A 57,671-nucleotide genomic window follows, 5' to 3' on the forward strand; every position below is an offset into this window, starting at 1 on the left:
TCCGAAACCCCTATCTGCGTATGCAGGTAGGGGTTTTGTCATTCTGGGCTGCCAATAATGCCGCATTAATGACGTTGAACATTCATTTCCCTCTTTCACTACACCTTCAGATACCCTGCTTTACTTGCTCCACCACTCGGGCAGCATTCTTGTATATTCCATTCAACACGCCACTTTGAAATGCTCTTAAGTCCGTAGCATGTTGTGACTACCTTCATTTTTTTCGTCACCTCTAAAAATCGCAGCCTCTGGTTGCGATTTTTTTATCTGAATCGAGGAGATATCCATGGACCGCTTCCAGGAAATGCAGGTCTTCGCAGCCGTTGCCCAGGAGCAGGGGTTTTCGGCGGCGGCGCGGCGTTTGGGTATGTCCGCCGCCAGCGCCACACGGGCGGTGGCTGCGCTCGAGAGGCGCATCGGTACTCAGTTGCTGACTCGCACCACACGCAGTGTGCATTTGAGTGAGGCGGGTCAGCGGTATCTCGAAGACTGTCGGAGAATTCTCGCCGAAGTGCAGGAAGCCGAAGATTCAGCGGCAGGCAGCCATGCCCAACCCCGTGGGCAGCTGACAATTACGGCGCCGGTGTTGTTTGGTGAGTTGTTCGTTACACCGGTGATGGTGAGTTTTCTGACGCAATTCCCGGACGTCACCATCAATGCGTTGCTGGTTGATCGAATCGTCAGTGTGGTCGAGGAGGGGGTTGATGTGGCCGTGCGCATCGGTGAGTTGCCAGACAGCAATCAGCATGCGATTCGGGTGGGGCAAGTGCGCAGGGTGATTGTTGCATCACCGCAGTTTCTGGCGATCCATGGTCGACCAACACATCCGCAAGACCTGGCTCAGGCGCCGATCATTGCGACGTCCTCGATTGGTCAGCAGAGAAGCTGGCCATTTCTTGACGGTGATGAGCCACTGGGTGTTCGTGCTGAACCGCGCTTGGTGGTGACGGCTAACCAGGCCGCCATCACCGCAGCAGCGCTTGGTCTGGGGTTCACCCGGGTCTTGTCTTATCAGGTGGCGAGCAAGATCGCGGCCGGCGAGTTGGAAATCATTCTGAGCGAATTCGAAGTGCCGCCACTACCGATCCATGTGGTGTATCAAGGCGGGAGGAAGGCTGCGGCGCGGGTTCGCAGTTTTGTCGACATCATGGTGAAGGCCCTCAGGGAACATCCGGCCTTGCAGGGCTGACCGGTTATTTCACTGGTTGAAATAATGGATTGCGTTTGCTGGTTATTCAGTTGTTTTCGAGACTGGTAGAAGATGGTGGCCATCGGTGCTGATCGCTCCCGAACAGCGCCACTCACCCGCGGAGTCGACCATGCAGGCCATTAAACTCTACAACTTCCCACGTTCCGGCCACGCTCACCGCGTGGAACTGATGCTCTCGCTGCTGCGACTGCCAACCGAGCTGATCTTCGTCGACCTCGCCAAGGGCGAGCATAAAAAACAGGAATTCCTGGCGCTGAATGCTTTTGGTCAGGTGCCGGTGTTGGATGATCAAGGCGTGGTGTTGGCTGATTCCAATGCGATCCTGGTGTATCTGGCACAAAAATATGGCAACGGGCGCTGGCTGCCGGCCGATCCGGTTGGCGCGGCGAAGGTGCAACGCTGGTTATCCGTCGCCGCGGGTCCCATCGCATTCGGTCCCGCCCGGGCAAGGCTGATCACGGTATTTGGTGCGCCTTACAACGCCGAAGAAGTAATTGCTTACGCCCATACCGTGCTCAAGGTGATCGACAAGGAGTTGGCCAAGGCGCCTTACCTCGTCGGTAACGAACCAACCATCGCCGACGTCTCCGCTTACAGCTACATCGCTCATGCGCCTGAAGGCAATGTATCACTGGACGACTACGCCAACATTCGCGCCTGGCTGGCCCGAGTCGAGGCGTTGCCCGGATTTGTCGGCATGCCACGCACCGTAGCGGGCCTGCAGAAAACTGCCTGATACTTGTGGCCCGGCTTTTCCGGGCCTTTCACGCTGCGCCATCGGTGCAGGGGAGAAGCCGTAATGGATCGTTCACCGTGGCATGCCGGCGAGAAACAGTTGCAGACTCATGTAGGCGTTCACGAGCGAATGGAGGTGCTGGGTCGTAGGGTCATTCGCAGCGAGATGCCGGACCAGCATCGCACTTTCTATCAGCAACTGCCGTTCATGTTGTTTGGGGCGGTCGATGCGAACGGTCATCCTTGGGCCAGTGTGCTGGAAGGTGAGCCGGGCTTCGCGCACTCGCCCGAACCGGGGCTATTGCAATTCAACAGCCTGCCAGCTGCCGATGATCCGGCGCAATTGAGCGATGGAGCGGCGATTGGTCTGCTGGGGATAGAACTGCACACCCGGCGTCGTAACCGGATCAATGGGCGGATTGGTGGCCTGTCGGCCAGCGGGTTCGCTGTGACGGTGGAGCAGTCTTACGGTAATTGCCCTCAGTACATTCAATTGCGCCAGTTTCGCACGGTGCCACTGGCGGACCCGGCGATGCGCATCGCCCAACATCTCACCGAGCTGGATGACGCCGCCAAAGCCGTGATCGCCGAGGCAGACACCTTCTTTGTCGCCAGTTATGTGGATGTCGAGGGCGAACGGTCGGTGGATGTTTCCCATCGTGGTGGACAGGCCGGTTTTGTCCAGGTGGAAGGGAATCGGCTGACCATTCCGGATTTTGCCGGCAACCTTTTTTTCAATACGCTGGGCAACCTGCTGGTCAATCCAAGGGCGGGTTTGTTGTTTATCGATTTCAATTCGGGTGACCTGCTACAACTGAGCGGCCACACCGAAATCATCCTTGAAGGGCCGCAGGTCGACGCATTTCAAGGTGCTGAACGCCTTTGGATGTTCCACGTGGAACACGTAGTGCGTCGTCCTGCTGCTCTTGCGCTGCGTTGGCGATTCGATGGTGTCTCACCCACCAGCTTGCTGACCGGCACCTGGCCGCAAGCCAACGCCCGTTTGCAGGCAAAGGCGCTGGGTGATCAGTGGCGGCCGCTGCGGGTGGCGCGGATCGAGGCGGAAAGCCGCAACATTCGCTCGATTTATCTGGAGCCTGCTGACGGCGCCGGTTTGCCCTTGTTTCAGGCCGGACAGCATTTGCCGCTGCGCTTCAACATTCACGGCGAGGTGCACATCCGCACGTACAGCTTGTCGAGCGCGCCGTCCGACGATTTTTTTCGCATCAGTGTGAAGCGTGACGGGCGAGTGTCTTCGCACCTGCATGAGCAGATTCGTGTCGGAGATCTGTTGGAAGCGCGCGCACCCCAAGGGCATTTCACCGTGGCGCCCAATGAGCGTCGGCCGCTGGTGCTGTTGGCCGCTGGCGTCGGCATCACGCCGCTGCTGTCGATGTTGCGTGAGGTGGTTTATCAAGGATTGCGCACACGCCGTATCCGGCCGACCTTGTTCTTGCAAAGTTCGCGCACGTTGGCTGATCAAGTCTTTCGTCCCGAGTTGAATCGTTTACTCGACGATGTCGGGGACGCGGTCAGGGTGGTACGCCTGCTCAGCCAACCGGAGCCGGAGGCGCGGGAAGGGGAGGACTTTGATTTGACCGGGCGGATCGATGTGGAACTGCTCAAAAACCTGATTGAGGCCGAGGACTACGATCAGCTGGATTTTGTCCTCTGCGGTCCGGGCAGTTTTACTCAAGCGCTGTACGACAGCCTGCGAGAGCTGGATATTCGTGATGCACGGATTCACGCCGAAACCTTCGGCCCATCAACGTTGCGTCGTAGTCCCGACCCGGACGCAGTGGTCATGGAGCAACCACCGGCCGCGACCACCTCAGTGCCGGTTGTGTTCGAGCGTTCGGCCAAAGAGGCGCGTTGGCAACCCGATGGAGGCACTCTGCTGGAGCTGGCGGAAAGCCGTGGCCTGCACCCCGAATTCAGTTGCCGCGGCGGTTCCTGCGGGACCTGCAAAACGCGTCTTATCAGCGGCCAGGTGAATTATCCACAGCCACCCGCGGAGGTACCGGACGAAGGACATATACTGATTTGCTGTGCGATTCCGGCTCAGGGAGCGCAGCCTTTGGTGCTGGATTTGTAGCAACCTTCGGCAACTGCTGGGCGGAACCGGTTTTACCTCAAGGAGCTTTATGTATTTGTTCGTGCGTCTGTCGGCGTTGTTTATTGCTTTGGCGTTCCTTAATGGCTGCGGACGACAGGACGCGCCGCCACTCGACCAGCAATTCTACGTCTGGCAACGGCAATGGACGCCGGCCCATGAAGCGGCCCTGAAAGACAGTCGCGCCGACTTTTCCACTCTGCGCGTGTTGGCGTTGCAGGCCTTTCCCCAGGCAGGCTGGAGTCGTGCGCGGATTGATCCGGTGCTGCTCAAGGCGGACGGTCGGCCACTGATTGCAGTCATTCGCCTCGATGGCCAGCTCAAGGCGCTGAATCAAGACGACGTCACAACTCAGATTACGCAGGTGATCAGCGAGTGGCAGGCACAAGGGCTGACGCTTGCCGGCGTTGAAATCGACCACGACGCCGGTAACGCTCGGCTACCGGCCTATCGCGAATTTCTGGCGCACTTGCGCGCGGCTCTACCGGTTTCTGTGGCGCTGAGCATCACCGCATTGCCGGCCTGGCTCGACAGTCCCGAATTACCAGCATTGTTATCCACAGTCGACAGCAGCGTGTTGCAGGTTCACGCGGTGAGCGATCCCCATCGTGGCCTGTTTGATCCGGATCTGGCGCGGCAGTGGGCAAAGTCCTGGAGTCGCATCACCCCTAAACCCTTCTATCTGGCACTGCCTGCTTATGGTGTGGCGCTGTTGCCGAGCACCAGCGGTGCGCCAATCGTCGAGAGCGAACTCCGCATCGAACGGGGTGGCGAGCGCCGCGAATTGCGGGCCGATCCGCAGCAATTGAGTCAGCTCGCCGCCCAATTACGTGCTGATCGGCCAACGCATCTGGCCGGCCTGATCTGGTTTCGCCTGCCGCTCGCCAATGACCGTCGAGCCTGGAGCCTGACCACCCTGCGCGCCGTAGCGCGTGGTGATGCCCTCGACAGTCGGCTGGCACTGAACCTCTCGGCACAACAAGGCCTCTATGACATCGGCATCCGTAACGAGGGTAACCTCGACAGCGCTTGGCCCGAGCGTTTGACGCTGGCGGTGCAAGGCTGCGAGGGGGCCGATGCGCTGGCCGGGTATGCATTGCAACAAACCCCGGATCTGCTTACCTTCACCCGCCTGCGTGAAGGTCGGATAGCGGCCGGTGGGCAGCGTGCCATCGGTTGGGCACGCTGCGCAAAAATTGATCAAGGAGAGTCGAATGTTCACCCGTAACTGGCCGCGCCATCTGCTGTGCCTCAGCCTCAGTCTGCCGCTGGGTTCAGCATTGGCGTGCGGGCCCGACTTTCCAGCGCGCCTGCTGGACAACCGCGGCCAGTCGCTGGCGGAGCTGCCGGAGGGCAGTTTCCGGTTTGAGATCAATCGACTTGGGCACACGATCGCGGGCCTGAAGAACATCAGCGAAGTCGCCTATGGTCTGGACGCCACCGACTATGCAGAGCAACGCAGTCAGGCCGAGCAATCCGGTTTGACCGCCGAGCAGCAAGCGATGGTGAAACAACTGCGTGGCCTGACCGACGCCCGTCAGGTGGAAGCGCAAGGCGCGAGTCTGCCCGCCGAGCTCAGGTTATATGTGGCCGGAGCGGTGGCGTTTGCTGCCAATGATCATGGTTTGGCGGCAGAGTACTTCCAGAAGGTACTGGCGCTTCCAGCTGATCAACGGGCGTTGCGCAGCACCTGGGCGGCGTATTCGTTGGGCCGGGCGTTGTTCGCCATGAGCTCGGAAGCGGACGCGGGTCCCGACCTGCTGGCACGGTCCGCAAAGGCGTTCGAGCAAACCCGGCAACTGAGCATCGACGGTTTCAGTGACCCGCTGGAACTGGGCGTCGCCAGCCTCGGTGAAGAGGCCAGGGTGGCGCGCACCGCTGGCGACTGGAACAGCGCCATTGAACTCTACGCCACGCAAAACCGTCACGGTTCGACGGTGGGCTACAGCTCATTGAAGTTGTTGATGGCCGAGCTGGCGTCGATGCCCGAGGCGCAACTGGCTGAAAGGCTCAAGAGTCAGCCGGTACAGCAACTGGTCACTGCGTCGTTGATCAGTCGACTGGGCTGGTCATTCGGTGATCAACCATCGCACGAAGGAAAATTGATCAAGCTCCTGCAAAGCAGCACCCGGGGCAGTCTCGACAATGCCGATCGGCTGGCCGCGGTGAATTATCAACAGGGCGATTACACCAGCGCCAAGGCTTTTCTCGAACACGCCGGTGAGAGTGGCCTGGCTTGGTGGCTACGGGCCAAACTGGCGGTGCGTGAGGGCGACAAAAACGGGGCGGCTGCGGCGTACGCAAAAGCGGCACAGGCCTTCCCGCGGGATGAGTCCTGGGGTGAGCGACGGACGTCGGGCTGGGCTTTCGAATCCTTGCAACCCAAGTGTCGGGTTGAAGGCGAAAGCGCGATTCTGGCCCTGCAACGTGGGGATTACCTGCAAGCGTTCGATCAGCTTTATCGCAGCAATGACATTTACTGGCTCGACGCCGCGACGATCGCCGAGCGTGTGCTGACCGTCGATGAACTCAAGCATTACGTCGACACCCAGGTGCCGGCACCGCCACCGCTGACTCAGCAGGATCGCGAAAACTACGTACCGCTGCCGGTGGCGGCGAAACTGCGCAATTTGCTTGGGCGGCGTTTGTTGCGCGAAGGGCACTATGAAGAGGCGTCGGCGTATTTCGATAACGACGGCTTGCGCAACAAAGCCAGGTTGTATGGCCAGCAACGTGTGACGGCCGATTCGGCATGGTGGCCGACGCGTCGCGCTGCTGCACTGTTCAATGCCGCCTGGACGGCGCGCGAGTGGGGAATGGATATTCTCGGCTACGAAATGGCCCCGGATTACGCCACGTTCGGCGGCAACTTCAGCCTTGAGGAGACTGAGCTGAAGGTCGGTCCGCTGGTGGCCGAGGACGAGGTGACGCGTCAGCAGGCCAGCGCCGCCCAACCCGATCAACGTTACCACTACCGGTTTGTCGCCACGGCATTGGCCGGTCGCGCCGCCGATAACTTGCCCCACACCAGCCAGGCGTTTGCCGCCGTGCTGTGCGAAGCGGCCGGGTGGAACAGCAGCCTGGAAGAACAAAGTGCGCTTTATCAGCGCTACATCAAGGAAGGCCCATTTGTACCGTGGGCGGCGGATTTCGGTCATCAGTGCCCGTATCCCGACTTCCAGAACGCCGACAAGCGCTACGTCACTCAGGTAACTGACGCGGCTCGCTCAGCGCTGCGGCCATACAGGACAGCGTTGCAATGGGTCAGTGTGCTGGCTGTAACCGCAGCGACGCTGATGCTGATCATTCGTCGCCGCCGCAAGGTTCAGTGAGGTTCAAGCCTGTTGAACAAAGGTCAGCCGCACGGCGAAACCGATCAACAGGCTGCCGAACAACCATTGCTGCAGACGTTGGGCAGATGGACTGCGTTGCAACCATCGACCCAATGCGGCCCCGGCCAGGGCGTAAGCACTGTCGAACAGCAGACCGACGGCCACCAGCACCACACCTAGAGTGGCGAATTGCGTGAGCACCGGGCCTGCGTGCGGGTCAATGAACTGCGGCAGCAGTACCGAGCAGAACAACAGGGCTTTGGGGTTGAGCAGGTTAGTCAGCAAACCGCGCTGGATCGCTTGCTGATAACGAGGCTTCTCGCCGGTTGCATTCGAACTGTTCAGGCTTGGCAGCAGGGTCGTGCGCAAGCACTGAATGCCGATCCACAACAGGTACGCGGCGCCGACCAGACGCACCACTTCGAAGGTCCAGGGCGCAGCCTTGAACAGTGCCGCCAACCCCAACGCCGCCAGTGCCACATGGCAACCCCGGGCAATAGCCAACCCTACGGCTGTGGCCAGTGCCGCGCCTTTGCCCTGGCGGGCGCCAGTCTGCAATAGCAGAATCATGTCGGGACCCGGCAACAGGTAAACCACCGCCAGCGCCATGAAAAACAGCCAGAGTCCCGCCATGTTGCACCCCATTCGTTGTCGATTCGGTACGGCCAGTCTAGGGCGAAGGGGCAGGGCAGGTGCTTGCGTAGTTTGCTTCTAAAACGGGCTGTCTTGGCATAACCTGCCATTAAACGACCGTTGAACTCTCTGGATCTGCCAAATCATGAAACTTGATGCCTACGACCGCAAGATTCTCGCCGCGCTGCAACGGGACGGTCGCCTGAGCAACGTGCAATTGGCTGACGAGATCGGCTTGTCTGCGTCGCCGTGCTTGCGGCGGGTGCGGATGCTCGAAGAGGCCGGGGTCATTCGTGGCTATCAAGCCAATCTGGATCGCGATGAAGTCGGACTTGGGTTGACCGTGTTCGTCGGAGTAAAGGTCGAGCGCCATAACGATGAACAGGCCGAAGCTTTTCGCCGGGCCGTGACGGCGTTGCCCGAAGTGATTTCGGCGTTTCTGGTGTCAGGGGAATCCGACTTTCTGTTGCAGGTGGTGGTGCCGGACTTGCGCGGATATGACCGGTTTCTCACGGGGAGTTTGCTCAAGTTGCCGGGCGTGAGCGATATCCGCAGCAACTTTGCTATTCATACGGTGAAGGCGCCAGGAGCGTTGCCGCTTGAGCATTTGCCGCTTTAGACCGAGTCGACTGCATGGCGAGCAGGTTCGCTCCCACAGGGAATCATTGAGCCACTGTGGGAGCGAGCCTGCTGGCGATGCAGTCACTACACATCTTCAGCCTTACATCTGAGTCGCCATCCCCTCCACATTCATCGCCGCCTGGCGCAAAGCTTCGGAGCGGGTCGGGTGTGGATGACAGGTCAGGGCGATATCTTCGGCCGAGGCGCTGAACTCCATGGCTACGCAATACTCGCCAATCATTTCACTGACACTCGGCCCGACAAGGTGAACACCAAGGATTTCATCCGTTCGCTCATCGGCCAGAACCTTGGCGAAGCCTTCGGTTTCGTGATTGATTTTCGCCCGGCTGTTGGCGGTAAAGGGGAATTTGCCGACCTTGTATGCCCGGCCTTCGGCCTTCAGTTGCTCTTCGGTCCTGCCGACGCTGGCCAGTTCGGGTTTGGTGTAGATCACGTTGGGAATCAACTCATAGTTGACCTCGCCGGCCTTGCCTACGATCTGCTCGACACAGGCCATGGCTTCGTCTTCGGCTTTGTGCGCGAGCATCGGTCCGGACGTCACGTCGCCAATGACCCAAATCCCGGCGGCTTCGGTGCGGTGGCCCTTGTTGGCGAGCATGCCGCGTTTGTCCGTGGCAAGGCCGACGTTCTCCAGCCCCAGCCCTTGCGTGTAAGGTCGGCGTCCGATGGCCACCAGTACGTAATCGGCTTCGAGCGTTTCGCTCGTGCCGCCCGCGGCAGGTTCAACACTCAGTTGGACGCCACTATCGGACGTTGTCGCGCGGGTCACTTTCGAGCTCAGCTTGAAGCTGATGCCTTGCTTGCTCAACGAGCGCTGCAGGGTTTTGCCCGCTTCGCCATCCACACCGGGACAAATCCGGTCGAGGAATTCGACCACGGTCACCTGAGCGCCCAAACGCCGCCACACCGATCCCAGCTCCAGGCCGATCACGCCGGCGCCGATCACCACCAGGTGCTTGGGCACTTCTGCCAGTGACAGCGCGCCGGTGGAGTCGAGGATGCGCTTGTTATCGATGTCCACGCCGGGCAGGGGAGTGGGCTCGGAACCGGTGGCGATGATGATGTCCTTGGCGCTCAATTCGGTCTTGCCGCCTGCGTTGTCCGTCACCGTAACTTTGCCCGGCCCGTCGATGTGGCCCCAACCCTTGATCCAGTCGACCTTGTTTTTGCGAAAGAGAAACTCGATGCCTTTGGTCAACCCGGTGACGCTTTCCTCCTTCTGTTTCATCATCTGGGTGAGATTGAGCGTGGGTTTGACCTCGATACCCAGGTTGGCGAATTCCGCTCCCATGGCCGCGTCGTAAAGTTCGGAGGCGTGCAGCAACGCCTTGGACGGCATGCAGCCGACGTTCAGGCAGGTTCCGCCGAGGGTGGCGCGTCCTTCTACGCAAGCTGCTTTCAAACCCAGTTGCCCTGCGCGGATGGCTGCGTTGTAGCCGCCGGGGCCACCGCCGAGTATCACGACGTCATAAGTGCTCATGGAATGACTCCTGGATCGAAAGAGGACGGAAGGTGTAAAGGTAGTTGTATAAAAAATTACGTACATAATATGTGCGTTTTGACGAGTTTCGGTCAAGGCTTCAGCCAAGGGACAGGTCGAGCGTTTTTAGATAGCGCAATTAAGTACGAATATTTCACCATTTTCGTTATATCGTAACGAATTGCGATAAAACAAAGCTGAACACTGGGGTGGTATGCAAGTCGATCTCGATGTGGAGGAGGCGCAGATAGCCGGGCTGCCGCGCTTTCAACAGGCGGTTTTTCAAGGGCGGCGATTGCGTCAGTTCGCTATTGGCTTCGGCGCGTTGGCGGCGATGGGGCTGGTGCTGGGTTTTTTTGTGGGGCTGTTTGCGTCGCAATCTCTTTGGCCGGCGTTGCTGTTCAATCAAAGCGCTGCGTTGCTCGTATTGGTTGCTGGGTTTCAATCGGCCTGGTGGGTGACGCAATGGCGAGCGCGGGCGCTGAGTCCGGTCATGCCGGCGGTTGTAGTTGAAGAAATCGAATCTCCGGTTGGCTGGTACGAACGGCTGCTGGTGCGCATAGGCCAGCGCTGGCTGACCACCCTCAAGCAGATCGGTGCGCCGACACTGTGGCTCGGCGGTTGGGCATTGTTGGCGCTGCTTTGCATCGAACAGGTCTGGAACCTTGGCCTGCCACCCGCCGCGTTGGGCTTGTCGGCCACGGTCGGCGCGGCGCTGGCGTTGTTGCTGGCTTTCGGTTTGCTGGTGCTGGAGCGTCAACTGGCCCAGGAAAACCCGGCGCAGTGGCCAGAAGCCGGGGCATTGTCGCAACTGGCACGCGTCACAATCATCAGCCTGGTGCTCGGTGCCTTGTGCCTGTTGTTCGGCAATGAAACCTCGATCTGGCCAGTACGTCTGGCGGTACTGATCGGCCTCCTGCCGGGGCTGGTCGCGGTGGAATTGTTGTTGCGCGTTGTGCTGTCATTGTTCAGTCCCCGTCGCGAACAACTTGAACCGGCAATGCTGGCGCGCAGTTTTGTCGCCGACATGCTGCGCTGGCCACCGCAGCCGTTGCTGGCGTTGCAGCACGAATTGCACAACCGCTTCGGCATCGACCTGCGGCAGATCTGGGCTTTCACTTACATGCGTCGGGCATTTTTGCCGGTGCTGGCCGTTGTTGTACTCGTGGGTTGGTCACTCACTGGCCTCCATGAAATACCGCTGCAAGGGCGGGGCATTTACGAGCGTTTCGGCAAACCTGTGACGGTGTTCGGTCCCGGTTTGCACGCCGGTTTACCTTGGCCGCTGGGTCGGGTGTTGAGTGTCGAGAACGGCGTGGTTCACGAGTTGGCCACCAGCGTTGGCGAAACCTCGGCTCCCGTGCAGGTCGACCCTGCCGAAGGTCCGGCGCCGATCACGGCCAATCGGCTGTGGGACGCGAGCCATGTGAACGACAAATCCCAGGTGATCGCCAGCAGCCGTGCCGAAAAGCAGAGCTTTCAGATCGTCAACATGGATGTGCGCTTCGTCTATCGCATCGGCCTGACCGATCAGGCGGCACTGGCGGCAACCTACAACAGCGCAGATGTGCCGACACTGATTCGTAGCACCGCCAGCAGGATTCTGGTCCACGACTTCGCCTCGCGAACCCTCGACGGTTTGCTCGGCGAAGACCGGGTAGGGCTTGCCGAAGAAATCGGCCGCGCGGTGCAGGGGGATCTGGAGAAACTCGACAGCGGCGTGGAAATTCTCGCCACGGTGGTCGAAGCGATTCACCCGCCAGCCGGGGCCGCCAATGCCTATCACGGTGTGCAAGCGGCACAGATTGGTGTGCAGGCGTTGATCGCTCGCGAGCGCGGAGCGGCCGCGGAGGCTACCAACCAGGCGCAGTTGCAGGCGAGCATCGCCCGTGATCAAGCAACGGCCAGCGCCCGTGAAATCAATGCGGTTGCGCAAGCAGCCGACCTCAAATTCACCGCCGAGAGAAAAGCTTACATCAGTGCCGGTCAGGCCTTTGTGTTGGAGCAATACCTCAGTCAGCTTTCCCAGGGCCTGGCCAATGCCAGGTTGCTGGTGCTCGATCATCGTCTGGGTGGCAGCAACAATGCGCCGACCATCGACCTGCGTACATTCACGTTGCCGGCTGATCCTGCGCCGTCGCGTCAAACCGCTCAGCCAGGAGCTGCCAATTGAGCCAGTCTCACACTCACGATCACGATGATCACGCCGGCCATGATCACGGCCATGGCGGGCATCATCACCACGGTCACCATCATCATCACCATCATGGCGATCCTCAGGAAGCCGGCCCTTTTCCCTGGCGGCGCATGGGGTGGGCGGTTTTGCTGGTGGCGTTCGCGGTGGCAGCGGCGAGCCTGGTACAGGTGCGTTCGGGGGAAGCCACAGTCATCACGCGTTTCGGCAATCCGTCGCGGGTCTTGCTGGAGCCAGGGCTTGGCTGGCGTTGGCCTGCGCCGTTCGAAGCGGCGATCCCGGTCGATCTGCGGCTACGCACCACATCCAGCGGTTTGCAGGACGTGGGTACGCGGGACGGTTTGCGCATCATCGTTCAAGCGTATGTGGCGTGGCAGGTGCAGGGTGACCCGGACAATGTGCAGCGCTTCATGCGCGCCGTGCAAAATCAGCCGGATGAAGCAGCGCGGCAGATTCGCACTTTTGTCGGCTCTGCGCTGGAAACCACCGCCAGCAGTTTTGATCTGGCCAACCTGGTAAACACCGATGCCAGTCAGGTGCACATCGCCGATTTCGAAGCGCAGTTGCGCCAGCAAATCGATCAGCAGTTGCTCGCCACTTATGGTGTGCGCGTATTGCAAGTCGGCATCGAGCGTCTGACCTTGCCATCGGTCACCCTCACCGCGACGGTCGATCGCATGCGTGCCGAGCGTGAAACCATTGCCACCGAACGTACCGCCATCGGCAAGCGTGAAGCGGCGCAAATTCGTTCCGCCGCCGAGCGTGATGCGCGAATCGTGCAGGCCGATGCCACGGTGAAAGCAGCGGGTATTGAAGCGCAATCGCGCGTCGAAGCCGCAGAAATTTATGGGCGCGCCTACGCTGGTTCGCCGCAGCTGTATAACTTGCTTCGTTCACTCGACACCTTGGGCACTGTGGTCACGCCGGGAACCAAGCTGATTCTGCGCACCGATGCAGCGCCATTTCGGGTGTTGGTTGACGGTCCGCCAAACCTCGATAACAAATCTGGATCGCAACCATGAGTTGGGTTCCACGTGGAACAAATGAGTTGAGTAGCCCCTGGATTCAGGCCGGGCGCTTGGCATTTCTCGCGTTATACGCAGTGACGGTATTGGCCGCCTTGGCGTGGGCATTCTCCAATGTACGGCAGATTGATCCACAGGACCGTGCGGTGGTTTTGCATTTCGGTGCCCTGGATCGCATCCAGAATGCCGGGTTGTTGTTGGCTTGGCCGCGACCGTTTGAACAGGTCATTTTGTTGCCGGCGGCGGATCGGGTGATCGAGCGTCGGGTGGAAAACCTGCTGCGCAGTGGTGCCGCCATACAAGCCGATCGAGTCGCCAGTTTCGCCACGCCGATCAGTGATGCACTGGCGGGCTCCGGCTATTTACTGACCGGCGATGCCGGGGTGGTGCAACTCGATGTTCGGGTTTTCTACAAAGTCACTGACCCCTATGCCTTCGTGGTGCAAGGCGAACACGTGCTGCCGGCACTGGATCGGCTTGTCACCCGTAGCGCGGTTGCGCTGACAGCGGCACGAGATCTGGACACCATTCTGGTGGCGCGACCAGAACTGATTGGAGCTGATAGCCAGGCTGCCGAAAGACGTGAGCGCTTGCGTGGCGACCTGGTGCAAGGCATCAATCAACGCCTGGCTGAATTGACCGCAACCGGGCAGGGCCTGGGAATTGAAGTAGCGCGTGTCGATGTGCAATCGAGTTTGCCCGGCCCGGCGGTGAACGCCTTTAATGCCGTACTGACGGCCAGCCAGCAAGCCGACAAAGCCGTGGCCAACGCGCGCACCGACGCCGAGAAACTGACCCAGGGCGCCAACGAAGAAGCCGACCGTGTGCTGCAAGTGGCCCATGCCCAGGCCAGCGAACGATTGGCCAAAGCCTCTGCTGATACTGCCACGGTGTTGAGCCTGGCCAAGGCGCAACAACAGGGTACCGACCCACAAATGTTGCTGCGGATCTACCGCGAGCGGATGCCGAAAATTCTCGGCCAGGCTGGCTCGGTGACCACGGTTGACCCCAAAGACGATTCCCGCCTGATCATTCAGGGAGCTGCCCAATGACTGCGCAAACTGCCGCTGCACCGAGCATGTTGTCCTCGGCCGAACAACGCAGCGCCGCCCGCCAATTGACCCTGGCCATGCTCGCTCTCGGCTTGCTCGCGCTGGGTCTTGTCTGGCGCTGGTTATCGCCCGAGCAGACCGGCGTCAGCCAATTGCTGCTCGGTTTTGCTTCCGTGCTAGTGGCCGTGCCGGTTATGCGTTCGGCCTGGTACAGCCTGCGTTACCCGAGCCTGCACGGCATCACCGATCAGTTGATCGCCCTGGCCATGCTCGGTGCCTGGGCGACTGGCGATCTGCTGACGGCTGCCTTGCTGCCGATCATCATGATCTTTGGCCACGTACTGGAAGAGCGCAGTGTGATCGGTTCGCAGGAAGCCATTCACGCCCTCGGCAAGCTGACGCGCAGCCATGCCCGAAAGATTCAGGCTGACGGTTCCATCGTCGAAGTCGACAATGGCACGCTCAAGGCAGGTGACCGGGTGGAAGTGCGCGCTGGCGATCGAGTACCGGCTGACGGGTTGGTGCTGTCCGGCCAGGCGAGTCTCGACACCGCGTCCATTACTGGCGAGTCGGTGCCGATAGAGGCGGGTGTCGGTATGCCGGTGTTTGGTGGTGCAATCAACCTCGACGGCCTGCTGCGCATTGAAGTAACCCGTACCGGCCACGAGTCGACCCTCGGCAAAGTTATCGCGCTGATGCAAAACGCCGAACGTTCCAAGCCACCGATCACACGGCTGCTGGAGCGTTACGCCGGCAGCTACATGGTGCTGGTGTTGTTGCTGGCGGCAGTGACCTGGTTCATCACCAACAATGCCCAGGCGATGCTCGCCGTACTGGTGGCAGCCTGTCCGTGTGCGCTCGTGTTGTCGGCACCGGCGACAGCGATCGCGGGGGTGGCGGTGGCGGCGCGACACGGCATTCTGATTCGCAGCTCTGCGTTTCTTGAGGAGCTGGCAGACCTGACTTCGCTGGTGGTCGACAAGACCGGAACCCTGACCTTTGGCACCTTGCGCCTGCAATCCATCGACAGCCCGCTTGAAGACCGAAGCCATGTCCTGAAACTTGCCGCCAGCCTCGGTTCGGCCAGCAGTCACCCGGTGAGCCGGGCGCTGGCCGGGTTGGTGATGCAGGAGCATTTTTTGTTGCTCACGGATATTCATGAACGTCAGGGGTTAGGGGTGGTGGCCATGACGGAGCAGGGTGAAGCGGCGCTCGGAAGACCGGAATTGTTCGCCCAATTGGATATTCCCGTATCAGCCGTACCCGACCACGACGGGCCGATTGCCGGGCTGGCACTCAATGGTGAATTCCTCGCCTGGCTGCTGCTGGCCGACAGTGTGAAACCCGAAGCAAGGTTTGCCCTGAATGAGTTGCGTGACCTTGGATTGGGCCGGCAACTGTTGCTCACCGGTGACCGACAAAGTGTCGCGCATACGTTGGCGCGGGATGTGGGCATCAGTGACGTCGAAGCGCAGGCGTTGCCCGAGGACAAACTCAACCGTGTGTTGAAAGAAATCGGTAATGGTTTTCGGCCTATGGTGGTGGGCGACGGCATCAACGATTCGTTGGCCCTCAAGGCCGGTGTGGTCGGCGTGGCCATGGGCGCGGGTGGCGCGGATATCGCCCTGGCTTCGGCCGACATCGTGTTGATCGGCAGCGACTTGCGCCGCCTGGGGACCTGTGTGCGCTTGAGTCGCCAGTGCCGGCAAACCTTGCAGGTGAATGTGATCATCGGTCTGGGCTGGACCCTGGCCATTGTGGCCTTCGCCGCGTTCGGCTGGCTTGGCGCGGCCGGGGCAATGATTGCAGCGTTGCTGCACAACCTCAGCACATTATTGGTATTGGGTAATGCCGGGCGGTTGCTGCGGTTTCAGGAGCCGCTACTGAAACTCAAGGACGATCCTTTGTAGGAGCGAGCTCGGCTCCGGGCGGCGCTCCGACGATGGTCGTTAACGATTACGCGTGTTTTCTGGCTATACGCGGCGCTCTGGAGTTCTTCGCGAGCAAGCTCGCTCCTACAAAGGGATGGGTAGAAGGTTTACAGAACTGTGCGCCGAATCTGTAGTCATTTAGGGTAAGAGCGATCATTTCTGTGAATTCACGGCGATTTTCCGGTGCGATAACTTCATGGAAATCCGCTATTAAATCGATAGGAAGCTATTTTTCAAGGATGGTCTAACCTCTCAGCAGACGTCTGAAACAAGGGGGATTATCCATGCTCGCGCAACTTCCACCGGCCTTACAGAATCTGCAGTTACCGCTACGCCTGCGACTCTGGGACGGCCATGAATTCAATCTGGGGCCGACGCCCAGCGTCACGATTGTGGTCAAGGACCCGCAAATGGTTACCCAGCTCACCCAACCCAGCCTCAATGCGCTCGGGGCGGCGTTTGTCGAAGGAAAACTTGAGCTGGAAGGTTCCATCAGCGACGTGATCCGCGTCTGCGATGAATGGAGCCAGGCACTGGTGGACGAAGACGACGGTGGGGAGACGATCCGCACCGCGCATGACAAAGAAACCGACGCCAAAGCGATTTCGTATCACTACGACCTTTCCAACGCCTTTTATCAGCTATGGCTCGATAGCGACATGGCTTATTCCTGCGCTTATTTCGAGACCGGCAGCGAAACCCTGGAGCAAGCCCAGCAAGCCAAGTTCCGTCATCTATGCCGCAAGTTGCGCCTGCAGCCTGGCGAGTATTTGCTGGATGTTGGCTGCGGTTGGGGCGGGTTGGCGCGGTATGCGGCCCGTGAGTTCGGCGCGAAGGTATTTGGCATTACCCTCAGTAAAGAGCAGCTTGCCCTGGCGAGGGAACGGGTGAAGGAAGAAGGTCTGGAAGACATGATCGAGCTGCAGTTGCTCGATTACCGTGACCTGCCTCAGGACGGTCGTTTCGACAAGGTTGTGAGTGTCGGCATGTTCGAACACGTCGGTCATGCAAACTTGGCCGAGTACTGCAAAACCTTGTTCGGCGCGGTGAAAGAGGGCGGCCTGGTGATGAACCACGGGATCACCGCCAAGCACACCGATGGCCGTCCGGTGGGGCGCGGTGCTGGTGAATTCATCGAGAAGTATGTGTTCCCCAACGGCGAGTTGCCGCACCTGTCCATGATCTCTGCCGAGATCAGCGAAGCAGGGCTGGAAATCGTCGATGTCGAGAGCCTGCGCCTGCACTACGCTCGCACGCTGGATCACTGGAGCGAACGTCTGGAAGACAACCTCGAAGCCGCCGGCAAACTGGTGCCTGAACAAGCGTTGCGGATCTGGCGCCTGTACCTGGCAGGCTGCGCCTATGCGTTCGCCAGGGGCTGGATCAACCTGCATCAGATCCTGGCGGTCAAGGCGCACCCTGATGGCAGCCATGAACTGCCGTGGACGCGGGACGACATTTACAACCCTTAAAGTATTGGCGAAATAAGCCGGGCGATCCGCATGCCAACCTGTCGCAGGCGTGCGGTTTCCCGGCCTTCTTCTTTAGCGATTTCGTGAGCCTGGGCGAAGTCATCGTTGAGCATCTGCTCCACCTTGCCGGCAAACACGCTGTCGACGGTCAGCAACATCACTTCGAAATTCAACCGGAACGAACGGTTGTCCATGTTGGCACTGCCAATGGCGCTGATTTCGGTGTCGATCAATACCACCTTCTGATGCAGGAAGCCCGGTTCGTAGCGGAACACCCGCACGCCCGCGCGCACCGCTTCAAAGGCATACAGGCTCGAGGCCGCGTAGACGATACGATGATCGGGCCGTGATGGCAGGAGAATCCGTACATCGACCCCTCGCAACACCGCCAGGCGCAAGGCGGCGAAAACCGCCTCATCAGGAATGAAGTACGGGCTGGTGATCCAGACTCGCTCGGTCGCCGCGTGGATGGCTTCGACGAAGAACAGTGAACAGGTCTCGTAGGAGTCCGCTGGTCCGCTGGCGAGCATTTGGCACAGTACGCCGTCGTCCGGGTACACCTGCGGCAGAATCAGGGGGGGCAATTTACGGGCCGCCCAGAACCAGTCTTCGGCGAAGGATTCCTGCATGCAGGCCACCACTGGCCCGCGTACTTGCACATGGGTATCGCGCCAGGGCGCCAGGGGCGGTTTCTCGCCCATGTATTCGTCGCCTACATTGTGGCCGCCGACAAAGCCGAGAATGCCATCGACTACCACGATCTTGCGATGGTTGCGGAAGTTGACCTGAAAGCGGTTGAGCCAACCGCTACGGGTTGCGAAAGCCTTGACCTCGACGCCGCCATCGCGCAACGCCTGCACGTAATGATGGGGCAGAGAGTGGCTGCCGATCCGGTCATACAGCAGATAGACCGCCACGCCTTCGGCGGCTTTCTCCAGCAGCAGGTTATGCAAGCGCTGGCCCAGACGGTCGTCATGAATGATGAAAAACTGGATCAGCACCGCTTCTTTTGCCTGGCGGATGGCATTGAAGATCGCATCGAAGGTGGCTCGGCCATTGATCAGCAATTTCACTTCGTTGTTTGCCAGGCAGGGCATGCGACCCAGTTTCGGCATTGCCCGCAACGATGCGTAGGCACTGGAAGCGCGGGCGGTGAGCGCCTCTTCGACCCAGGGCCGCCAGTTGAGCTCGGAGATGGCCTTGCGCATTTCTTCGTTCGCCTGGCGTCGCGCCTTGATGTAACCGTCGAAGGTGCTGCGGCCGAATACCAGATAGGGGATGAGCGTCAGGTAGGGCATGAAGACCAGTGACAAGGCCCAGGCGATCGAGCCTTGGGCGGTTCTAACGGTCAATACGGCATGGATCGCTGCGATCGTACCCAAGGAGTGCAGCAATGCGACGGTGTAGCCAAAGATATGGGGGCCAAAATAATCCATGGGGGGCAGCCTTGCTCCTGAAGATTCAATGCCTAACAGACCATGTTCCGGGCAGAATGTCGCTATTTAATTGGCCCATGAACCGAAGCCGGTGGCTGACGTCTAACGGCCACTACTGATCAGGAGTTACACGATGAATGTTCGTCTGCTGGGTTTGGCCATTACGTTGGGTTTGGCACTTCCTGTGGCTGCTCAGGCGCAGATGCTGCAACCAGGTTTGTGGGAATTGACCACCAGCAACATGAAGGTCGATGACCAGAATATGCCGGATCTGCAACTGATCCTCGGGCAGTTACAAAGCCAGATGACCCCTGAACAGCGTGCGCAGCTGGAAAAACAGGGCATCACCATGGGTGGCAAAGGGATTCGCGCGTGCCTGACGCCGGAGCAGGTCAAGACCGACGACATCCCGCTGACCGACCCGCAATCCGGCTGCAAGCAGCAAATCACCGACCGAACCGGAAACCAGTGGAAATTCCGCTTCAGTTGCCCGAAAGCGCAGGGGGCGGGTGTGGCCACCTTCCTCAGTGACCGTGAGTTCACCACCAAGGTCAACGGCACGTTCAATGCCACCGGTATTCAGCAAAAGGGTAGCCTCGAGAGTCGCGCCGTGTGGCTGGGGCAGGATTGCGGTACCGTTAAGCCAAGAGCTTAAAAGTTTCGCGGGTGAGCCTCGCTCCTACGGATTGCTATGGTCCTGCAGGAGCGGAGCTTGCCCGCGAAGGCGTCCGTTCAGACACCCGCCATCCAGGACTGACCCAACCACTCACACATCGCCTCAACCCCCATCCTGCCGAAATCTTCCCCGCTACGACCGCGAACACTGACAAAGTCGCCAGCCTGTTCCTTCTCTCCGACCACCACCAGGTACGGCACTGTCTGGCTGTGATGGCGAATCTTGCAGTGGACTTTCTCGTTTCGCAGATCCGCAAGGGCTCGCACGCCACTGCGGCGCAGGCGTTCAGTGACCGCGTGTGCATAGCTTGTCTGACGATCATCCATGCTCACGACCACTACGAGGGGCGGCAGGCGCCACTGCTGCAGCTCCTGGTGGCTGGACCAGCATGTACCGTAGATGCGTTGTTGCAAGGTCCCGCTGACGTGATCGAGGGCAAATGCCTGCAACACCTTGGTGGTGGGAACATGCGGACCCGTCGTCAAATACTCGGTGTCTGCGAGGCGGTACAGTGATAGAGACTCGGGTGGTGCCGATGGAGGGGGCGTCGGGCTGCGACGGATCGAATGGTTGGTGGCCGCCAGCGATTGCATCCGTGCTTCGATCAGTGGCAGGTCTGTCGTCGTCAGAGGGCGCTCGACAGCAAACTCGCAATAGAACCCGTCACCCAATGCCGAACCCGTTCGCAATTGGGCATGGGCATGGAGCTGTTTGACCGCCATCGCCAGCATCAGTGAGCAGGAGCGACGGAGGATCTCCAGCCCGTCGGGCTCCTGCGGCGTCACGATGCTGATCCGGGCATTGGTCCTGATCATGAATTCACAGTCCACCAATTCGCCATCCACCCGACCCGCTACCGCTGCGTTGGCCAGCCCGGGGCCAATACTCGCGGCAACTTCATGTACGGACAGCGGCTGGTCGTATTCACGCAATGAACCATCGGGCAGGGTGATCTGGATCATGGTTATTGTTCTCCGACGCTTCGATCACACGCGCTAGCGCATCAACATTAGAGGCAAACCCTGGTCGTTGTCATGTAGACCTTTGTCGTGCCGCATCCGGGGGATCGGCACGGGGACGTCGGCGGCCGTAACGTTCGACAACGGATCATGCGGCCTCCCAGTTCCAACGACTTTCGGCGACGGCGTCATGGGCGTGGAGGCTTTCGGCATGAACGACACGTATGTGAAAACCGTTGATGCCGGGTGAGCGTTTCAGGGCCAGGTTCAAGCGTCGTGCGGCGTCTTCGCAGAACATCAGGTTCTGCCCATTGGCCAATGCGAAGGCTTGTTCGTCAGCGCGTTTCACCGCCGTTTGCACTGCAGTACCGAGGGCGGCTTCGGCGTCATTGATCAGAGCGATCAGCGGCAGGGCATCCAGATAGTCATCCAGGCTCAGGCGTAACTGCGCGGTGCTGCGCTGACTGTGCGGTGTCGCAACGATGCCTCTGGAGGAGCCGAGCCAAGCCAACACGTCGGCGTGCTGGAGAGTTCTGTTGGCGAAATCATCGACAAATTGCTGTTGGATCAATTGTCGTGAAAGCGCCGCTGAACAGGGGCACGTAGAGGAATAAGACACCTCTGTTTTTAGTTCCACGTGGAACATCGCGTTTTTCAAACTGGCCTCGATGGTGACGGGATAGGTTTTCCAGCCGGCCAAGGGACTGATCATTGCGGGTCTTTTCAGCAGAAAATCCGTGTGAATGTTCAGGTACGCGTTGTTTGACAGCCCCTCATGACTGCTCAGGAAACTCAACAGGACTCGCCGGAGCAGGTCCGGCGAAAGGGGCTGCTGCTCGAGTAATTCCAACGCCAGATAGAGTCGCGACATATGAATACCGCGTGCCTCGCCGTTATCGAGACTTACCCCGGCGTCGACTGTTGCAGTCAGTCGTGTGCTGTCAAACAAAACAGGAAGAGCAATGCCGCACATGCCAACCCACTCCAGTGGCAAGGCTTGGCTTGAGGCCTGCGAGGCAACATCCGGCAGAGTCAGCGCATTCATGAGCAGGTCCATCGAGGGAGTTGATTTAAGATGTTATACTATAACAACGCAATCAACGACGCTTTTTTCTTGAGCAGGCTTTAATAAGCCAGGGTGCGGTCCTTCTTTAGTTGATCTGGCCAGCGGGGGTTAACAGCCGGCAATCCGGTTACAGGTAAATTTGCCGCTACTGCCACCGGAGCTGGAAAACCGATTGATCGTGGTCCAGCCAACGCGTCGGTTGTAACCGACCCACGCTTCACCGTCAGAGGCGATTCCGGTGAAAAAGGTCAGTTGGCCGTAGCGGCTGTTGGTCTGTGCCCAGAAACGTTTTCCGGCCGCTTCGAAGCCTCGCAAATACATCGTGCTGCCCGCGGTATTGACGCTGTAGGCATTGCCCTCGCCATCCACGCAGGCCAGTAGGTTGGCGCTGCGGGTGCAATTGGCCAGAGCCGGAATCTGCGCCCGGGCATCCATTGCAGCCAGCAGTGAAACACCCAGTAGCACGAATTTCAGGGGATAACGCATAGCATTTCTCACCAACAGGAGACGGCTTCCAGCATCGTTCCCTTTGTCGTTGTGGGCAACAGGGAGTGGCTTGATTGCATTGTTATACTATAGCATATAATCAAGCCCGACGATTTGACCGGGCACCCTGTGAGGACTAGTTAATGCCCAATCGTCTCCCCGTTACCGTTCTGTCGGGCTTTTTAGGGGCTGGAAAAAGTACACTTTTGAATTACGTACTACGTAATCGAAATAATCTGCGGGTTGCCGTCATCGTCAACGATATGAGTGAAATCAACATCGACGGCAGCGAAGTCCAACGCGATGTCAGCCTCAATCGTGCAGAAGAAAAACTCGTGGAAATGAGCAACGGCTGCATTTGCTGCACCCTGCGCGAAGATCTGCTGGAGGAGGTGAGTCAGCTCGCCCGGGACGGTCGTTTTGATTATCTATTGATCGAATCCACGGGTATTTCCGAGCCACTGCCAGTGGCGGAAACCTTCACTTTCCGCGATGAAAACGACCAGAGCCTCAGCGACATCGCCAGGCTCGACACCCTGGTGACTGTGGTCGATGGCGTGAATTTCCTGCTCGATTATCAGGCCGCCGAAAGCCTTGCTTCCCGAGGCGAAACTTTGGGCGAAGAAGATGAACGCTCAATTACCGATCTGTTGATCGAGCAGATCGAGTTCGCCGACGTGATACTGATCAGCAAAATCGATTTGATCAGCAGCCGTGAACGCCTGGAGCTAATGGCAATCCTCGAACGACTCAATGCGCAGGCTGAAATCATCCCGATGGTCATGGGCGAAGTGCCGTTGGAGAAAATTCTCAATACCGGCCGCTTCAACTTCGAGAAAGCTGCGCAGGCGCCGGGATGGTTACAGGAGCTGCGCGGCGAACACATACCGGAAACCGAGGAGTACGGCATTGCTTCTGGCGCCTATCGCGCGCGTCGTCCCTTTCATCCGCAGCGCTTCTTCAGCTTCATCGACCGCCCTTGGCTCAATGGCAAGTTGCTGCGTTCCAAAGGCTTTTTCTGGCTGGCGAGCAAACACATGGACGCCGGTAGCTGGTCCCAGGCCGGTGGGTTGATGCGGCATGGGTATGCCGGGCGCTGGTGGCGTTTTGTGCCGAAGAATCAGTGGCCGCAAGACGAAGAAAGCACCGCCTTCATCATGAAAAACTGGGCCGCCGTCACCGGTGACTGCCGTCAGGAACTGGTGTTCATCGGCCAGAACATCGATTTTGCGCGACTCACCGCCGAGCTCGACGATTGCTTGCTGACCGATGATGAAATGGCGATGGGTGAAGAGGGCTGGCAATGGCTGCCGGATCCGTTCGGCCCGTGGTTTGATGAGGCCGCCTGATACATCGCTGGCCGATTTTGCGGCTCAAGGCTTGAGCCAGGTTCCCTGGCTCTGGGCTTCGCAAAACGGCTTCAGATACGCCGTATCCGTGGCTACGCCATAATAGTGAATATCTTGCCGGTAAGGCATATTGGCGACCTGGGCGTTGCTGCACACACCGAACGCCCCGCCGGGGCATTGGTCGACGTATTGCACCTCGACTTTCTGGCCGGCCAGGTTTGGCTGGCAGAAACCATCGGCGAACAATTTTTCCGGGATGTTGCGGTTCTGCTGACAGACTTTCACGTCAAGCCGCTCCACCTGGGTATGGACGACGCAGGCTTGGGCCAGCGCCTTACCGCAAACAAGTGTCAGCAGTAACGACAATCCCATCCACCGCATCTTGACCTCCTCAGAAAACCTCGATCATGTTGCAGAACATTCCCACCCATGTCATTGCCGGTCCGTTGGGGGCGGGCAAGACCAGCCTGATCAAGCACCTGCTGGCGCAACGCCCGGAAGGTGAGCGCTGGGCGGTATTGATCAACGAGTTCGGCCAAATCGGCCTGGACGCTGCTCTGCTCACCCGCGATGCCGATGGTATCGCACTGGGGGAAGTGGCCGGGGGGTGTTTGTGTTGCGTCAACGGCGCGCCGTTTCAGATCGGGCTTGGCCGATTGCTGCGCAAGGCACGGCCGGACCGCCTGTTCATCGAGCCGTCCGGGCTGGGACATCCGGTTCAGTTGCTCAGGCAATTGAGTGAAGCGCCCTGGCAAGGTGTACTAAGCGTACTGCCTTGTGTACTGGTGCTGGACGCCCAGGCGCTCGCGGCCGGCAAGACACTGCCGCAGGCACAACAGGAAGCGTTGAACGGTGCCGGACTGCTGTTGCTGAACAAATCGGAAAACCTCGATGAGGCCGATCGCCAGCGCCTCGCCAGGCAGCTACCGGAGCGTCCGTTGTATTGGACGCAACAAGCGACGTTACCATTGAGCGAATTACCCGGTTTGGCAGCGCGGGGCGTGGCTGGTGTGGATAACCTGGTCGTGCCAAAGGGACTGGCACAGGTCCCGGCAATCTGGACTGATCCGACACAGCCGATCTGCTTGAATCAGGAACTGGAAGGTGGCTGGAGCATTGGCTGGCGCTGGCATCCGAGCCAGGTATTCGATGCGGCGCTTGTTGCCCGATGGCTTGGAAGTCTTGAGTGGCTGCGGGCGAAGCTGGTTATCCACAGTGTCGATGGGTGGATATCGGCGAATGCAGTGGATAACTCGAGGGTTGAATGGCAGCCGAGTGAGTGGCGACAGGATTCGCGGCTTGAACTGATTTTCAGGGAGCCGCAGGAGATTGATTCACTGCGTAAAGATTTGGCGGGATGCAGGGTTCAGCCGAGCTAGCGGGTTTGTGTGTCGCTGCTGAGGGCCCATTCGCGAGCAGGCTCGCTCCTACAGGTGGAACGCATTCCAAGTGTGGGAGCGAGCCTGCTCGCGAATGGATTTAACTGATGACATCCACTGTCATGGCCGCCACTTGTTATGTTCCTGCCGCCAATGGCTCAGCTCGATCACATTGGCGCTTGGCTTGACCACATCAGCGACGGGAGGTGTTTCGTCGAACGGCATCGGGTAGGGCGCCAGTTCGATCTGCGCACTGTGGGGGCCGAACTGGGTGATGGTGCCGTTATGCCGGGTTTCGCCGGTCACGGTGAATTCGAAGTCATACACACGGGCCAAGCGCCGCCGACCGCTGGCATCCTTGATGAATGCGATTTTTTTCAGCGCCACGTTACCATCCAGCAGCTCGATTCCGAGGTTGCTGCAATGCTGCTTGACCCGCTCCAGCGCACGTTCACGCAATCCGTGGTTATGCCACAGCCAGGCGCCAGCAGTGGCCAGCAGCATTAGCACGAATATATTTCCAAGGGTCAGCATCGACAGGGTGCTCCAACTAGAGAGTGTCAGCTTAACTGCGTCGCCGGTCTGTCGTACAGGCTGTGTTTAGTCGCATACTGCGCTGCTTGAATTTCAATCGTTTTACGGAAACTCACCGCATGAAACGTACGCCCCATTTGCTTGCTATCCAGTCCCACGTGGTGTTTGGTCACGCTGGCAACAGTGCCGCAGTTTTCCCGATGCAGCGGGTCGGTGTGAATGTCTGGCCGCTCAACACCGTGCAGTTCTCCAACCATACCCAATACGGCCAATGGGCCGGCGACGTGCTGGCCCCGCACCAGATTCCCGATCTGGTGGAAGGCATCGCGGCCATTGGCGAGCTGGGCAATTGCGATGCGGTGTTGTCGGGCTACCTCGGTAGCGCGGCCCAGGGTCGTGCCATCCTCACGGGCGTGGCGCGGATCAAGTCGATGAACCCCAAGGCACTGTACCTGTGTGACCCGGTAATGGGCCATCCGGAGAAGGGCTGCAGCGTACCGGCGGAAGTCAGCGATTTCCTGCTGGAGGAGGCCGCCGCTGTGGCCGACTTCATGTGCCCGAATCAATTGGAGCTCGACAGTTTCTCTGGGCGCAAGCCGCAGTCACTGTTCGATTGCCTGGCAATGGCGCGGGCGCTGTTGGCGCGCGGGCCCAAAGCGGTGCTGGTCAAACATCTGGACTACCCGGGTAAAACACCGGACGTCTTCGAAATGCTGCTGGTGACAGCCGAAGGCAGCTGGCATCTGCAACGTCCGTTGCTGGCGTTTCCGCGTCAGCCGGTGGGCGTTGGTGACCTGACTTCTGGATTGTTTCTCGCGCGCGTGCTGCTGGGGGACAGCCTGGTGGCCGCTTTTGAATTCGCGGCATCGGCAGTGCATGAGGTATTGCTGGAAACCCAGGCCTGCGCCAGTTACGAGCTGGAACTGGTGCGGGCGCAGGACCGGATTGCCCATCCGCGGGTGCGGTTCGAAGCGACGCCTATCAGTCTCTGATCGGCGTTGAGCCAATCGCGAGCAAGCTCGCTCCCACAGGGTTTTGCGGCGTGCATTTTTTTTGCGCAACACAGCGAATCAACTGTGGGAGCGAGCTTGCTCGCGATGACTATCTCAATAACGCCATCAAAACTGCCTGCCCAACTCAGGCATCGCCCTTGATTTCCTGATACCGCTTTTCCAGCTCCTGGCGAATCTGACGACGCTGCTGGGCCTGGATGTAGCGGCGTTTGCTTTCGCTGTTGTCCGGTTGCAGAGGTGGCACAGGGGCGGGTTTACGCTGGTCATCCACCGCGACCATGGTGAAGAAGCAACTATTGGTGTGGCGCACCGAGCGCTCACGGATGTTCTCGGTCACCACCTTGATGCCCACCTCCATCGAGGTATTCCCGGTGTAGTTGACCGAAGCCAGAAAGGTCACCAGTTCGCCGACATGGATCGGCTCACGGAAAATCACCTGGTCTACCGACAGGGTCACCACGTAGCGGCCGGCATAGCGGCTGGCGCAGGCGTAGGCGACTTCGTCGAGGTACTTGAGCAGGGTACCACCGTGAACATTGCCAGAGAAGTTGGCCATGTCGGGGGTCATCAATACCGTCATCGACAGCTGGGCGTTTCCGGGTTCCATAGCATTCTCACGGATCAAGGCAAGGTTTGAGGGACGCACCTCTGCGGGTGCCTGCGTGGTTTTTTCAAACCAACAGTTATCGGGACGCCGGGCGGGAAGCCGCCGTCACGCCGGATCGATCTGTTTCCATATATTGCACCGCCTTTCTGCTGGAAGTCGCGGTGTTACCCTGCAAAAGCCCATCCAAAATGGAAAAACTCCTACGCGGAAATCGGATTTTTAATCTGTTCGAACGGACGTTTTCCGCGTCTGCGATTGTGCGAAGCCACCCAAGGAGCGACATACCATGCATGCCATCAGTTTTATTCAGGATCTGGCAGTGATCATGTTGGTCGCAGGTGTGGTGACCGTCCTTTTCCACCGCTTCAAACAACCGGTGGTGCTGGGCTACATCGTTGCCGGCTTCATCATCGGCCCGCACACCCCGCCGTTCGGCTTGATTCACGACGAAGAGACCATCAAGACCCTGGCGGAACTCGGGGTGATTTTCCTGATGTTCTGCCTGGGCCTGGAGTTCAGCCTGCGAAAACTGTTCAAGGTCGGCGCAACGGCGTTTATCGCGGCGTTCCTGGAAATCGTGCTGATGATCTGGATCGGCTACGAAATCGGCCGCTGGTTCGACTGGAACACCATGGACTCGCTGTTCCTCGGCGCGATCCTGGCGATTTCCTCGACCACCATCATCGTCAAGGCGCTCAACGATCTGAAGATGAAAAACCAGCGCTTTGCCCAGCTGATTTTTGGTGTGTTGATCGTTGAAGACATCCTGGGCATCGGCATCATCGCCTTGCTGTCGAGCATTGCGGTCAGTGGCACGGTCAGCTCAGGCGAAGTGTTTTCCACCGTTGGCAAGCTCTCGCTGTTCATGATCGTCGCGCTGGTGATCGGCATTTTGCTGGTGCCGCGATTGCTGGCCTATGTGGCCAGGTTCGAAAGCAACGAAATGTTGCTGATTACGGTGCTGGGGCTCTGTTTTGGCTTCTGCCTGCTGGTGGTCAAGCTCGAATACAGCATGGTACTCGGCGCATTCCTGATTGGCGCCATCATGGCCGAATCCCGGCAGTTGCTTAAGATCGAACGCCTGATCGAACCGGTTCGCGATTTGTTCAGCGCCATTTTCTTCGTGGCGATCGGCTTGATGCTCGACCCGATGATCCTGTTGCAATACGCCTGGCCAATCGCAGTGATCACGGTGGCAGTCGTGCTTGGCAAGATGCTGTCCTGCGGTCTCGGTGCTTTTATCGCCGGCAATGATGGACGCACCTCTCTGCGCGTCGGGATGGGGCTTTCGCAGATTGGCGAATTTTCCTTCATCATCGCCTCGCTGGGCATGACCCTGCAGGTTACCAGTAACTTCCTTTACCCGGTGGCCGTGGCGGTTTCGGTGCTCACCACGTTGCTGACACCCTATTTGATCCGCGCGGCCGACCCATTGTCGATCAAGTTGGCTGCGGTGATGCCGCAGCGACTGGGCCGGGTGTTGGGGATGTATGGCGAATGGCTGCGCAGCATCCAGCCGCAGGGCGAGGGCGCATTGCTGGCCTCGATGATTCGACGGATTTTGCTGCAAGTGGGGGTCAACCTGGCGTTGGTGATCGCAATCTTCTTCGCGGGTGCTTACTTCGCCGAACGCATATCCGCTTACCTGCAAGGCTGGATCAGTGACCCGAGTTGGCAGAAAGCCTTGATCTGGGGCGGGGCGCTGTTGCTCTCGCTGCCGTTCTTGATTGCTGCGTATCGCAAGCTCAAGGCGCTGTCGATGCTGCTGGCGGAAATGGGAGTCAAGCCGGAAATGGCGGGGCGCCACACGCAGCGAGTGCGCCGGGTGATCTCCGAAGTGATCCCGATCCTCTCGCTGTTGGTGATTTTCCTGCTATTGGCAGCCTTGTCGGCCAGTATTCTGCCGACCAACAAGTTGCTGGTGCTGATCGCCGTGGTAGCGGCTACCGTGGCTGCACTGCTGTGGCGCTGGTTTATCCGCGTCCACACGCGCATGCAGGTGGCGTTGCTGGATACCCTGGACAATCACAAGGATTCGCCAGGGCGCTGACCCGGTGGGTCGTCAGTTGACTCAGCTTTCCAGCCAGACGTCCCGCGCCCAGTGCCACACCGACTCCCAGGTTTCTTCGGTGACCAGTTCTTCCTCGGCAGACCACAACACCACGGTGCCATCCTCTTCGACGCAATAGTAGTCGTCACCGTCCTGGCAGATCGGGATCAGGCTGCGGTCGACACCGGCGTCCCAGGCGTTGGCGGCAACGTCCGGCAGGTAGGTGTGGGATTGCGGGTCGGTGACGGTCACCGGCTCCAGACTGCCGTAGACCACGTCGCTGACGGTCAGCAAAAACTCTCTGAAGACGAAGGGGATGTCGATGAACAGTTGTTCTTCGATTTCGACCAGCAGATCTTCGTCAGGCAACTCCAAGGGGACCGGTACCGGTTCGTTGGCTTCACGCAGTTGTTCGATGATTTCTTCCACGTCCGGGATCCTCTTGCTTGAATGGCGCGGTTTAGATGGGGCGGTTTATACAGTAGCTTGCTATAGATGCAACCGCGAAATAGAAAACCCCGGCAAGCCGGGGTTTTTTATAACGAATCGTGCGTGGAGGATGATTAGCCGTTCTGGCGGATACCTGCCACCAGCCAAGGCTGGTTTTCGCCCTGGGCACGTTCCATGTTCCAGCTTTCGCTGAACACTTCGCCCTGGTCGAAACGCGAGGTTTTCGACACGCCGCTGAAGGTCAGGGTGGCGATGGTCTTGTCGGCGCGATCATCCACACCGTCCAGTTGCACATTGAGGTTATTAATGTAGGTGGACTGGAAGCCGTCGCCCAGATCGGCACGTTCGCGCTTGAGGAATTCCAGCATTTGCGGAGTGACGAACTCGGCAATCTTGTCCATTTCGTTGGCGTCCCAGTGCTGTTGCAGGGACTGGAAGTGATTACGTGCCGCTTCGACGAAGTTACTTTCGTTGAACCAGGCTGGTGCATTGATCACCGGACGGGCGGCAACGGGTGCAGCCGAACCGCCGAAGATCGAACCGCCGGCAGGCTTTTGTTCGAACGCTTCACGCTGCATCGGTGCGTGGCCAGCCGGGGCATATTGCTCCTGATGCTTGCGACGACGGGCGGCGATGAAGCGGAAGATCAGGAACGCGATGACGGCCATGATCAGGATGTCGAAGATCTGCATGCCCTGGAAGCCGCCACCCATGAACATGGATGCCAGCAGGCCACCGGCGGCGATGCCGGCCAGAGGGCCGAGCCAGCGCGAAGCGCCGCCGGCCTTGGCAGCGGCGCCAGCGGCACCGGCAGCACCAGCGGTCGCCGCAGCGCCGCCCATGCCTGGAGAAGATGGAGCCATCTGGCTGGTCTGGTGAGTCGGCGCAGCGCCTGCGCTTTTGCCACCACCGAAGCGCTTGGCGGCATTGACGTCGAGACTCATCGTCAGGCCGATGCACAACGCCATGGCGATGCTAAGAAAACGTTTCATATAGGGAATTCCCATTTGTGGAAGGCACGCGCGCCATGTTGCACAGCTGAAGTGTTACTGGCTAGCGGCAGAGTGTTTCGGGCTTTTGCCTGACAGGTCGGGTTCAGCTTCGGTCAGCGCAATAAGGCCTGTTAACTTTGGTCTGTAGGATGAGTGGATAAGTTTTGTAGGAGGGGTACCTAGCGTCGCAGCGCCAGCATCACCACTCCAGCCGTGATCAGACCGATTCCGCCCCATTGGCGCAGGTCGAGTTTTTCGCCCAGCAGGAACACGCCGAGCATAGCCACCAGCACCACACTGAGTTTGTCCACCGGAGCGACCAGGGACGCAGGGCCGACTTTAAGCGCACGGAAGTAGCAAATCCACGATGCACCGGTGGCCAGGCCAGACAACAGCAGGAACAGGTAGCTTTTGGCAGAAATCGATCCTAATGCCTGATATTGGCCCGTGGCGTACAAAATCAAGGCCAGGCTGACCAATACCACCACCGTTCGTAGCAAAGTGGCGAAATCCGAATTGACGTTCTCGACCCCGATCTTCGCGAAAATAGCGGTCAACGCCGCGAATGCAGCTGACAACAGGGCCCAGAATGTCCAGGAAGAGAAAAAGCCTGAGCCCATGATTTTTTCCTTAAGTCAGACCAACCTGTGGGAGCGAGCCTGCTCGCGATAGCCACGCCACGGTTTTCAGATAGACCGGGGCGCTTTCATTCGCGAGCAGGCTCGCTCCCACAGAAGCACCCCGGGATAGCTATTAGATCGCTTCCAGCTTCGCATACCCCAGCATCAACCACTTGCTGCCTTCGCTGAAGTTCACCTGAACCCGCGCCTGTGCACCGGCGCCTTCGAAGTTCAAGATCACACCCTCGCCAAACACCGAATGCCGTACCGCCTGGCCGAGACTGAAACCGGTCTGCGGGATTTCGCTGCCGCTGAATAGGTTGCTGCCACTCATCGACTGGTTGCCACCGAACGGACGGCTGACGCTGTTGGAAAGCCGCACTTCCTGGATCAGACCTTTCGGCACTTCGCGTACGAAGCGCGACACCTTGTTGTAGGTCTCGCTGCCGTACAGGCGACGGGTTTCAGCATAGGTCATCACCAGGTTTTGCATGGCACGGGTGACGCCGACATAAGCCAGACGACGCTCTTCCTCAAGGCGACCGGGTTCTTCCAGGCTCATCTTGTGCGGGAACAGGCCTTCTTCCATGCCCACCAGGAACACGTAAGGGAATTCCAGGCCTTTGGCGCTGTGCAGGGTCATCAGCTGAATGCTGTCTTCGTGTTCGTCGGCCTGGGTATCCCCAGCTTCCAGCGACGCGTGACCGAGGAACGCAGCCAATGGCGTCAAGTTCTCGTCTTCTTCACTGTTTTCGAAGTTGCGCGCGGCGCTGACCAGTTCCTCAAGGTTTTCTACCCGGGCCTGGCCTTTCTCGCCTTTTTCCGCTTCGTGGTAGGCAATAAGCCCTGACTGCTCGATGACCGTCTGGGTCATCAGGTGCAGCGGCATTTCCATGCACTTGGCTGCGAGGTTCTCGATCAGTTCGATGAATGCGCCGAGCGCACCGGCCGCGCGTCCGGTCAGGCCCTTGTTGGCCACCAGTTGGCGCATCGCTTCCCACATCGACACATCGCTGTGGCGCGCATGGTCGCGAATCGCTTCGACGGTTTTTTCGCCGATGCCGCGGGCGGGTACGTTGATCACCCGTTCCAGCGCAGCATCGTTGCCACGGCCTTCAAGCAAACGCATATAAGCCATGGCGTTCTTGATTTCAGCCCGTTCGAAGAAGCGCTGACCACCGTAGATGCGGTACGGAATGCGTTCACGCAGCAGGGCTTCTTCCAAAACGCGGGATTGGGCGTTGGAGCGATACAGAATCGCGATATCGCTGCGTGCCAGGCCGGTTTTCAGCGCACTTTCGATGGTTTCGACAACGTAGCGGGCTTCGTCGTGTTCGTTGAACGCGGCATACAGGTTGATGGCTTCGCCTTCGCCGCCATCGGTCCACAGTTCCTTGCCCAGGCGTCCTGTGTTGTTGGCGATCAAGGCGTTGGCGGCCTTGAGGATGCCCGCGGTGGAGCGATAGTTCTGCTCCAGGCGAATGGTTTCGGCGTCCGGGAAGTCTTCGGAATACTGGTAGATATTCTCGATTTTCGCGCCACGCCAGCCGTAGATCGACTGATCGTCATCGCCCACCACCATCAGGCTGTCGCCACCCTTGGCCAGCAGGCGTAACCACGCGTACTGCACGGCGTTGGTGTCCTGGAACTCGTCCACCAGAATGTGCCGGAAACGTTTCTGATAATGCGCCAGTAGTCCTGGATGATCGCGCCACAGGTCGAGGGCACGCAGCAGCAACTCGGAGAAGTCGATAACGCCGGCGCGTAAGCAGGCGGCCTCGTAGGCTTCATAGATGCTGCGCATGGTCGCCAGGAACAGATCGCCGCTGGCTTGAATGTGTTGCGGGCGCAGACCTTCGTCTTTCTGCCCGTTGATGAACCACTGGGCCTGGCGGGCCGGCCAGCGTTGTTCGTCCAGGCCCAGCTCGCGGATCACCCGCTTGACCAGCCGTTGCTGGTCGTCGCTGTCGAGAATCTGGAAAGTCTGGCTCAGCCCGGCTTCCTGCCAGTGCGCCCGCAACAAGCGGTGCGCCAGGCCGTGGAAGGTGCCGACCCACATGCCGGCCGGGTTGATACCCATCAGCTGCTCGATGCGATGGCGCATCTCGGCAGCAGCCTTGTTGGTGAACGTCACCGACAGGATGGAGTGGGGCGACGCGTTTTCGACCTGGATCAACCAGGCGATACGGTGCACCAGCACTCGGGTTTTACCGGAACCAGCACCGGCCAGGACCAACTGACGACCCACGGAGGCTGCTACAGCCTGGCGTTGGGCATCGTTGAGGGAGTTCAGCAGAAGGGAGAGATCATCGCGCATCGGGGCATTCTAGGGGGCCGCGCCACACCGGGCAAACCCCCCTTTGCTTTAGCCGATGAAAGATGCGCGCAGGACGACCGGTCAGTCATCGGCTGCAAGCATTGGCCGCCCTAGTCTGGCGGCTCTAAGGTCGGGTCGGGTGCCCGATGCTTTTGTCTGTTTATTGACCTGAAGCAGTTTGGTCCGGGCACTGGCTTGTGTATGCTCCGTCGACGTTTCGGGCTCATGCTCACCATTATAAGAACAAGAACATCGCCTATGACCCTCAGCTCCGACCTGTCGGGCCCCACTGTGGAGCCCCGGGTTATCCGTAAGCAATACGCCATGGAAATGGCGGTCGAACGCACACGCCTGCTGTATCAGGGCTCTTTGCTGCCCACACTGTTCATGCTGATCAACGGTCTGGTCTGCGCCGGCTTGCTATGGAGTCCGCAGCGATACTTCCTGGTCACCGTCTGGCTGGTCTGGCTGCTGTCGCTGGTGGCGTTGCGAGTGATACAGGTTGCAGCCTTCGATTCGGCGATTCCCAACCGTCAGGCCCATCCGATCTGGCGGCGCATGTTTTTGCTGGGCTCGGGCCTCACCGGCCTGACGCTGGCCGGCGCCGGTATCGCCCTGGTTCCCGCCGACAATTTCATTCAGCAAGCCTGGGTTTTCGGTCTGATCGGCGCGGCGGCACTGTCAGCCAGCGTGGCCTACGCCGTCAGCCTGCCGGGGTTTCTGTCGTTCACTTTGCCTTGTCTGCTGCCGGCCATTGCCTACATGTTCTGGGGGGAGGAACAGGGGTGGGGCTGGTTTGGCCTGATCCTGCTGGGTGCATTGAGTGTGGTCGCCTGGCAGGTCAATCGGCTGATCGATAGTGGCTTGTTGCGACGCTTCCAGAATCAGGCGCTGATCGAGCATCTTCAGCAGGCGCAAAACCGCAGCGATCAGCTCAATAAAGAGTTGGCCAGGGAAATCGACCAGCGCCGGCGTGCCGAAGATGAACTGCGTGAAATCCAGGTTGATCTGGAAAGCCGTGTCGCCCAGCGCAGCCTGGAGTTGGACGCCGCCAACCATGCGCTAAGCAAGAGTGAGGCGCGTTTGGCGCTGGCCTTGAAGGCCAGTGAGCTGGGGCTGTGGGACTGGAACCTGCAAACCGACGAAGTCCATCACACACACATTCAGGAGCTGTTCGGCCTGGAGCCGGAATACGTAACCGCGATGTTGCGCCACCTCAAGCCGCGCCTGCATCCTGAGGATCTTCCTGCCCTTCGAAGGGCACTGGTCGAGCACTTGAAGGGCCGCACCGAGGATTACCAGATCGAGTACCGCGTGCGACACGCCGACGGTCACTGGGTCTGGATCGAGGACCGCGGACGGGCGGTCGAGCGTGCCGAAAACGGCCGGGTGGTACGCATGGTCGGCACTCGCCGCGACATCAGCGTGAGCAAGGCACTTGAAGAACAGCAGCAATTGGCGGCGATGGTGTTCGAGGCGGCCAGCGAAGGCATTGTGATTCTTGACCCCAATTACGCCCTGATCGCGATCAATCAGGCCTTCAGTCGCGTGACCGGTTATGAGATCGAGGACATGCTCGGTCGCAACGTCGTTGAATTGCCATGCAGCCGCGACGCTCGCCGTCATTTCGCCGCGATTCATCAAGCGCTGGAACAGCACGGCAGCTGGCAGGGCGAACTGGTGGAAACCCGCAAGAATGGCGAGATGTACCCGCAATGGCTGCAGCTGAATACCGTACGAGATACACGGGGAAATGTGAGCCATATTGTCGGCTTCTTCGCGGATCTTTCGGCTCGCCGTGAATCCGAAGAGCGCATGCGCTACTTGACCCATTACGACGAACTCACCGGCCTGGCCAACCGCTCCATGTTCCGCGAGCGGCTCAGTGAGGCGCATCAGCGGGTGCGCCAGGGTGGCTATCGCAGCCTGGCGTTGCTGCACATCAATCTGGATCGCTTCAAGCAACTCAACGACAGCCTGGGTCATGAAGTCGCCGATCAGCTGCTGCAGAAGATGGCCCGGCGCCTGGTAAACGCGTTGCCGGAGGCTGACACCATCGCACGCTTGTCCGGCGACGAGTTTGCTGTGCTGTTCAATTCCTACGGCAACCTGTCGAGCCTGGCGCGAGTGGCGACACGCTTGGCGAACAAGTTGCGGTTGCCGGTGACCGTCGAGGGGCACGAACTGGTGGTCAGTGCGTCGATGGGCATCAGTCTGTTGCCGGACAGCGCCCGGGAAATTTCCGCATTGGTCAGCCAGTCGAACATGGCCATGCAACACGCCAAGCACCTCGGTGGTAACAACTTCCAGTTCTACACCGACAGCCTGCAAGCCAGCACGCTGGAGCGCTTGCAGCTGGAAAACCAACTGCGTAAAGCCGTTGAAGAGAAGCAGTTGAAGGTGTTTTACCAGCCGAAACTGTGCCTGGCCACGGGCAAGCTGAATGCCGCCGAGGCCTTGGTACGTTGGGATCACCCGACCATGGGCCGCGTGCCACCGGGAGATTTTATCGGCCTGGCCGAAGAAACCGGGCTGATCGGCCCCATTGGCGAATTCGTACTGCGCCAGGCTTGCTGGCAAGCCTGCGAATGGCAGCGGTTGGGGCTTGAGCCGATCCGGGTATCCGTCAATTTGTCGGTGCATCAGTTACGCCAGGGAAAACTGGTCAGCCTGGTGCGACAGGTGTTGGAGGAGACCGGTCTGGCGCCGCATTACCTGGAGCTGGAACTCACCGAAAGCCAGTTGCTGGACAGTGTCGAGCACATCATCGCGACCTTCCAGCAGCTGCGTGATTTGGGCGTGAAGTTGGCCATCGACGATTTCGGCACCGGTTATTCATCGCTGAGCTACCTCAAGCGCATTCCGGTGGATTATGTGAAGATCGATCAGGCGTTCATTCGCGGCCTGGGGGAGGGCACGGAGGATGCGGCGATTACTCGGGCGATCATCGCTATGGCGCATGGCTTGTCGTTGAAAGTCGTGGCGGAAGGGGTGGAGCGGCGGGAGCAATTGGAGTTCCTCAAAAATGAGCACTGCGATGAGGTGCAGGGGTATCTCATCAGCCGGCCGATCGAGGCGGATGGGCTGGCAGGCCTGTTGCTCGAACAAAGCGTGGGCTAAGGGCAAGTTCCGCCGATCCCTTTCGAGGGTCGGCGGGAACCTTGAAGCTGATGTGTTTCTTAATGGGTAATCAGCACTTTATCGATACGGTGAAGCAGTTCGCCTTGATAAAAAATGCTAACGCTAGGAACGTTGGCGTCCCCCATGACTTTGTATTCGACAACTTTGTCGGTTTCAACTTGCAGTGAAATCTCATTGGATGTTTCCAGTTTGAGTTCCAATCGCACATTGAATGACTTGTCTTGTATTTTCATGAATTCCAGTTTTGGGGTGATGCCAGTATGGGCAACGGTTACGGTGCCGCAGACACGGAAGGATTGGTTGCCTGGCATTCGATCGATTTGTGCGGTCCAATCTTTGGTTTTAATGCTCATGGTTTATAACTCCTGTAATTAGTTGTTGTTGCTTCCTGCCGGATTAATATATCTGCCTTAAATAAAGTGCGGGGGATATTTGGAGTTTTGTTTTGTAAGGCTGTATGTTTCGGTAAATATATAGGCATAGCTACAAAGTGAGCTTTAATGTGAGACCACTCACCGATGGGCCTTTCAAGTCGCGCGACGATGGCATGCTTGAGCATCGAGCACAGGTGCTACATGAGACGCGGGCACCTGAAATCGAGGGATCTGGTTACGCATTGAGCAGGCAAAAAGCCGATTCTTGTAGTATAACTACAAGCGTGCTACATCCCCGGCACCTGCCAATAACAAAGAGTCCATCCCTTTGAATCTGCTGCAACACATCGCCCAGTCTCGTCACCTGTTACGCAAGTCGGAGCTCAAGGTCGCCGATCACGTGCTGCTTGACCCCGCGGCCGTGATGCACAGCTCCATGGCCGACCTGGCCCATAGCGTCGGCATCAGCGAACCGACCATCGTGCGTTTTTGCCGCGCCATCGGTTGTTCCGGGTTCCAGGACCTGAAGTTGAAGCTGGCCCAGAGTCTGGCGGCAGGCGCGAGTTTCGGACAGTTCGCGATCCACGAAGATGATTCGGTCGCCGACTACAGCCTGAAAATTTTCGACACCACCCTGCATACCCTGATGGAGGTTCGCGAGAAGCTCGATCCGGTGGAGTTGCAGCGCGCGGTAACGTTGATGTCCCAGGCCCAGCGCGTGGAGTTCTACGGCTTCGGGGCCTCGGGCGCGGTAGCGGCGGATGCGCAGCACAAGTTCTTCCGTTTGCTGCTGACTGCGGCGGCGTATTCCGACCCGCACATGCAGGCGATGTCGGCGGTGACCCTGAAGCCGACCGATGTGGCGATCTGCATTTCCCAGTCCGGGCGCTCCAAGGATCTGTTGATCACCGCCAACCTGGTGCGTGAAAGCGGCGCTTCGTTGATTACCCTGTGCCCAAGCCAGACGCCGTTGGCCGAGTTGTCTACGGTCAATCTGGCGATCGACGTGCATGAGGACACCGAAATCTATACGCCGCTGACCTCGCGGATCGCCCACCTGGTGGTGATTGATGTACTGGCGATGGGCGTGGCCATGGCGCGTGGGCCGAGCCTGGTCAATCACCTCAAGAGTGTGAAGCGCAGCCTTCGCAGCTTGCGGTTGTCGCCCAAATCGGTGAAGGCGCTGGACGACTGATTCAGGTCGGGTGCCGGCCTTGTGGCGAGGGGATTTATCCCCGCTCGGCTGCGAAGCAGTCGTAAGAGTCCCGTGCGATGAGGCGGTCACGGATTTAGGGCCGCTTCGCAGCCCATCGGGGATAAATCCCCTCGCCACAGAGTGATTTTTCATCTGGCTGTAACCCGGCCGCCGCCAAACCGTCATCCCTCGCGCCTATCTTGAAGCTCCCGTACTCGCCTTGGGAGACTCGAAATGGCCCAGCCCTACGAAGAACGCAACAGCGCCGTCAGAACCCGTCGTCAGCAGGAAGACCAGCGCCGCATGGAATTTCGCCGCGCCATCGAAGATCGCTGCGAACGCCGTCAGCTTCTTGCCGAAATCGGCGATTTTCCGGAAGAGTTCGAACTCAATTACTGGCAGGCAGCCTCGACGACTTCCCGTCGAAACGCTCAACCAGCCCGCTGATCTGCACCCGCTCGCTGCGCACGAACGCAAGGAAGGCGTGAGCCACCGGTGACAGCCGTTTGGCCTTGGCTTGCACCAGGCACCAGCTGCGGTAGAGCGGCAATTCCTCGACCGGCAACTCGATCAGTCCGCCGGTCGCCAGTTCCAGGTTCAGGGCGTGGCGCGTCAACAGCGCAACGCCCAGGCCCGCCAACACGCATTCACGCTGGGCTTCGGCTGATGACACTTCCTGAGTCTGGTTGAAGTGCACCCGCTTCTCCTTGAAATACTCTTCGCAAGCCAGGCGCGTACCGGAGCCGGGTTCGCGCAGCAGTAGCGTGTAGGGCTCAAGGTCCTGCAGACGCAGCGGGCCCATATGGCACAGTGGATGATCGGGTGGCGCGACGGCGACAATCGGGTTGTTGAGGAATGGCAGGAACTCCAGGCCCATGTCTTGCGGCACCATGGACATGATCACCAGGTCATCCCGGTTATCGGAGAGGCGTCGAATCACCTGCCCGCGATTGACCACCGTCAATTGCAGGTTTACTTCCGGGTGCTGGCGCTTGAACGCGGCAAACAGGTGGGGAACGAAGTACTTGGCGCTGGATTCCACCGCCAGTTTCAACTGGCCCTGAAGTGAGCCCTGCATGTCGGAAAGCTGCATGTCGAGGTTTTCCAGGCGCCCGAAAATATCCCGGCTGGCGCGTTGCAGTGCTTCGGCCGCTTCCGTCATGTAGAGTTTTTTGCCGACGTAGTCGAACAACGGTTGGCCAATCAGCTCTTCCAGTTGACGAATCTGTAGGCTGACGGCCGGTTGTGTCAGCGACATTTCGTCGGCTGCACGGCTGTAGGACCTCAAATCACAGACTTCATTGAAGATCTGCAATTGACGCAATGTCATACGCATCAATGACTTACGCATTTTATTAGCACTCTTGCCACAGGCTGATGCGACAACTATAAGTCTTTACTTATGCGTGACCCAATTATTATTCATTTTTGTTAATCCCTTGCGGGCGCTAGTGTGGCTCTGCGACCAAATTGAAACATTTGGTCACGCGTCGACCTGGTCTAGCAGGTCGTGGGTACCACCGGCTCAAGGGAATTTCCAAGTGATAACAAAGATCCTGATCGCCAACCGTGGTGAGATTGCCGTACGAATCGTACGTGCCTGCGCCGAAATGGGCATTCGCTCGGTCGCGATCTATTCCGACGCCGACCGTCATGCCCTGCACGTGAAGCGTGCGGACGAGGCCCACAGCATTGGTGCCGAACCACTGGCCGGTTACCTGAACCCGCGCAAGCTGGTGAACCTGGCGGTGGAAACCGGCTGTGATGCCTTGCACCCCGGTTATGGTTTCCTTTCGGAAAACGCGGAGCTGGCGGACATCTGCGCCGAGCGTGGTATCAAATTCATCGGTCCATCGGCTGAAGTCATTCGCCGCATGGGCGACAAGACCGAAGCGCGCCGCAGCATGATCAAGGCGGGCGTGCCGGTTACACCAGGCACTGAAGGCAACGTCTCGGGCATCGAAGAAGCCCTGACCGAAGGCGATCGCATCGGTTACCCGGTGATGCTCAAAGCCACTTCCGGTGGCGGCGGTCGCGGCATTCGTCGCTGCAACAGCCGTGAAGAACTTGAACAGGCTTTCCCGCGGGTGATCTCCGAAGCCACCAAGGCTTTCGGTTCCGCGGAAGTGTTCCTGGAAAAATGCATCGTCAATCCCAAGCACATTGAAGCGCAGATTCTCGGTGACAGCTTTGGCAACGTGGTGCACCTGTTCGAGCGTGACTGCTCGATCCAGCGCCGCAACCAGAAGCTGATCGAGATCGCCCCGAGCCCGCAGCTGACCCCTGAGCAGCGCGCCTACATCGGCGATCTGTCGGTGCGTGCAGCCAAGGCCGTGGGTTACGAAAACGCCGGCACCGTGGAGTTCCTGCTCGCCGAGGGCGAGGTGTACTTCATGGAGATGAACACCCGGGTGCAGGTGGAACACACCATCACCGAAGAAATCACCGGCATCGACATTGTCCGCGAGCAGATTCGCATTGCCTCCGGCCTGCCGCTTTCGGTGAAGCAGGAAGACATCCAACACCGTGGTTTCGCCCTGCAATTCCGGATCAACGCCGAAGACCCGAAAAACAACTTCCTGCCGAGCTTCGGCAAGATCACCCGTTACTACGCACCCGGCGGTCCCGGCGTACGTACCGACACGGCGATCTACACCGGTTACACCATTCCGCCGTTCTACGATTCCATGTGCCTGAAACTGGTGGTGTGGGCGCTGACCTGGGAAGAGGCGATGGACCGTGGTTTGCGAGCCCTGGATGACATGCGTCTGCAAGGGGTCAAGACCACCGCCGCCTACTATCAGGAAATCCTGCGCAACCCGGAATTCCGTAGCGGCCAGTTCAACACCAGCTTCGTTGAAAGCCACCCTGAACTGACCAACTACTCGATCAAGCGCAAACCCGAAGAGCTGGCCCTGGCCATCGCCGCCGCCATCGCCGCCCACGCAGGCCTGTGAGGAATAGAACAATGTCCAAGAAAATCCATGTCACCGACACCATCCTGCGCGACGCCCACCAATCGCTGCTCGCGACCCGCATGCGCACCGAAGACATGCTGCCGATCTGCGACAAGCTCGACAAAGTCGGCTACTGGTCGCTGGAGTGCTGGGGCGGCGCGACGTTCGACGCCTGCGTACGCTTCCTGAAAGAAGACCCGTGGGAGCGTCTGCGCCAACTGCGTGCCGCGCTGCCTAATACCCGTCTGCAAATGCTCCTGCGTGGCCAGAACCTGCTGGGCTACCGCCATTACAGCGACGACGTGGTCAAGGCTTTCGTCGCCAAGGCTGCCGTCAACGGTATCGACGTGTTCCGCATCTTCGACGCCATGAACGATGTGCGTAACCTGCGTGTGGCCATCGAGGCGGTGAAAGCGGCGGGCAAGCATGCTCAAGGCACCATCGCTTACACCACCAGCCCGGTGCACACCATTGATGCCTTCGTGGCCCAGGCCAAGCAAATGGAAGCCATGGGTTGCGACTCCGTGGCGATCAAGGACATGGCCGGTCTGCTGACCCCGTACGCCACTGGCGAACTGGTCCGGGCATTGAAAGCCGAGCAGTCGCTGCCCGTGTTCATCCACTCCCACGACACCGCTGGTCTGGCCGCGATGTGCCAACTCAAGGCCATCGAAAATGGTGCCGACCACATCGACACCGCGATCTCCAGCTTCGCTTCCGGTACCAGCCACCCAGGCACCGAGTCGATGGTCGCGGCCCTTAAAGGCACCGAGTTCGACACCGGCCTGAACCTGGAACTGCTGCAGGAAATCGGCCTGTACTTCTACGCCGTGCGCAAGAAGTACCACCAGTTCGAAAGTGAGTTTACCGCCGTCGACACCCGCGTACAGGTCAACCAGGTACCGGGCGGCATGATTTCCAACCTGGCTAACCAGTTGAAAGAGCAGGGCGCCCTGAACCGCATGGGCGAAGTACTGGCAGAGATCCCTCGCGTTCGCGAAGACCTTGGCTTCCCGCCGCTGGTGACCCCGACCTCGCAGATCGTCGGTACCCAGGCGTTCTTCAACGTGCTAGCCGGCGAGCGCTACAAGACCATCACCAACGAAGTGAAGCTGTACCTGCAAGGCGGCTACGGCAAGGCGCCGGGTACTGTGAACGAGCAGCTGCGTCGCCAGGCCATTGGCAGCGAAGAAGTGATCGACGTCCGTCCGGCCGACCTGCTCAAGCCGGAAATGGCCAAGTTGCGCGCCGACGTCGGTGCCTTGGCCAAATCTGAAGAGGATGTGCTGACCTACGCCATGTTCCCGGACATCGGTCGCAAATTCCTCGAAGAACGCGCTGCGGGCACTCTGACACCGGAAGTGTTGTTGCCGATTCCTGAAGCCGGCGGCGTCGCCTCGGCAGGCGGCGAAGGCGTTCCGACCGAGTTCGTCATCGACGTGCACGGCGAAACCTACCGCGTCGACATCACCGGTGTGGGCGTCAAGTCTGAAGGCAAGCGCCACTTCTATCTGTCCATCGACGGCATGCCGGAAGAAGTGGTGTTCGAACCGCTCAATGAATTCGTCAGCGGTGGCAGCAGCAAGCGCAAGCAAGCCACGGCACCGGGTCACGTCAGCACTACCATGCCGGGCAACATCGTCGATGTGCTGGTCAAGGAAGGCGACACCGTCAAGGCGGGCCAGGCCGTGCTGATCACCGAAGCGATGAAGATGGAAACCGAAGTCCAGGCCGCCATTGCCGGTAAGGTCACCGCCATCCACGTGGCCAAGGGCGACCGGGTGAATCCGGGCGAAATCCTGATCGAGATCGAAGGCTGAGATAACAGCCTCGACACAACGCTTTAAACCTCGGGGGGGCATGTGCTCCCCTTTTTTTTGCTCCGAGAAAACGCCGAACCCATGTGGTAGCGAGCCTGCTCACGATGACGGAGTGTCAGCCGGCGCAGTTGGTGAATGGAATACCGCTTCGCGAGCAGGCTCGCTCCCACAAGGTTTCGGGGGAAGCACAGATTGTGTGAACACCAAAAAACCTGTGGGAGCGAGGCTTGTCCGCGAAAGCGTACGTCCAGGCACTGATGATCAGCCGCGGCACTCGGCAAGCGTTTTCACCTGCCCCGACCCCGTCTGGTTCTCATCACTCAACCACTTCTCAAACCCCGCCCCAATCGCCGGCCATTCCGAATCCAGAATCGAATACCACGCCGTATCCCGGTTCTGGCCCTTGACCACCATGTGCTGGCGAAACACGCCCTCAAAACTGAATCCCAAACGCTCGGCCGCATATTTGGAGCGGCCGTTGCCGTTGTTGCACTTCCACTCCAGGCGACGGTAGCCGAGGGCGAAGGATTCCCTGGCCAGCAGGTAAATCGCCTCGGTGCTTTTCGGTGATCGCTGCATGGGGGCGCCGAAGGTGACGTGGCCGATTTCGATGCGGCCCTGGGCCGGGACGATGGACATCAGGCTGAGGATGCCTTGCACGTCGCCGCTCGCGCGGTCGATCACGCTGAAGAAGTAAGGGTCACTGTTAGCGGCATGGTTGTTCAGCCAGTCATTGAAGGCACTGCGTTCCGGGAACGGGCCGTATGGCAAATAATCCCAGAGCTTCGGGTCGGCACCGGGGCCTTGCAGGGCTTTGAACAAGCCGTCGCCATGGCGCGCCGGGTCGAGTTTTTCCAGGCGGATGAAACGCCCTTCGATGGTTTGGACCGTTGGCGCCGGAACACCTTTCCAGTCCGCGAGTGAAGTCGACATGTTGTTCTCCTTGAACCTTAGATGGCCTTGCGAAACTGAATGAAACCGGGACGCTCGGCGATGCGCTCGTAGAGCTGGATCGCGGTGGCGTTGGTTTCGTGGGTCAGCCAGTGGACCTTGTTGCAACCGTCAGCCTTGGCGGTGCTGTAGACGAATTCGATCAGCTTGCGGCCGACGCCGGTGCCGCGGGTTTCGGGCGCCACCAGCAGGTCTTGCAGGTAGCAGGAATTTTCGATGGCCCAGTTCGAACGATGGTAGATGAAATGCACCATGCCCACTGCTTTGCCGTCGGCCCAGGCCAGCGCGGCGTGAGTCGGCTCGTTCGGGTCGAGCATGCGCTGCCAGGTGCTGTCAGTCACAGCCTCGGGCAGTTCGGTGTTGTAGAAGCGCAGGTAAGCCTGCCACAGCGGCAGCCAGGCGGGGTGGTCGTCGGCGCTGACCGGGCGAATCTCGATCTGACTCATGTTCATTCCTTAACGCATCAATTGGGCAAGCGTCTGGTCGTGCACATCGGGGCTGGCGGCCAACCCTTCGCGCACGCCGGCGATGTCGGCGGGACTACGGTTCTGGCTGAGCTTGCGCTTGCCCTCCAGGCGTTCGATGGGCACGGCAAAACCGACGATGGCCTTGAGCATGCCGTCGATGTAATCGGCGGGGGCATCGGCGACCTTCCAGGGCTGGGCACGGCCGCTCTCATGGCGATCGGTCAGGGTGCTGACGATGTCGAGCAGCCGTCCGCCATCGCTGAATGTTTCGGCACGGCCATAGGCGTGTACCGCGACGTAGTTCCAGGTCGGGACGACTTTGCCGTGCTCGGCCTTGCTCGGGTAAAAGCCCGGGCTGACGTAGGCATCGGCACCGGAAAAAATCAGCAGGGCCTCGGCGCCGTCGCGCAGGTCTTTCCACTGTGGATTGGCCTTGGCCAGGTGCCCGTACAGCGTGCCGTTCGGACCTTGTTCGCGATGAAGCAGCACGGGCACATGGCTGGCTTGCAAACCGTGTTCGCCGTGGGTCACCAAGATGGCGAGGCGGGTGGCGAGAATCAGTTCGTGCAACTGGGACAGCTCATCGATGGCGAAAGCGCGGGGCGTGTACATGGCGAAAATTTCCTTGGCGAATGCCTGCATACTAGGCAGGCTATTGGTCTGTTGTAAGAGCCATTAATGAGCAATTTTATAGGTCCATTACCATGTCGGACTCGTCCACACTGTCGTTGCCATTCAACCCGGCCGGTATCGAGCTTGATCGCCGTAAAGGTTTGAGCCGCCAGCTCTATCAGGCGTTGCGCATGCGCGTACTTGATGGGCGACTCGCCAGCGGCACGCGGCTGCCCGCCAGTCGGGACCTGGCGGCGGCACTGGCGATCTCCCGTAACAGTGTGGTGCGTGCCTACGATCAGCTCTACGCCGAAGGCTTCATCGAAGGGCGGGTCGGCGATGGCACTTATGTAGCGCAGTTACCTCAGGCAAAAAAATTATCCACAAAAGTATCCACAGGCTTTTCAACAGGCTTACCCACAGCCTTATCCACAAAATCGGCTGACTTACCTGGTGTTTCATCCAGTAAAGTTATCCACAGTGGTGCGTTGCAGCGCCTGGAAAACAACCATTTGCCCCGACCCCCAAGCGGGCCACCGAGGGCTTTTCGGGTGGGTGTTCCGGCCTTCGATCTGTTTCCCTTCGACGTTTGGGCCAAGCTCAACGCGGCTTTCTGGCGCAAACCGGATATGCAGCAACTGTGTTACGGCGACCCGGCCGGTGATGCGCGCCTGCGCAGTCTGATTGCTGCGTATTTGCGCAGCTCGCGGGGCATGCAATGCACGGCTGAACAAATTGTGATCACCAGTGGTGCGCAGCAGGGAATCAGCCTTTGTGCACAGTTGCTGGTGGAGCCCGGCGATGGCGTGGGCGTCGAGAATCCCGGGTATCGTGCGGCCGGACATGCGTTCGCGGTAGCGGGTGGTCGTTTGCAGGGTGTACCGGTGGACGCGGAGGGCATGGATTGCGCGGCATTGGCGGCATCCGGCGATTGCCGCGTGGCCTACGTCACACCGTCGCATCAGTACCCGACCGGGGTGGTCATGAGCCTGGCCCGGCGCCTGGAACTGCTGGCCTGGGCCGAACGCACCCAGGGTTGGATTGTCGAGGACGACTACGATGGCGAGTACCGTTACACCGGTGCGCCCCTGGCGCCTTTGGCGGCACTCGATCGGCAGGGGCGGGTGCTGTATGTCGGCACTTTTGGCAAAGTCGCCTTTCCGGCGTTGCGTCTGGGTTATCTGGTGTTGCCGCCGGGGTTGGTGGACGCATTTTCGCAACGCCGGGCGGTGGATGTCCGGCACTCGGAGGTGAGCACCCAGGCGGTCATGGCCGAGTTCATGGCCGCCGGGCATTTTCAGCGGCACATCCGGCGGATGCGCCGGGCCGCCCTCAGTCGTCGCAATACGTTGCTCAACGGCTGGCCGCAAGGGGTGGCGGGCGTCGGCAGCCTGCCTGCGGTTTCGGCCGGGTTGCACCTGGCAGTTGCGGTGGACAACCTGGCCCGGGAACGACAGTTAATCGAGCAAGCCGCTGGAGTGGACGTGGAAATCAACGGCCTGAGCAGTTACTGGCTGCCGGACTCGACAGTGCCAATCGATCAGCGTGCCGGGCTGGTGCTGGGTTTCGCCGCGGTGCCAGAGCCGGCGATCGAGTTGGCACTGGCACGCTTGCGGGAAGTCTGGCGGGTGTGAGCGCCCCGCGGGTTACGTAAAGAACAGTGGCGCGGCCAGCGTACGGCTGATTTCACTGCGGTAAATGGCAACGAGTTCCTGATTGCTCTTGTCGCGAAAATCGAATGATCCACCCAAACGTCGTTGTTCGACTGTCTTCAAATGTGCGGCGGTGAATGACGCCACCGGATCGGCGACATTGGTGTAGTGAAAGTGGGCATACCACAGCACCTTGCGGGTTTTGTGATCGAGCACCTCGTACTCGTCCAGATAGTCTTTGTTAGGTCCCTTGAGTCGGCGTCGAGCAGCGGTTTTTGAGATCTCGACTTCGCCTTTGCCCTTGAGCCATTCGACCCTGGCCGCCGTTGGAGGCTGCTGTTTGATCAACTGAATGCGGGTGCTGCTGCCTTTTTCATAGAGTGCGGTGGCGGCAGTGTCGAGATTTTTGTTCAGGAGGCTGGCCGCACCCTCGTTGGTGAGGTTGCTCGCGGTCAACGCATGATCGATTGCATCCATGGCATCGCGCAGGCGTGCGGCATGCTGGTGGTAGAGCTCCTCAATCTCTATCGGAATGCGTGGTGCCCGGTTGACGTGGGCCTCGGTGCGCCGCTGAAAGGCTGCCACGCCATCGAGCAATGCCTGACCGTTTTCAATGCTTTTGGCCAGGTCAGGTTTAGCCTGAGTGGGTGGCTCCCGGCGAGCGACTCTTTCCAGCCAGACCCCCGGCGTTTTTTCGTGGAAGGTGGCGATGACCTTGCCGGTCAGCGGCGACGTCACATCGACCAGGTCGGTTGGCTGCCCTGTGGTGTCCTTTCGTGTTTTGCCAACCAGCGTGCCTTTGAACCGGGTTTTGATGACCTTTCTGGACGGGGGCGTTAACGGTCTGGACGGTCCGGGCAGGGGGTCGACCAGTCGTTTCTCGCGCAGCAAATTCGCCAGCTGGTTCACCGTGTCCTTGCTGAACCCGGCCATACGAGCACGTACCTGCTCAACGCGCTCTGTCACGATGTGCTCCGGGTATTCGTTGACGAGATCGAGAAAACGTTGGTCGATGACCGTGAACTGCTCGGCCAGGTTGCTCATCGTTTCAATTCGCTCACCGAGATCTTTCAGGCTTTCATCAGTACTCAGGTCAAGGGCACTCTGGATATTCAAGGCGGTGTCCTCGATCAGGTTTTCCAGGGCGAGACGAGCGTCAGCCAGGGTTTCCTCCGGACCGGCCTTGAGGCACAACTCCTGTGCCAGGGTGATTTGCAGCAGTTTTAGGTCATCGAGCGCAAAGGGTGGGAGTTTTGCCTTGTAGACGCGACTGACCTCGACGGCCTCTCTGCCGAGCAAGCTGAGTTCTTCGAAGCGTGTACGGGCGAGTTCGACCTTGTCGATCATTCCCTGGGTCAGATCGGTCATTCTTTCAAATGGCCCGGCACGCTCCGCTGACGGCGCTGGAGTTTCCTCATCGAGCAACGCCAGGGTCGTGGACAGACTGCTGCGAAACTCCGACGATTGTTCATCGAGCCAGGATTGCATCAGAAACAGCTGCAACGATAACCGGTCGAGCATTGCGGTGCGGTAATTGGGCACCGGTTCCAGCGTGTTCAACGCCTTGAGCTCCTGAATGTGGACGCCATACTCCCCGACCTGCTGATCCAGCGTATCGAGGAACGTCTGGCGTGCACTTGTGCGAGTCTCGGCAGAAGCTTCGAGCATGGCTTTGCGGGCACCCTGTAGTTGTGTCCGCTTGGCCTGCAAGGTGGCATCGAAGGCAGCGAGCGCCGCTTTTTTCTGACTCAGTTGTGCCTGGTTTTCCTGTTGCAGTTTTTTTCGCCGGTTGCGCAGGCCGCCACCGCGCAAACGTAATCGCAGGTCGACAAACCACTGGCCGCTGGCGTTGTGAGTCAGTAGCGGTCCGGTGCGCGGGGATTGCTGACGCGAGTCGATGATCTGCACCTGTTCTTCGTCATTGAGCATCACTTCGAACCAGCGCTCACCCACCTTCGCGCACCATTTCTGCCCGTGAGCATAGAGGTGCTGGTGAGGGCCTGTGCCTTGCGGATTACCAAGCCCTTCCGGTTTACGGATTTGGAGGCTATCGAGAAGCGAACCCAGGCTCGGACGCGAGCGGTTCAGGGCGCCGAAGGCATTGAGCGAAATTTCATGGGTCGCAGGAAGTGTGGTGCCGCTGATATCCGGCAATTGCAGCACCTTGATCTCCTTGGGGGCTGGCTTGGCGGGAAGCGGGCGTGGGTGTTCGGGGGGCGCTGTCGATTCCCGTGGCGGTCTGCTGCCGGTAGCCGCCCGATGGGCGAGTGCCATGCCCAGGGCCAACAGGATATCGGCGATGGCCGTCCAGTCGATGCGGGCATGATCCTCATTGGCGCTGTCACTCAAATCCTGCAAGTCATCCATGATCTGCCAGATCCAGGCAGCGGTGCCCACACTACGCCCCAGAAACGGTAAGGCCGCATTGAAAATCATCCAGCCACCCCGTTTGAGGGACGCCCAACGCGCCTCGGCATTGGACACTGATTGACGGTCTGCCTGGGTGATCATGGCTTGCACATTCGCCTTGAACAGTGTTTCCAGTACGTCCGTTTCAATCACCCGTGTTCCGAGCGCAACGGACCCGGACAGGTCGAGGGCGGCCGTTGGATCGACCAACAACTGCGGCACCGTCCACACCGAAGGCAGCTTTGCAGGAAAGACATACTGGGCATAGTTGAAGCGGACTGCGTCTGGCAACCAGGCCAATACCGACTCCCTGATGGTGCGGGAATGATTGATCGCATACAGCAAATTGGTCTGGCTGGGGAATTGAATCAGAGGCGGGTCGAGCAACGGTCGATAGAGCAGGCAAGGGCCCTTGTCTGTCTGGCGCGGGCCGATGACGAACATGTTGGCGACCTCGTCGGGTGCAGCGTTGTTGCGGGTGAACGCCAGCGGACGAATCACGATGTCTTGCCCGTCTACCTGTCGATCCGCTGCACGAGCGGCGATCGCTGCGATGACATAGCGGTAGCCTTGCTCTTCCAGTTGCGCTTCGCCGCGTATCTTGTGTTGCAGCGCCAGCAACGGCAGCTCCACGGACAGTTGGCGGGTGTAGAGCTGTTGCAGGTCGAGGGCCCGGGTTGCGTCGTCGACCAGTTTCTGTTTCAGCATCGCCGGATAGGTCGCACCGATATCGACGGTGTTCACCAGCTTTTCCATGTAACTCACACTCATCCAGTCAGGCACCGGGGTGCCGTCCTTATGGCTCACCATTCTGTTACCCAATGGCAGTCCCGAGAGGTTCTGCAGCGCGAGCTCGGTGAGCGATAGCGTCAGGGTTTCAGTATTGCCCGGTAACACGAAGGTACCCCAGACCACCAGGCTGGTGATGCTGATCTCGATGTTGTCGACCTTCACGTCGCCCGCTTGCGGGTGGTCCTTGAGTATCTGTTTAGTGAGAGCGTCCAGCGCGAATGCGTGGATATCGGGGACTTCGCCCTGAAATGTCTTCCCGGCGTTTTGATGCTGTATCACCACCAGATCCAGCAAGTGTCGGCTGTAGCAGGTCTGGTCGGCGGCGGTTGCCTTGTCCAGCCAAGGTGGCAGCAAGGGGCGCAAGCTATCGAATCGGGATTGGAGTCGAGGAGGGGGTTCTGAGGGATTGCCGACCGTTCCAACGTATGGGTAGAAGTCTGTTTCGGCCGAGGACGGGAAAAAACTGATCGAACCGATGACGTCCGCTTCCAACGCGATGAGCGTGCAGGCCTGTTGGTCGAAGAAGTTGCCCTCGGGTTCGAAAAGCCGCCAGTTCAACGTCCCCTGGCCAGCGTTTTTTGCATAGGCGTCCCCCAGTGCCAGGCCCAAGGCGTCAAGCGAGTCGAAACTCTGGAAACCCCTGCTCAGCGAATAGGTGACGATCAGAGTACGTTCCGCCAGGGATCCCATCAGCACGGCCATGTCGAGCACATTGAGGTGCTTACGGTCTGCACCATCGCCTTGATCGACATCGATCAGGCAGGCTCGGGTCTTGTATGGGTCGGTGGGATGTCGCTGCAATTTGTCGGGGGAGGTGAAAACAGCGAGGGCCATGGCTCGTTGATCTGCGTCCAGGTCAACCGAATCGTTGAAGTTCCACAGGCTGCGCAAGGCGTCAGATAACTGATACCAGCGCGGCTGAGCGGGAGGGATGGACTCGTTCCAGTAGTCGATCTGTTGTTCCCGATAGGCCGCGAACAGCAGTGGCGCGAGTTCATTGATCAGGGCTCCGAGCGTGTCGACTTTCACCGGCAGTTGAACCGGCCTTTCGATTTCCGGGTGCCGGGTCAGGAAGTGTTCGCCATCCATCCAGGTCACGTGGGTGCCGGACAGACCGAGGCGCACCAGAACATCGGTGAGTGATTCGTATTGGCTCTGGCCGGGGATGACACGGTCATTTTCGACTTGCCAGGTGGGGGTCACCAGGATGGACAGTTGTGGATCGAGGTCCAGGCTGGGGTACAGGATTTTGAGCGCCGGGCGCAGTACCTTCGAAGCGACATCCTGCAATGAAGGACCGGTCACCAATTGGGTCAGCACATCGACGGCACTGGGTGGGGAAGTTTCAAGCATGGGCAATCCTTGTCTGAGCATGGGGCGCACGAAAGGCACGCCGGATCAGGGCAAGGTAGAGAGCGGGTCATCGCGCGAGGCGGTAGATAAATATTGCGGGCAAAAAAAGACCCGCGTGTGCGGGTCATGAAACTGTCGGCGCTTCAGGTACCGGACTTGATCTTGGTCCAGGCCCGGGTCCGCGCGCGTTCGGCATCCCGCGGCAGCGGTTGCAGGGTATAGAGCGTGCCCATCGCCGTTTCGGTCGGGTACAGGTTCGGGTTGTTGCGGATCGCAGGATCGACCAGCTCTGTCGCGTCCTTGTTCGGGTTCGGATAGCCCACGAAGTCGCTGACCGGCGCAATCACTTGCGGTTGCAGCAAATAGTTGATGAAGGTGTAGGCGTCTTCCGGGTTCTTCGCGCCTTTTGGAATCGAGAGCATATCGAACCAGATCGGCGCGCCTTCCTTGGGCAGGCGCATGTCGACGATTACACCATTCTTGGCTTCCTTGGCACGGTTGGCGGCCTGGGAGAAGCTGCCGGAATAGCCAACGGCGACGCAGATATCGCCGTTGGCGATGTCAGCCATGTATTTGGAGGAGTGGAAATAGGTGACGTGCGGGCGGATCTTCATCAACAGCGCTTCTGCCTTGTCGTAGTCCGCAGGCTTCTTGCTGTTGGGGTCCAGGCCAAGGTGTTGCAAGGCCAGTGGCAGGATCTCCGACGGCGAGTCGAGCAGGGCGACGCCGCACTGCTTGAGCTTGCTGATGTTCTCTTCCTTGAAGATCAGATCCCAGCTATCCACCGGAGCATCGGCACCCAGCGCGGCTTTGACCTTGTCCGGGTTGAAGCCGATCAGGATGGTGCCATACATGTAGGGCACGGCGAATTTGTTGCCCGGGTCGTTGGCCTCGATCAGCTTCATCAGCTTGGGGTCGAGGTGATTCCAGTTCGGCAACTTGCTGCGGTCCAGCGGCTGGAACACCCCGGCTTCGATCTGCTTGGCCAGGAACACGTTGGACGGTACCACCACGTCGTAGCCGGAGTTGCCGGTCAGCAACTTGGCTTCGAGGGCTTCGTTGGTGTCGAAAATGTCGTAGACCAGTTTGGTCTGGGTGTTCTGCGCCTTGAAGTCTTCCAGGGCCTTGGGGGTGATGTAGTCGAACCAGTTGTAGACGCGCAAGGTTCGCTCTTCGGCATGTGCGGCGCCACTAAGCACTGCCGCGCATAGCGCTGGCGCGATAAAACGCTTGAGTCTGTTCATTGTTGTTATTTCCCCTGGGCGCTTTCAAAACCTTCGAGAACGTTCACGGCATTGATGCCGATTTCTTCAACCGCGTAACCGCCTTCCATCACGAACAGCGTCGGTTTGCCGAGGGCCGCAATGCGCTTGCCCATGGCCAGGTAATCCGGGCTGTCGAGTTTGAATTGCGAGATCGGATCGTCCTTGAAGGTGTCGACGCCCAGGGACACGACGATGATGTCAGCTCCGTAGCTTTCGATCTCTTTGCAGGCCTGTTCCAGCGCTGCACTCCAGATGTCCCAGCCTGAGCCTGCGGCCAACGGATAATTGAAATTGAAGCCTTCACCGGCGCCTTCGCCCAACTCGTCTTCATAGCCGAGGAAGAACGGGAACTCGGCTTCCGGGTGACCGTGGATCGAGGTGAACAGCACGTCGCTGCGCTCGTAGAAAATCGACTGGGTGCCGTTGCCGTGGTGATAGTCCACGTCGAGGATCGCGACCTTTTTGTGGCCTTGATCGAGGAACGCCTGGGCGGCGATGGCGGCGTTGTTGAGGTAGCAGTAACCCCCCATCAAATCGCCGGCGGCGTGGTGTCCCGGTGGACGGCACAGTGCGAAGGCGCTGCGGGCGCCACGCTGGATTTCCGCTTGCGCGGTCAACGCCACTTGCGCCGCGCTGTACGCCGCTTGCCAGGTACCGGCGGTAATCGGCGCGCCGCCGTCGAAGCTGTAGTAACCGAGTTCGCCATGCAGGCTGGTGGGCTTGATGCGGCGCAAGGTGCGGGCTGGCCAGGTGTAAGGCAGCAAATCACCGTCGGTGTTGAACTCGGTCCAGCGGGCCCAGGCGCCCTTGAAAAAGTCGAGGTAGTCGCGGCTGTGGATGCGTGCAATCGGATCGAGACCGAAATCCTTCGGACCTTCTACCGGACCCAGTTCCTGGTGTTGCACCCGTGCCAGCACATGGTCGGCGCGGGACGGCATTTCGAAGCAAGGCTTGAGTTGCCCGTCGATCAATTCGCAACGGCCGTGATGCAGGTGGTGATCATCCGAGTAAATCGTCAGCATTTCTTGTTCTCCGCAGGCTGATTCGGTTTGAACACAGTCTTGCGGCGCAGACGGTTTTGGAGAACGGCAGGAAAGGCCAAAAGGGGATCGATATGGCCAAAACATTTGACCGAAATTCGCCCCCTGTGGGAGCAAAGCTTGCTCGCGATGGCATCGCCGCGTTTTAACAGAAACACCGCGGTGCCCGCATCGCGAGCAAGCTTTGCTCCCACAAGGATGGGCGCGTGCTACGGGCGGAACTGGCTCGGCGCCACGCCGCTCCAGCGCACGAACGCATGGCGGAAACTCGCGGTTTCGCTGAAGCCCAGCGCTTCGGCAATCTGGTAGATCGGCAGTTGATCCTCACACAGCATCTGCTTGGCCTGCTCAAATCGCAGTTCGTCGAGTAACTCCTGATAGCTGCAGCCCAGGTCCTTGAGGTGACGGCGCAGGGTGCGCGCCGAGCAGTTCATCTGCTCGGCCAGGCCCTCCAGCCCGGGTGCGGCATTCAATTGCGCGCTGAGCAACTGGCGAATCCGCCCCAGCCATGCCTGGCGTCCGGTGAATTCGGTGTTCTGCTTGCGACAGCGTTCGGCCGTGGCCTGATGGGTGATGACATCGGCCAGTGGCAGGGGTTGATCGAGCCACTGCTTGTCGAAGGCGAAGGCGTTGTCCTGCGCGCCGAAATGCAGCGGGCAGTCGAAGTGCTCGGCATAGGTCGCCTCATAATCAGGGGCGGCATGCTCGAAGCGTGCGGCCAGCAGCGGCAGCGGATGCCCCAGCAGGTCGTCGCAGATGACTTTCAGCGAGACCAGACAGAACTCGGCGTTGAACACCGCCAGTGCCGGGCTCTCCCGATAATCGTCAGCGACGAACCAGATGCGCTCGCCGTCGTCCTCCAGGCTCAGTTCGAAAAGTGTTCCCAGCAGCGCCGGATAACGCATCGCCAGGCGTAACGCGTCACCGAAGGTGGCACAGGTGAGCAACGCGTAACCGAGAATGCCGTAGCAGGAAACGTGCATGCGCCGCCCCAGTTCCAGCCCGATGTCGCGCTTGAGGGCGACGGCGTTGGCGCACACCTGCATTTCCTGATTGGTGGTGATGCGTGTGTCTGCCCGGTTGAGATCTGCCGTGCTGATGCCGCTGCCAGCCAACAAGGCTTCACTGGACAGGCCTTTGTCCTTGAATGCGTTGAGCACCAGGGAAACGGCGTTGAGGGTGGTGAGGTGGGAGTGGAGCATGGGGACTTCCAGCCTTGGGATGGCTGGAACACAGCAAGTTACATGCCGAGACATAAACTGTAGGAGCGAGCCTGCTCGCGATGGTCGTGAACGATGAAGCTGGCAGCCTGACACCCCGCGGCGATCTCTCGTTCATCGCGAGCAGGCTCGCTCCTACAGGTGTTTTGTGTAGTGTCAGCTCAGTTCGCCGCAGAGGTCGAGTTCAACAAGACTGCGAACTTCGGTTGCATCGAGCCCGGCTCCCAACAACCCATGCAACTTCCCGAACGCCGCCTCACGGGTCATGCCGCCACCGGACAACACGCCCACCCCGCGCAACCGGCTACCGGCCTCGTACACATCCAGCTCGACGCCGCCTTCATGGCACTGTGTAACCGCCACGACCACCACGCCCTTGTCCCGCGCCCGTTCCAGGCTGGCAAGGAATTGCGGGTTATCACTCGGCCCGGTGCCGCTGCCATAGCACTCCAGCACCAGCCCCTGAATACCGCTGTCGAGCAGGCCATCCAGGATCTCGGCGCGGATGCCGGGGAACAGCGGCAGCACCGCGACATTCGCCAGTTGTTTGCTCTGGTTGTAGTTCAGCGCAGCAGGCAAAGAGGTGGCCTTCACGCCACCGCCCTGACGCTCCAGGCGCTTGAACGGATGCCGTCCGAAACTGCGGACCTTCGCGCAGCGGGTCGGGTCCAGCCGTTCGCCGTGGAAGTACAGATGCACGCCTGGCGCCAGGCCTTGGCCCAAGGCAACCAGCGCACCGCCGAGATTTTCCCAGGCATCGCTGTCGGTCACGCCTGCCGGCAGCATCGAGCCGGTGAAGCACACGCGGGCATGCAGCCCGAGCAGTTGAAAGCTCATGGCGGCGGCGCTGTAGGCCAGGGTGTCGGTGCCATGCAGGATCAGCACGCTGTCGCAGCCCTGAACGTCGACGGCGTCGACGACTGCTTCACGCAGTTGCTGCCAGTACAGCGGGGTCATGTTGGCGCTGTCGATCAGCGGTGCCATTTCGCGAAAACGCCACTGCGGCACCACCAGCTCAGGCTGGCTGTGCAGGTAGTCGCGCATACGCGCTTCGAAACCGGACGCTGGGGCCAGGCCGTTGGCACTGGCTTGCATGCCGATGGTGCCACCGGTGTAGAGCACCATGACGTGCTGGGCGGCGGGGTAGGTCGAGGAATTCATGGAGATACTCCGAGAGGGTCGCTTACCCATGTAGGAGTGAGCCTGCTCGCGATGAGGGCGTGTCAGGCGCAATTAATGCTGGCTGATAGACCGCTATCGCGAGCAGGCTCACTCCTACAGGTTTTTGCGCACTTTAACCGATCAGCGTTGCGCTGCGGGTGCGCCTTGCGCTTCAAGCTCAGCCTTGGCGGCAGCGGCTGGCGGATTGGCTGGCCAGGCCTTCAGATCCAGGTCCAGATCCGGGAACTTGTTCGAGTCGAACACTGGCGTCTTGATCCCGGCGGCACGCTGATCATCGTAGTCACGCATCACGCGCAGGCCCACCTTGAACAGCATCGCCAGGGCCACCAGGTTGACGAAGGCCAGGCAGGTCATGGTGATGTCGGCGAAGGCGAACACGGTCGAAAGGTCCTGCATCGAACCCCATACCACCAGCGCCAGCACCAGGCCGCGGAAAACCATCAGCAGGGCGCGGTTGCGGCTGAGGAACTGCAAGCTATTTTCGCCCAAGTAGTAGTTGTAGAGGATACAGGTGAAGACGAACAGCGACAGAGCGACGCTGACGAACATGCGGCCCCAGTCACCGACCACGGCGGCTAGCGAGTTCTGGGTAAGGACGATGCCGTCACCCTCGAAGCCCGGGGTGTAGAAGCCCGACAGAAGGATCAGCAGCGCGGTGCAGGTGCAGATCACGAAAGTGTCGAGGAACACGCTGAAGGCCTGGACCACTCCTTGGGCGCCCGGGTGCTTCACGGCGGCCACTGCGGCCACGTTCGGCGCACTGCCCAGGCCCGCTTCGTTGGCGAACACTCCACGCTTCACGCCCATGACGATGGCGCTGCCGAGCAGGCCGCCGAAGGCCGGGTCGAGGCCGAAGGCGCTCTTGAAGATGGTTTCCAGCATGGCTGGCACATGTTCGATCTGGGTACCGATCACGTATAGGGTCACGCCGATATAGGCCAGGGTCTTGACCGGTACCAGCAGGTCGGACACCGAGGCGATGCGCTTGATGCCGCCGATGAAGGTGATGGCCAGGAGCACCGCCAGGACGATACCGGTGTGGCGTGGGTCGAAGGCAAAGGCGTTCTGCAGCGAGTGGGTCACGGTGTAGGACTGCAGGCCAATGAAGGCGAAGCCGTAGGTGACCAGCAGCAGGATGGAGAACACCACCGCCATGCCTTTCAGCTTCAGGCCGTGCTGGATGTAGTAGGCCGGGCCACCTCGGTACAGGCCGTCGCCATCGGCGCGCTTGTAGACTTGAGCCAGGGAGCATTCGAAGAAGCTGCTGGACATGCCGACCAACGCGGTTACCCACATCCAGAACACCGCACCGGGCCCGCCGAGGGTCACGGCGATACCGACACCGGCAATGTTGCCCGCACCGACGCGGCCGGCGAGGCTGAGCATCAGGGCCTGGAATGAGCTGAGTTGCCCGGCGCTGCCTTTGAGGCTGTCGCGGAACACCGCGAACATATGGAAGAAGTGACGCAATTGAACGAAACGCGAGCG

The 57,671-nt window shown here is 59.6% G+C and carries 46 protein-coding genes (1 of these 46 running past the window's edge); 22 read left to right on the forward strand and 24 right to left on the reverse strand.

From position 1 onward, the window contains the following. The first annotated feature begins 286 nt into the window (after positions 1 to 286). The 5 genes from GPL81_RS22085 (at position 287) to GPL81_RS22105 (ending at position 7,390) form a co-directional block, all read left to right on the forward strand. Positions 287 to 1,189 (forward strand): LysR family transcriptional regulator, encoded by a 903-nt coding sequence (locus GPL81_RS22085; RefSeq protein ID WP_160108440.1) that lies wholly within the window; start codon positions 287 to 289, stop codon positions 1,187 to 1,189. Between the two features lie 130 nt (positions 1,190 to 1,319). Continuing rightward, positions 1,320 to 1,946, forward strand: coding sequence for a glutathione S-transferase family protein (locus tag GPL81_RS22090; protein ID WP_160108441.1), 627 nt, complete (start codon positions 1,320 to 1,322; stop codon positions 1,944 to 1,946). A 63-nt stretch (positions 1,947 to 2,009) separates the two neighbouring features. Beyond that, complete coding sequence (locus GPL81_RS22095; RefSeq protein WP_160108442.1) at positions 2,010 to 4,040, forward strand: 2Fe-2S iron-sulfur cluster-binding protein; 2,031 nt, start codon at positions 2,010 to 2,012, stop codon at positions 4,038 to 4,040. 49 nt (positions 4,041 to 4,089) lie between these two features. Beyond that, on the forward strand, positions 4,090 to 5,286 hold the full coding sequence (locus tag GPL81_RS22100) for a DUF3142 domain-containing protein (RefSeq protein ID WP_160108443.1): 1,197 nt from the start codon (positions 4,090 to 4,092) through the stop codon (positions 5,284 to 5,286). Next, a complete protein-coding gene (locus tag GPL81_RS22105; protein WP_160108444.1) occupies positions 5,273 to 7,390 on the forward strand; it encodes a hypothetical protein in 2,118 nt (705 codons plus the stop codon). The genes GPL81_RS22100 and GPL81_RS22105 overlap by 14 nt, the downstream gene beginning before the upstream one ends. Before the next feature lie 3 nt (positions 7,391 to 7,393). Here the strand turns inward: GPL81_RS22105 and GPL81_RS22110 are convergent, their stop codons facing one another. After that, positions 7,394 to 8,023: a LysE family translocator gene (locus GPL81_RS22110; RefSeq protein ID WP_160108445.1), complete on the reverse strand. Its 630-nt coding sequence runs from the start codon at positions 8,021 to 8,023 to the stop codon at positions 7,394 to 7,396. A 145-nt stretch (positions 8,024 to 8,168) separates the two neighbouring features. Between GPL81_RS22110 and GPL81_RS22115 the strand changes: the two genes are divergently transcribed. Then, entirely contained in the window at positions 8,169 to 8,642 is a 474-nt protein-coding gene (locus tag GPL81_RS22115; RefSeq protein ID WP_096514141.1) for an Lrp/AsnC family transcriptional regulator, read from the forward strand. Between the two features lie 102 nt (positions 8,643 to 8,744). On the opposite strand, the gene lpdA is transcribed toward GPL81_RS22115, so the two are convergent. Next, on the reverse strand, positions 8,745 to 10,145 hold the full coding sequence (gene lpdA, locus GPL81_RS22120; RefSeq protein WP_160108446.1) for a dihydrolipoyl dehydrogenase: 1,401 nt from the start codon (positions 10,143 to 10,145) through the stop codon (positions 8,745 to 8,747). Between the two features lie 214 nt (positions 10,146 to 10,359). Here lpdA and hflK (GPL81_RS22125) point away from each other — a divergent pair, with 214 nt between their 5' ends. From hflK (GPL81_RS22125) to cfaB, 5 genes are all read left to right on the forward strand, one after another. Beyond that, positions 10,360 to 12,318, forward strand: a complete 1,959-nt coding sequence (gene hflK, locus GPL81_RS22125; RefSeq protein ID WP_160108447.1) for a protease modulator HflK — start codon at positions 10,360 to 10,362, stop codon at positions 12,316 to 12,318. Next, positions 12,315 to 13,361: a protease modulator HflC gene (gene hflC / locus GPL81_RS22130; protein WP_096514144.1), complete on the forward strand. Its 1,047-nt coding sequence runs from the start codon at positions 12,315 to 12,317 to the stop codon at positions 13,359 to 13,361. The genes hflK (GPL81_RS22125) and hflC overlap by 4 nt, the downstream gene beginning before the upstream one ends. Further along, on the forward strand, positions 13,358 to 14,416 hold the full coding sequence (gene hflK / locus GPL81_RS22135; protein ID WP_160108448.1) for a protease modulator HflK: 1,059 nt from the start codon (positions 13,358 to 13,360) through the stop codon (positions 14,414 to 14,416). The genes hflC and hflK (GPL81_RS22135) overlap by 4 nt, the downstream gene beginning before the upstream one ends. Next, positions 14,413 to 16,326, forward strand: coding sequence for a heavy metal translocating P-type ATPase (locus GPL81_RS22140; RefSeq protein WP_160108449.1), 1,914 nt, complete (start codon positions 14,413 to 14,415; stop codon positions 16,324 to 16,326). The genes hflK (GPL81_RS22135) and GPL81_RS22140 overlap by 4 nt, the downstream gene beginning before the upstream one ends. A gap of 305 nt (positions 16,327 to 16,631) precedes the next feature. After that, a complete protein-coding gene (gene cfaB / locus GPL81_RS22145) occupies positions 16,632 to 17,819 on the forward strand; it encodes a C17 cyclopropane fatty acid synthase CfaB (RefSeq protein ID WP_160108450.1) in 1,188 nt (395 codons plus the stop codon). On the opposite strand, the gene cls is transcribed toward cfaB, so the two are convergent. After that, a complete protein-coding gene (gene cls, locus GPL81_RS22150) occupies positions 17,816 to 19,255 on the reverse strand; it encodes a cardiolipin synthase (protein WP_160108451.1) in 1,440 nt (479 codons plus the stop codon). The genes cfaB and cls overlap by 4 nt on opposite strands. Before the next feature lie 133 nt (positions 19,256 to 19,388). Between cls and GPL81_RS22155 the strand changes: the two genes are divergently transcribed. Further along, a complete protein-coding gene (locus tag GPL81_RS22155) occupies positions 19,389 to 19,910 on the forward strand; it encodes a DUF3617 domain-containing protein (RefSeq protein WP_096514149.1) in 522 nt (173 codons plus the stop codon). A gap of 77 nt (positions 19,911 to 19,987) precedes the next feature. On the opposite strand, the gene GPL81_RS22160 is transcribed toward GPL81_RS22155, so the two are convergent. The 3 genes from GPL81_RS22160 to GPL81_RS22170 all read right to left on the reverse strand — a co-directional run bounded on the left by GPL81_RS22160 (position 19,988) and on the right by GPL81_RS22170 (position 22,442). Next, positions 19,988 to 20,893: a His/Gly/Thr/Pro-type tRNA ligase C-terminal domain-containing protein gene (locus tag GPL81_RS22160; RefSeq protein ID WP_160108452.1), complete on the reverse strand. Its 906-nt coding sequence runs from the start codon at positions 20,891 to 20,893 to the stop codon at positions 19,988 to 19,990. A gap of 145 nt (positions 20,894 to 21,038) precedes the next feature. After that, positions 21,039 to 21,935 carry a GTP cyclohydrolase FolE2 gene (gene folE2 / locus GPL81_RS22165; protein WP_160108453.1) on the reverse strand — a complete coding sequence of 299 codons (897 nt, stop codon included), beginning with the start codon at positions 21,933 to 21,935 and terminating at the stop codon, positions 21,039 to 21,041. 129 nt (positions 21,936 to 22,064) lie between these two features. Beyond that, positions 22,065 to 22,442: a glutamine synthetase gene (locus tag GPL81_RS22170; RefSeq protein ID WP_160108454.1), complete on the reverse strand. Its 378-nt coding sequence runs from the start codon at positions 22,440 to 22,442 to the stop codon at positions 22,065 to 22,067. 143 nt (positions 22,443 to 22,585) lie between these two features. On the opposite strand from GPL81_RS22170, the gene zigA reads away from it, so the two are divergent. After that, positions 22,586 to 23,791: a zinc metallochaperone GTPase ZigA gene (gene zigA, locus GPL81_RS22175; RefSeq protein ID WP_160108455.1), complete on the forward strand. Its 1,206-nt coding sequence runs from the start codon at positions 22,586 to 22,588 to the stop codon at positions 23,789 to 23,791. A gap of 24 nt (positions 23,792 to 23,815) precedes the next feature. On the opposite strand, the gene GPL81_RS22180 is transcribed toward zigA, so the two are convergent. Continuing rightward, positions 23,816 to 24,172 carry an NADH:ubiquinone oxidoreductase gene (locus GPL81_RS22180; RefSeq protein WP_160108456.1) on the reverse strand — a complete coding sequence of 119 codons (357 nt, stop codon included), beginning with the start codon at positions 24,170 to 24,172 and terminating at the stop codon, positions 23,816 to 23,818. A 26-nt stretch (positions 24,173 to 24,198) separates the two neighbouring features. Between GPL81_RS22180 and GPL81_RS22185 the strand changes: the two genes are divergently transcribed. Then, positions 24,199 to 25,170 (forward strand): CobW family GTP-binding protein, encoded by a 972-nt coding sequence (locus GPL81_RS22185; protein WP_160108457.1) that lies wholly within the window; start codon positions 24,199 to 24,201, stop codon positions 25,168 to 25,170. 120 nt (positions 25,171 to 25,290) lie between these two features. On the opposite strand, the gene GPL81_RS22190 is transcribed toward GPL81_RS22185, so the two are convergent. Continuing rightward, positions 25,291 to 25,704, reverse strand: coding sequence for a DUF3301 domain-containing protein (locus GPL81_RS22190; RefSeq protein ID WP_096514156.1), 414 nt, complete (start codon positions 25,702 to 25,704; stop codon positions 25,291 to 25,293). A 119-nt stretch (positions 25,705 to 25,823) separates the two neighbouring features. Here GPL81_RS22190 and pdxY point away from each other — a divergent pair, with 119 nt between their 5' ends. Beyond that, positions 25,824 to 26,696: a pyridoxal kinase PdxY gene (gene pdxY / locus GPL81_RS22195; RefSeq protein ID WP_160108458.1), complete on the forward strand. Its 873-nt coding sequence runs from the start codon at positions 25,824 to 25,826 to the stop codon at positions 26,694 to 26,696. A gap of 145 nt (positions 26,697 to 26,841) precedes the next feature. Here the strand turns inward: pdxY and GPL81_RS22200 are convergent, their stop codons facing one another. After that, the gene (locus GPL81_RS22200; protein ID WP_096514158.1) at positions 26,842 to 27,324 is read right to left on the reverse strand and encodes an acyl-CoA thioesterase; all 483 of its coding nucleotides are present in this window, start codon (positions 27,322 to 27,324) and stop codon (positions 26,842 to 26,844) included. 286 nt (positions 27,325 to 27,610) lie between these two features. Between GPL81_RS22200 and GPL81_RS22205 the strand changes: the two genes are divergently transcribed. Then, a complete protein-coding gene (locus GPL81_RS22205) occupies positions 27,611 to 29,374 on the forward strand; it encodes a cation:proton antiporter (RefSeq protein ID WP_160108459.1) in 1,764 nt (587 codons plus the stop codon). Between the two features lie 21 nt (positions 29,375 to 29,395). On the opposite strand, the gene GPL81_RS22210 is transcribed toward GPL81_RS22205, so the two are convergent. The 4 genes from GPL81_RS22210 to uvrD all read right to left on the reverse strand — a co-directional run bounded on the left by GPL81_RS22210 (position 29,396) and on the right by uvrD (position 33,753). Continuing rightward, entirely contained in the window at positions 29,396 to 29,803 is a 408-nt protein-coding gene (locus GPL81_RS22210; RefSeq protein ID WP_014720555.1) for an SMI1/KNR4 family protein, read from the reverse strand. Between the two features lie 134 nt (positions 29,804 to 29,937). After that, the gene (locus GPL81_RS22215; protein ID WP_160108460.1) at positions 29,938 to 30,816 is read right to left on the reverse strand and encodes a Tim44 domain-containing protein; all 879 of its coding nucleotides are present in this window, start codon (positions 30,814 to 30,816) and stop codon (positions 29,938 to 29,940) included. Between the two features lie 179 nt (positions 30,817 to 30,995). Next, entirely contained in the window at positions 30,996 to 31,436 is a 441-nt protein-coding gene (locus GPL81_RS22220) for an EamA family transporter (protein WP_096514162.1), read from the reverse strand. Between the two features lie 133 nt (positions 31,437 to 31,569). Continuing rightward, positions 31,570 to 33,753, reverse strand: a complete 2,184-nt coding sequence (gene uvrD / locus GPL81_RS22225) for a DNA helicase II (protein ID WP_160108461.1) — start codon at positions 33,751 to 33,753, stop codon at positions 31,570 to 31,572. Between the two features lie 258 nt (positions 33,754 to 34,011). Here uvrD and GPL81_RS22230 point away from each other — a divergent pair, with 258 nt between their 5' ends. Continuing rightward, the gene (locus GPL81_RS22230; RefSeq protein WP_160108462.1) at positions 34,012 to 36,873 is read left to right on the forward strand and encodes an EAL domain-containing protein; all 2,862 of its coding nucleotides are present in this window, start codon (positions 34,012 to 34,014) and stop codon (positions 36,871 to 36,873) included. 59 nt (positions 36,874 to 36,932) lie between these two features. Here the strand turns inward: GPL81_RS22230 and GPL81_RS22235 are convergent, their stop codons facing one another. Next, positions 36,933 to 37,247 (reverse strand): hypothetical protein, encoded by a 315-nt coding sequence (locus GPL81_RS22235; RefSeq protein ID WP_160108463.1) that lies wholly within the window; start codon positions 37,245 to 37,247, stop codon positions 36,933 to 36,935. 349 nt (positions 37,248 to 37,596) lie between these two features. Here GPL81_RS22235 and hexR point away from each other — a divergent pair, with 349 nt between their 5' ends. Both hexR and GPL81_RS22245 read left to right on the forward strand, forming a co-directional pair. Then, the gene (gene hexR, locus GPL81_RS22240) at positions 37,597 to 38,463 is read left to right on the forward strand and encodes a transcriptional regulator HexR (RefSeq protein WP_007927594.1); all 867 of its coding nucleotides are present in this window, start codon (positions 37,597 to 37,599) and stop codon (positions 38,461 to 38,463) included. 234 nt (positions 38,464 to 38,697) lie between these two features. Further along, the gene (locus GPL81_RS22245) at positions 38,698 to 38,910 is read left to right on the forward strand and encodes a PA3496 family putative envelope integrity protein (protein WP_096514167.1); all 213 of its coding nucleotides are present in this window, start codon (positions 38,698 to 38,700) and stop codon (positions 38,908 to 38,910) included. Here the strand turns inward: GPL81_RS22245 and GPL81_RS22250 are convergent. Then, positions 38,852 to 39,814 carry a LysR family transcriptional regulator gene (locus tag GPL81_RS22250; protein WP_096514168.1) on the reverse strand — a complete coding sequence of 321 codons (963 nt, stop codon included), beginning with the start codon at positions 39,812 to 39,814 and terminating at the stop codon, positions 38,852 to 38,854. The genes GPL81_RS22245 and GPL81_RS22250 overlap by 59 nt on opposite strands. A gap of 190 nt (positions 39,815 to 40,004) precedes the next feature. On the opposite strand from GPL81_RS22250, the gene GPL81_RS22255 reads away from it, so the two are divergent. Then, on the forward strand, positions 40,005 to 41,420 hold the full coding sequence (locus tag GPL81_RS22255) for an acetyl-CoA carboxylase biotin carboxylase subunit (protein ID WP_096514169.1): 1,416 nt from the start codon (positions 40,005 to 40,007) through the stop codon (positions 41,418 to 41,420). An 11-nt stretch (positions 41,421 to 41,431) separates the two neighbouring features. Beyond that, a complete protein-coding gene (oadA, locus tag GPL81_RS22260) occupies positions 41,432 to 43,240 on the forward strand; it encodes a sodium-extruding oxaloacetate decarboxylase subunit alpha (protein WP_096514170.1) in 1,809 nt (602 codons plus the stop codon). 261 nt (positions 43,241 to 43,501) lie between these two features. Here oadA and GPL81_RS22265 read toward each other — a convergent pair whose 3' ends face one another. The 3 genes from GPL81_RS22265 to GPL81_RS22275 are packed head-to-tail and all read right to left on the reverse strand — an operon-like array spanning position 43,502 to position 45,270. Then, positions 43,502 to 44,173 carry a GNAT family N-acetyltransferase gene (locus tag GPL81_RS22265; RefSeq protein ID WP_160108464.1) on the reverse strand — a complete coding sequence of 224 codons (672 nt, stop codon included), beginning with the start codon at positions 44,171 to 44,173 and terminating at the stop codon, positions 43,502 to 43,504. Positions 44,174 to 44,190: 17 nt separating this feature from the next. Next, a complete protein-coding gene (locus GPL81_RS22270; protein WP_160108465.1) occupies positions 44,191 to 44,637 on the reverse strand; it encodes a GNAT family N-acetyltransferase in 447 nt (148 codons plus the stop codon). A 9-nt stretch (positions 44,638 to 44,646) separates the two neighbouring features. Continuing rightward, entirely contained in the window at positions 44,647 to 45,270 is a 624-nt protein-coding gene (locus GPL81_RS22275) for an FMN-binding negative transcriptional regulator (protein ID WP_160108466.1), read from the reverse strand. Between the two features lie 92 nt (positions 45,271 to 45,362). Between GPL81_RS22275 and pdxR the strand changes: the two genes are divergently transcribed. After that, entirely contained in the window at positions 45,363 to 46,904 is a 1,542-nt protein-coding gene (gene pdxR, locus GPL81_RS22280; RefSeq protein WP_160108467.1) for a MocR-like pyridoxine biosynthesis transcription factor PdxR, read from the forward strand. 12 nt (positions 46,905 to 46,916) lie between these two features. Here the strand turns inward: pdxR and GPL81_RS22285 are convergent, their stop codons facing one another. The 6 genes from GPL81_RS22285 to GPL81_RS22310 form a co-directional block, all read right to left on the reverse strand. Further along, on the reverse strand, positions 46,917 to 51,476 hold the full coding sequence (locus tag GPL81_RS22285; protein WP_160108468.1) for a dermonecrotic toxin domain-containing protein: 4,560 nt from the start codon (positions 51,474 to 51,476) through the stop codon (positions 46,917 to 46,919). Positions 51,477 to 51,619: 143 nt separating this feature from the next. Beyond that, positions 51,620 to 52,720 (reverse strand): polyamine ABC transporter substrate-binding protein, encoded by a 1,101-nt coding sequence (locus GPL81_RS22290; protein ID WP_160108469.1) that lies wholly within the window; start codon positions 52,718 to 52,720, stop codon positions 51,620 to 51,622. Between the two features lie 5 nt (positions 52,721 to 52,725). After that, positions 52,726 to 53,763 (reverse strand): histone deacetylase family protein, encoded by a 1,038-nt coding sequence (locus GPL81_RS22295; RefSeq protein ID WP_160108470.1) that lies wholly within the window; start codon positions 53,761 to 53,763, stop codon positions 52,726 to 52,728. A 227-nt stretch (positions 53,764 to 53,990) separates the two neighbouring features. Next, the gene (locus GPL81_RS22300) at positions 53,991 to 54,983 is read right to left on the reverse strand and encodes an AraC family transcriptional regulator (protein ID WP_160108471.1); all 993 of its coding nucleotides are present in this window, start codon (positions 54,981 to 54,983) and stop codon (positions 53,991 to 53,993) included. Positions 54,984 to 55,157: 174 nt separating this feature from the next. Continuing rightward, positions 55,158 to 56,162, reverse strand: coding sequence for an asparaginase (locus GPL81_RS22305; RefSeq protein WP_160108472.1), 1,005 nt, complete (start codon positions 56,160 to 56,162; stop codon positions 55,158 to 55,160). A 141-nt stretch (positions 56,163 to 56,303) separates the two neighbouring features. Next, on the reverse strand, positions 56,304 to 57,671 hold the 3' portion of the coding sequence (locus GPL81_RS22310) for an alanine/glycine:cation symporter family protein (protein ID WP_160108473.1). It continues 81 nt past the right edge of the window; the window shows 1,368 of its 1,449 coding nt (coding positions 82-1,449); its start codon lies beyond the right edge, outside the window; its stop codon occupies positions 56,304 to 56,306.

The sequence above is a fragment of the Pseudomonas izuensis genome, from assembly GCF_009861505.1.
GTDB lineage: Bacteria > Pseudomonadota > Gammaproteobacteria > Pseudomonadales > Pseudomonadaceae > Aquipseudomonas > Aquipseudomonas izuensis.

What these genes read in the sequence shown, in the direction of transcription:
- GPL81_RS22105 (WP_160108444.1), top strand. Translation starts at nt 5,273, where the DNA reads ATGTTCACCCGTAACTGGCCGCGCCATCTGCTGTGCCTCAGCCTCAGT.
- GPL81_RS22085 (WP_160108440.1), top strand. Translation starts at nt 287, where the DNA reads ATGGACCGCTTCCAGGAAATGCAGGTCTTCGCAGCCGTTGCCCAGGAG.
- GPL81_RS22205 (WP_160108459.1), top strand. Translation starts at nt 27,611, where the DNA reads ATGCATGCCATCAGTTTTATTCAGGATCTGGCAGTGATCATGTTGGTC.
- GPL81_RS22155 (WP_096514149.1), top strand. Translation starts at nt 19,389, where the DNA reads ATGAATGTTCGTCTGCTGGGTTTGGCCATTACGTTGGGTTTGGCACTT.
- GPL81_RS22275 (WP_160108466.1), bottom strand. Translation starts at nt 45,270, where the DNA reads ATGTACACGCCCCGCGCTTTCGCCATCGATGAGCTGTCCCAGTTGCAC.
- GPL81_RS22230 (WP_160108462.1), top strand. Translation starts at nt 34,012, where the DNA reads ATGACCCTCAGCTCCGACCTGTCGGGCCCCACTGTGGAGCCCCGGGTT.
- pdxR (WP_160108467.1), top strand. Translation starts at nt 45,363, where the DNA reads ATGTCGGACTCGTCCACACTGTCGTTGCCATTCAACCCGGCCGGTATC.
- GPL81_RS22305 (WP_160108472.1), bottom strand. Translation starts at nt 56,162, where the DNA reads ATGAATTCCTCGACCTACCCCGCCGCCCAGCACGTCATGGTGCTCTAC.
- GPL81_RS22115 (WP_096514141.1), top strand. Translation starts at nt 8,169, where the DNA reads ATGAAACTTGATGCCTACGACCGCAAGATTCTCGCCGCGCTGCAACGG.
- GPL81_RS22265 (WP_160108464.1), bottom strand. Translation starts at nt 44,173, where the DNA reads ATGTCGACTTCACTCGCGGACTGGAAAGGTGTTCCGGCGCCAACGGTC.
- GPL81_RS22185 (WP_160108457.1), top strand. Translation starts at nt 24,199, where the DNA reads ATGTTGCAGAACATTCCCACCCATGTCATTGCCGGTCCGTTGGGGGCG.
- GPL81_RS22200 (WP_096514158.1), bottom strand. Translation starts at nt 27,324, where the DNA reads ATGGAACCCGGAAACGCCCAGCTGTCGATGACGGTATTGATGACCCCC.
- GPL81_RS22295 (WP_160108470.1), bottom strand. Translation starts at nt 53,763, where the DNA reads ATGCTGACGATTTACTCGGATGATCACCACCTGCATCACGGCCGTTGC.
- hflK (WP_160108447.1), top strand. Translation starts at nt 10,360, where the DNA reads ATGCAAGTCGATCTCGATGTGGAGGAGGCGCAGATAGCCGGGCTGCCG.
- zigA (WP_160108455.1), top strand. Translation starts at nt 22,586, where the DNA reads ATGCCCAATCGTCTCCCCGTTACCGTTCTGTCGGGCTTTTTAGGGGCT.
- lpdA (WP_160108446.1), bottom strand. Translation starts at nt 10,145, where the DNA reads ATGAGCACTTATGACGTCGTGATACTCGGCGGTGGCCCCGGCGGCTAC.
- cls (WP_160108451.1), bottom strand. Translation starts at nt 19,255, where the DNA reads ATGGATTATTTTGGCCCCCATATCTTTGGCTACACCGTCGCATTGCTG.
- GPL81_RS22140 (WP_160108449.1), top strand. Translation starts at nt 14,413, where the DNA reads ATGACTGCGCAAACTGCCGCTGCACCGAGCATGTTGTCCTCGGCCGAA.
- GPL81_RS22160 (WP_160108452.1), bottom strand. Translation starts at nt 20,893, where the DNA reads ATGATCCAGATCACCCTGCCCGATGGTTCATTGCGTGAATACGACCAG.
- GPL81_RS22170 (WP_160108454.1), bottom strand. Translation starts at nt 22,442, where the DNA reads ATGCGTTATCCCCTGAAATTCGTGCTACTGGGTGTTTCACTGCTGGCT.
- pdxY (WP_160108458.1), top strand. Translation starts at nt 25,824, where the DNA reads ATGAAACGTACGCCCCATTTGCTTGCTATCCAGTCCCACGTGGTGTTT.
- GPL81_RS22100 (WP_160108443.1), top strand. Translation starts at nt 4,090, where the DNA reads ATGTATTTGTTCGTGCGTCTGTCGGCGTTGTTTATTGCTTTGGCGTTC.
- GPL81_RS22300 (WP_160108471.1), bottom strand. Translation starts at nt 54,983, where the DNA reads ATGCTCCACTCCCACCTCACCACCCTCAACGCCGTTTCCCTGGTGCTC.
- GPL81_RS22110 (WP_160108445.1), bottom strand. Translation starts at nt 8,023, where the DNA reads ATGGCGGGACTCTGGCTGTTTTTCATGGCGCTGGCGGTGGTTTACCTG.
- GPL81_RS22180 (WP_160108456.1), bottom strand. Translation starts at nt 24,172, where the DNA reads ATGCGGTGGATGGGATTGTCGTTACTGCTGACACTTGTTTGCGGTAAG.
- GPL81_RS22270 (WP_160108465.1), bottom strand. Translation starts at nt 44,637, where the DNA reads ATGAGTCAGATCGAGATTCGCCCGGTCAGCGCCGACGACCACCCCGCC.
- GPL81_RS22245 (WP_096514167.1), top strand. Translation starts at nt 38,698, where the DNA reads ATGGCCCAGCCCTACGAAGAACGCAACAGCGCCGTCAGAACCCGTCGT.
- folE2 (WP_160108453.1), bottom strand. Translation starts at nt 21,935, where the DNA reads ATGAATGCGCTGACTCTGCCGGATGTTGCCTCGCAGGCCTCAAGCCAA.
- GPL81_RS22095 (WP_160108442.1), top strand. Translation starts at nt 2,010, where the DNA reads ATGGATCGTTCACCGTGGCATGCCGGCGAGAAACAGTTGCAGACTCAT.
- GPL81_RS22235 (WP_160108463.1), bottom strand. Translation starts at nt 37,247, where the DNA reads ATGAGCATTAAAACCAAAGATTGGACCGCACAAATCGATCGAATGCCA.
- GPL81_RS22090 (WP_160108441.1), top strand. Translation starts at nt 1,320, where the DNA reads ATGCAGGCCATTAAACTCTACAACTTCCCACGTTCCGGCCACGCTCAC.
- GPL81_RS22190 (WP_096514156.1), bottom strand. Translation starts at nt 25,704, where the DNA reads ATGCTGACCCTTGGAAATATATTCGTGCTAATGCTGCTGGCCACTGCT.
- GPL81_RS22220 (WP_096514162.1), bottom strand. Translation starts at nt 31,436, where the DNA reads ATGGGCTCAGGCTTTTTCTCTTCCTGGACATTCTGGGCCCTGTTGTCA.
- GPL81_RS22290 (WP_160108469.1), bottom strand. Translation starts at nt 52,720, where the DNA reads ATGAACAGACTCAAGCGTTTTATCGCGCCAGCGCTATGCGCGGCAGTG.
- cfaB (WP_160108450.1), top strand. Translation starts at nt 16,632, where the DNA reads ATGCTCGCGCAACTTCCACCGGCCTTACAGAATCTGCAGTTACCGCTA.
- hflK (WP_160108448.1), top strand. Translation starts at nt 13,358, where the DNA reads ATGAGTTGGGTTCCACGTGGAACAAATGAGTTGAGTAGCCCCTGGATT.
- GPL81_RS22215 (WP_160108460.1), bottom strand. Translation starts at nt 30,816, where the DNA reads ATGAAACGTTTTCTTAGCATCGCCATGGCGTTGTGCATCGGCCTGACG.
- GPL81_RS22250 (WP_096514168.1), bottom strand. Translation starts at nt 39,814, where the DNA reads ATGCGTAAGTCATTGATGCGTATGACATTGCGTCAATTGCAGATCTTC.
- GPL81_RS22285 (WP_160108468.1), bottom strand. Translation starts at nt 51,476, where the DNA reads ATGCTTGAAACTTCCCCACCCAGTGCCGTCGATGTGCTGACCCAATTG.
- oadA (WP_096514170.1), top strand. Translation starts at nt 41,432, where the DNA reads ATGTCCAAGAAAATCCATGTCACCGACACCATCCTGCGCGACGCCCAC.
- uvrD (WP_160108461.1), bottom strand. Translation starts at nt 33,753, where the DNA reads ATGCGCGATGATCTCTCCCTTCTGCTGAACTCCCTCAACGATGCCCAA.